56 protein-coding genes and 3 tRNA genes (2 of these 59 cut by a window edge) are annotated in these 55,665 nt (G+C 70.7%); 25 read left to right on the forward strand and 34 right to left on the reverse strand.

Going from position 1 to position 55,665, the window contains the following annotated elements:
- The 8 genes from QUG98_RS05540 to rpmH all read right to left on the reverse strand — a co-directional run.
- Window positions 1–134 carry the start of a ParB/RepB/Spo0J family partition protein gene (locus QUG98_RS05540; protein WP_289469629.1) on the reverse strand. 847 nt of this gene lie to the left of the window's left edge, so the window shows 134 of its 981 coding nt (coding positions 1–134); the start codon lies at window positions 132–134; its stop codon lies off the left edge, out of view.
- Complete coding sequence (locus QUG98_RS05545) at window positions 134–1,027, reverse strand: ParA family protein (RefSeq protein ID WP_289469630.1); 894 nt, start codon at window positions 1,025–1,027, stop codon at window positions 134–136. Before QUG98_RS05545 ends, QUG98_RS05540 begins: the two co-directional genes overlap by 1 nt.
- An 81-nt stretch (window positions 1,028–1,108) precedes the next feature.
- The gene (gene rsmG / locus QUG98_RS05550; RefSeq protein ID WP_289469631.1) at window positions 1,109–1,753 is read right to left on the reverse strand and encodes a 16S rRNA (guanine(527)-N(7))-methyltransferase RsmG; all 645 of its coding nucleotides are present in this window, start codon (window positions 1,751–1,753) and stop codon (window positions 1,109–1,111) included.
- Entirely contained in the window at window positions 1,750–2,247 is a 498-nt protein-coding gene (locus QUG98_RS05555; protein WP_137768583.1) for a Jag family protein, read from the reverse strand. Before QUG98_RS05555 ends, rsmG begins: the two co-directional genes overlap by 4 nt.
- Entirely contained in the window at window positions 2,248–3,210 is a 963-nt protein-coding gene (yidC, locus tag QUG98_RS05560) for a membrane protein insertase YidC (RefSeq protein WP_137768584.1), read from the reverse strand. It lies immediately after the preceding gene.
- Window positions 3,211–3,218: 8 nt separating this feature from the next.
- Window positions 3,219–3,614: a membrane protein insertion efficiency factor YidD gene (gene yidD / locus QUG98_RS05565; RefSeq protein ID WP_137768585.1), complete on the reverse strand. Its 396-nt coding sequence runs from the start codon at window positions 3,612–3,614 to the stop codon at window positions 3,219–3,221.
- Window positions 3,611–4,006 carry a ribonuclease P protein component gene (gene rnpA, locus QUG98_RS05570; protein ID WP_289469633.1) on the reverse strand — a complete coding sequence of 132 codons (396 nt, stop codon included), beginning with the start codon at window positions 4,004–4,006 and terminating at the stop codon, window positions 3,611–3,613. Before rnpA ends, yidD begins: the two co-directional genes overlap by 4 nt.
- A gap of 61 nt (window positions 4,007–4,067) precedes the next feature.
- Window positions 4,068–4,205 carry a 50S ribosomal protein L34 gene (gene rpmH, locus QUG98_RS05575; RefSeq protein ID WP_019181680.1) on the reverse strand — a complete coding sequence of 46 codons (138 nt, stop codon included), beginning with the start codon at window positions 4,203–4,205 and terminating at the stop codon, window positions 4,068–4,070.
- A gap of 495 nt (window positions 4,206–4,700) precedes the next feature.
- On the opposite strand from rpmH, the gene dnaA reads away from it, so the two are divergent.
- The 10 genes from dnaA (at window position 4,701) to QUG98_RS05625 (ending at window position 16,254) form a co-directional block, all read left to right on the forward strand.
- Window positions 4,701–6,167 (forward strand): chromosomal replication initiator protein DnaA, encoded by a 1,467-nt coding sequence (dnaA, locus tag QUG98_RS05580; RefSeq protein ID WP_058728337.1) that lies wholly within the window; start codon window positions 4,701–4,703, stop codon window positions 6,165–6,167.
- Between the two features lie 524 nt (window positions 6,168–6,691).
- Entirely contained in the window at window positions 6,692–7,837 is a 1,146-nt protein-coding gene (dnaN, locus tag QUG98_RS05585; RefSeq protein ID WP_058728336.1) for a DNA polymerase III subunit beta, read from the forward strand.
- Between the two features lie 69 nt (window positions 7,838–7,906).
- Window positions 7,907–8,794, forward strand: a complete 888-nt coding sequence (gene gnd, locus QUG98_RS05590; protein ID WP_058728335.1) for a phosphogluconate dehydrogenase (NAD(+)-dependent, decarboxylating) — start codon at window positions 7,907–7,909, stop codon at window positions 8,792–8,794.
- A 33-nt stretch (window positions 8,795–8,827) separates the two neighbouring features.
- Window positions 8,828–10,144 carry a DNA replication/repair protein RecF gene (recF, locus tag QUG98_RS05595; protein WP_289469635.1) on the forward strand — a complete coding sequence of 439 codons (1,317 nt, stop codon included), beginning with the start codon at window positions 8,828–8,830 and terminating at the stop codon, window positions 10,142–10,144.
- Window positions 10,144–10,644: a DciA family protein gene (locus QUG98_RS05600; RefSeq protein ID WP_058728333.1), complete on the forward strand. Its 501-nt coding sequence runs from the start codon at window positions 10,144–10,146 to the stop codon at window positions 10,642–10,644. The genes recF and QUG98_RS05600 overlap by 1 nt, the downstream gene beginning before the upstream one ends.
- Window positions 10,645–10,776: 132 nt before the next feature.
- Entirely contained in the window at window positions 10,777–12,786 is a 2,010-nt protein-coding gene (gyrB, locus tag QUG98_RS05605; protein WP_289469636.1) for a DNA topoisomerase (ATP-hydrolyzing) subunit B, read from the forward strand.
- 131 nt (window positions 12,787–12,917) lie between these two features.
- Complete coding sequence (gyrA, locus tag QUG98_RS05610; RefSeq protein WP_289469637.1) at window positions 12,918–15,596, forward strand: DNA gyrase subunit A; 2,679 nt, start codon at window positions 12,918–12,920, stop codon at window positions 15,594–15,596.
- Entirely contained in the window at window positions 15,589–15,996 is a 408-nt protein-coding gene (locus QUG98_RS05615; protein ID WP_058728332.1) for a DUF3566 domain-containing protein, read from the forward strand. The genes gyrA and QUG98_RS05615 overlap by 8 nt, the downstream gene beginning before the upstream one ends.
- Window positions 15,997–16,072: 76 nt before the next feature.
- Window positions 16,073–16,149 (forward strand) — tRNA-Ile (locus QUG98_RS05620).
- Between the two features lie 32 nt (window positions 16,150–16,181).
- Window positions 16,182–16,254: transfer RNA gene (locus QUG98_RS05625), tRNA-Ala, on the forward strand.
- Between the two features lie 469 nt (window positions 16,255–16,723).
- On the opposite strand, the gene QUG98_RS05630 is transcribed toward QUG98_RS05625, so the two are convergent.
- Window positions 16,724–17,299: a hypothetical protein gene (locus QUG98_RS05630; RefSeq protein ID WP_058728331.1), complete on the reverse strand. Its 576-nt coding sequence runs from the start codon at window positions 17,297–17,299 to the stop codon at window positions 16,724–16,726.
- A 116-nt stretch (window positions 17,300–17,415) separates the two neighbouring features.
- Between QUG98_RS05630 and QUG98_RS05635 the strand changes: the two genes are divergently transcribed.
- Entirely contained in the window at window positions 17,416–17,955 is a 540-nt protein-coding gene (locus tag QUG98_RS05635; protein WP_058728330.1) for a peptidylprolyl isomerase, read from the forward strand.
- A gap of 149 nt (window positions 17,956–18,104) precedes the next feature.
- Window positions 18,105–18,827: a rhomboid family intramembrane serine protease gene (locus tag QUG98_RS05640; RefSeq protein WP_353067825.1), complete on the forward strand. Its 723-nt coding sequence runs from the start codon at window positions 18,105–18,107 to the stop codon at window positions 18,825–18,827.
- Window positions 18,828–19,186: 359 nt separating this feature from the next.
- On the opposite strand, the gene QUG98_RS05645 is transcribed toward QUG98_RS05640, so the two are convergent.
- On the reverse strand, window positions 19,187–19,441 hold the full coding sequence (locus tag QUG98_RS05645; protein WP_111228127.1) for a cell division protein CrgA: 255 nt from the start codon (window positions 19,439–19,441) through the stop codon (window positions 19,187–19,189).
- A gap of 82 nt (window positions 19,442–19,523) precedes the next feature.
- On the opposite strand from QUG98_RS05645, the gene QUG98_RS05650 reads away from it, so the two are divergent.
- Window positions 19,524–20,168: an anthranilate synthase component II gene (locus tag QUG98_RS05650; RefSeq protein WP_250366433.1), complete on the forward strand. Its 645-nt coding sequence runs from the start codon at window positions 19,524–19,526 to the stop codon at window positions 20,166–20,168.
- A 405-nt stretch (window positions 20,169–20,573) separates the two neighbouring features.
- Here QUG98_RS05650 and pknB read toward each other — a convergent pair whose 3' ends face one another.
- The 7 genes from pknB to QUG98_RS05685 all read right to left on the reverse strand — a co-directional run bounded on the left by pknB (window position 20,574) and on the right by QUG98_RS05685 (window position 29,757).
- A complete protein-coding gene (gene pknB / locus QUG98_RS05655; protein WP_289469639.1) occupies window positions 20,574–22,388 on the reverse strand; it encodes a Stk1 family PASTA domain-containing Ser/Thr kinase in 1,815 nt (604 codons plus the stop codon).
- Window positions 22,389–22,512: 124 nt separating this feature from the next.
- The gene (locus tag QUG98_RS05660; RefSeq protein ID WP_289469640.1) at window positions 22,513–24,237 is read right to left on the reverse strand and encodes a protein kinase domain-containing protein; all 1,725 of its coding nucleotides are present in this window, start codon (window positions 24,235–24,237) and stop codon (window positions 22,513–22,515) included.
- A complete protein-coding gene (locus QUG98_RS05665) occupies window positions 24,234–25,688 on the reverse strand; it encodes a peptidoglycan D,D-transpeptidase FtsI family protein (RefSeq protein ID WP_289469641.1) in 1,455 nt (484 codons plus the stop codon). The genes QUG98_RS05660 and QUG98_RS05665 overlap by 4 nt, the downstream gene beginning before the upstream one ends.
- Window positions 25,685–27,133: an FtsW/RodA/SpoVE family cell cycle protein gene (locus QUG98_RS05670; RefSeq protein WP_289469642.1), complete on the reverse strand. Its 1,449-nt coding sequence runs from the start codon at window positions 27,131–27,133 to the stop codon at window positions 25,685–25,687. The genes QUG98_RS05665 and QUG98_RS05670 overlap by 4 nt, the downstream gene beginning before the upstream one ends.
- Window positions 27,133–28,497 carry a Stp1/IreP family PP2C-type Ser/Thr phosphatase gene (locus QUG98_RS05675; protein WP_289469643.1) on the reverse strand — a complete coding sequence of 455 codons (1,365 nt, stop codon included), beginning with the start codon at window positions 28,495–28,497 and terminating at the stop codon, window positions 27,133–27,135. The genes QUG98_RS05670 and QUG98_RS05675 overlap by 1 nt, the downstream gene beginning before the upstream one ends.
- Window positions 28,498–28,504: 7 nt before the next feature.
- The gene (locus QUG98_RS05680; protein WP_289469644.1) at window positions 28,505–29,080 is read right to left on the reverse strand and encodes an FHA domain-containing protein FhaB/FipA; all 576 of its coding nucleotides are present in this window, start codon (window positions 29,078–29,080) and stop codon (window positions 28,505–28,507) included.
- Window positions 29,077–29,757: an FHA domain-containing protein gene (locus QUG98_RS05685; RefSeq protein WP_289469645.1), complete on the reverse strand. Its 681-nt coding sequence runs from the start codon at window positions 29,755–29,757 to the stop codon at window positions 29,077–29,079. The genes QUG98_RS05680 and QUG98_RS05685 overlap by 4 nt, the downstream gene beginning before the upstream one ends.
- Before the next feature lie 110 nt (window positions 29,758–29,867).
- Between QUG98_RS05685 and QUG98_RS05690 the strand changes: the two genes are divergently transcribed.
- A tRNA-Leu gene (locus QUG98_RS05690) sits at window positions 29,868–29,954 on the forward strand.
- 258 nt (window positions 29,955–30,212) lie between these two features.
- Here QUG98_RS05690 and QUG98_RS05695 read toward each other — a convergent pair.
- The 3 genes from QUG98_RS05695 to QUG98_RS05705 form a co-directional block, all read right to left on the reverse strand.
- Complete coding sequence (locus QUG98_RS05695; protein WP_289469646.1) at window positions 30,213–30,884, reverse strand: response regulator; 672 nt, start codon at window positions 30,882–30,884, stop codon at window positions 30,213–30,215.
- On the reverse strand, window positions 30,881–32,197 hold the full coding sequence (locus tag QUG98_RS05700; protein WP_289469647.1) for a sensor histidine kinase: 1,317 nt from the start codon (window positions 32,195–32,197) through the stop codon (window positions 30,881–30,883). Before QUG98_RS05700 ends, QUG98_RS05695 begins: the two co-directional genes overlap by 4 nt.
- Before the next feature lie 206 nt (window positions 32,198–32,403).
- Window positions 32,404–33,087, reverse strand: coding sequence for an SDR family NAD(P)-dependent oxidoreductase (locus QUG98_RS05705; RefSeq protein WP_289469648.1), 684 nt, complete (start codon window positions 33,085–33,087; stop codon window positions 32,404–32,406).
- A gap of 186 nt (window positions 33,088–33,273) precedes the next feature.
- On the opposite strand from QUG98_RS05705, the gene QUG98_RS05710 reads away from it, so the two are divergent.
- On the forward strand, window positions 33,274–34,155 hold the full coding sequence (locus QUG98_RS05710; protein WP_289469948.1) for a manganese catalase: 882 nt from the start codon (window positions 33,274–33,276) through the stop codon (window positions 34,153–34,155).
- Between the two features lie 133 nt (window positions 34,156–34,288).
- Here the strand turns inward: QUG98_RS05710 and QUG98_RS05715 are convergent, their stop codons facing one another.
- The 3 genes from QUG98_RS05715 to QUG98_RS05725 form a co-directional block, all read right to left on the reverse strand.
- The gene (locus QUG98_RS05715; protein WP_289469649.1) at window positions 34,289–34,603 is read right to left on the reverse strand and encodes a hypothetical protein; all 315 of its coding nucleotides are present in this window, start codon (window positions 34,601–34,603) and stop codon (window positions 34,289–34,291) included.
- A 13-nt stretch (window positions 34,604–34,616) separates the two neighbouring features.
- A complete protein-coding gene (locus QUG98_RS05720) occupies window positions 34,617–35,060 on the reverse strand; it encodes an Hsp20/alpha crystallin family protein (protein ID WP_289469949.1) in 444 nt (147 codons plus the stop codon).
- A 140-nt stretch (window positions 35,061–35,200) separates the two neighbouring features.
- Window positions 35,201–35,671, reverse strand: coding sequence for a MarR family winged helix-turn-helix transcriptional regulator (locus QUG98_RS05725; protein WP_289469650.1), 471 nt, complete (start codon window positions 35,669–35,671; stop codon window positions 35,201–35,203).
- Between the two features lie 63 nt (window positions 35,672–35,734).
- On the opposite strand from QUG98_RS05725, the gene QUG98_RS05730 reads away from it, so the two are divergent.
- Window positions 35,735–36,262 (forward strand): phenolic acid decarboxylase, encoded by a 528-nt coding sequence (locus QUG98_RS05730; RefSeq protein WP_289469651.1) that lies wholly within the window; start codon window positions 35,735–35,737, stop codon window positions 36,260–36,262.
- Window positions 36,262–37,053, forward strand: a complete 792-nt coding sequence (locus QUG98_RS05735; RefSeq protein WP_289469652.1) for an alpha/beta hydrolase — start codon at window positions 36,262–36,264, stop codon at window positions 37,051–37,053. The genes QUG98_RS05730 and QUG98_RS05735 overlap by 1 nt, the downstream gene beginning before the upstream one ends.
- Window positions 37,054–37,348: 295 nt before the next feature.
- On the opposite strand, the gene mgrA is transcribed toward QUG98_RS05735, so the two are convergent.
- Window positions 37,349–38,392 (reverse strand): L-glyceraldehyde 3-phosphate reductase, encoded by a 1,044-nt coding sequence (gene mgrA, locus QUG98_RS05740; RefSeq protein ID WP_289469653.1) that lies wholly within the window; start codon window positions 38,390–38,392, stop codon window positions 37,349–37,351.
- Window positions 38,393–38,533: 141 nt separating this feature from the next.
- Here mgrA and QUG98_RS05745 point away from each other — a divergent pair, with 141 nt between their 5' ends.
- The 3 genes from QUG98_RS05745 (at window position 38,534) to QUG98_RS05755 (ending at window position 40,005) form a co-directional block, all read left to right on the forward strand.
- A complete protein-coding gene (locus QUG98_RS05745; protein ID WP_289469654.1) occupies window positions 38,534–38,716 on the forward strand; it encodes a hypothetical protein in 183 nt (60 codons plus the stop codon).
- 47 nt (window positions 38,717–38,763) lie between these two features.
- Window positions 38,764–39,321 carry a MarR family winged helix-turn-helix transcriptional regulator gene (locus tag QUG98_RS05750; protein ID WP_289469655.1) on the forward strand — a complete coding sequence of 186 codons (558 nt, stop codon included), beginning with the start codon at window positions 38,764–38,766 and terminating at the stop codon, window positions 39,319–39,321.
- A gap of 66 nt (window positions 39,322–39,387) precedes the next feature.
- Window positions 39,388–40,005, forward strand: a complete 618-nt coding sequence (locus QUG98_RS05755; RefSeq protein WP_289469656.1) for a TetR/AcrR family transcriptional regulator — start codon at window positions 39,388–39,390, stop codon at window positions 40,003–40,005.
- A gap of 157 nt (window positions 40,006–40,162) precedes the next feature.
- Here QUG98_RS05755 and QUG98_RS05760 read toward each other — a convergent pair whose 3' ends face one another.
- The 3 genes from QUG98_RS05760 to QUG98_RS05770 form a co-directional block, all read right to left on the reverse strand.
- Window positions 40,163–41,866, reverse strand: coding sequence for a beta-N-acetylhexosaminidase (locus QUG98_RS05760; RefSeq protein ID WP_289469657.1), 1,704 nt, complete (start codon window positions 41,864–41,866; stop codon window positions 40,163–40,165).
- Window positions 41,867–42,016: 150 nt separating this feature from the next.
- Window positions 42,017–43,015: an alpha/beta hydrolase gene (locus tag QUG98_RS05765; protein WP_289469658.1), complete on the reverse strand. Its 999-nt coding sequence runs from the start codon at window positions 43,013–43,015 to the stop codon at window positions 42,017–42,019.
- Window positions 43,008–44,558, reverse strand: a complete 1,551-nt coding sequence (locus tag QUG98_RS05770) for an MFS transporter (protein ID WP_289469659.1) — start codon at window positions 44,556–44,558, stop codon at window positions 43,008–43,010. Before QUG98_RS05770 ends, QUG98_RS05765 begins: the two co-directional genes overlap by 8 nt.
- Window positions 44,559–44,704: 146 nt before the next feature.
- Here QUG98_RS05770 and QUG98_RS05775 point away from each other — a divergent pair, with 146 nt between their 5' ends.
- Window positions 44,705–45,523, forward strand: a complete 819-nt coding sequence (locus QUG98_RS05775; RefSeq protein ID WP_289469660.1) for an SDR family NAD(P)-dependent oxidoreductase — start codon at window positions 44,705–44,707, stop codon at window positions 45,521–45,523.
- 21 nt (window positions 45,524–45,544) lie between these two features.
- Here QUG98_RS05775 and QUG98_RS05780 read toward each other — a convergent pair whose 3' ends face one another.
- From QUG98_RS05780 to QUG98_RS05790, 3 genes are all read right to left on the reverse strand, one after another.
- Window positions 45,545–45,997, reverse strand: a complete 453-nt coding sequence (locus tag QUG98_RS05780) for a hypothetical protein (RefSeq protein ID WP_289469661.1) — start codon at window positions 45,995–45,997, stop codon at window positions 45,545–45,547.
- 341 nt (window positions 45,998–46,338) lie between these two features.
- Window positions 46,339–47,454: a Gfo/Idh/MocA family protein gene (locus tag QUG98_RS05785; protein ID WP_289469662.1), complete on the reverse strand. Its 1,116-nt coding sequence runs from the start codon at window positions 47,452–47,454 to the stop codon at window positions 46,339–46,341.
- Window positions 47,451–48,269, reverse strand: coding sequence for a sugar phosphate isomerase/epimerase family protein (locus tag QUG98_RS05790; RefSeq protein ID WP_289469663.1), 819 nt, complete (start codon window positions 48,267–48,269; stop codon window positions 47,451–47,453). The genes QUG98_RS05785 and QUG98_RS05790 overlap by 4 nt, the downstream gene beginning before the upstream one ends.
- A gap of 193 nt (window positions 48,270–48,462) precedes the next feature.
- Here QUG98_RS05790 and QUG98_RS05795 point away from each other — a divergent pair, with 193 nt between their 5' ends.
- Window positions 48,463–49,785: a carboxylesterase family protein gene (locus QUG98_RS05795; protein WP_289469664.1), complete on the forward strand. Its 1,323-nt coding sequence runs from the start codon at window positions 48,463–48,465 to the stop codon at window positions 49,783–49,785.
- Window positions 49,786–49,855: 70 nt separating this feature from the next.
- Here QUG98_RS05795 and QUG98_RS05800 read toward each other — a convergent pair whose 3' ends face one another.
- Together QUG98_RS05800 and QUG98_RS05805 are read right to left on the reverse strand one after the other, a co-directional pair.
- Window positions 49,856–51,100: an acyl-CoA dehydrogenase family protein gene (locus tag QUG98_RS05800; RefSeq protein ID WP_289469665.1), complete on the reverse strand. Its 1,245-nt coding sequence runs from the start codon at window positions 51,098–51,100 to the stop codon at window positions 49,856–49,858.
- Window positions 51,101–51,166: 66 nt separating this feature from the next.
- Window positions 51,167–51,805 (reverse strand): AmiS/UreI family transporter, encoded by a 639-nt coding sequence (locus QUG98_RS05805; protein ID WP_289469666.1) that lies wholly within the window; start codon window positions 51,803–51,805, stop codon window positions 51,167–51,169.
- A gap of 161 nt (window positions 51,806–51,966) precedes the next feature.
- On the opposite strand from QUG98_RS05805, the gene QUG98_RS05810 reads away from it, so the two are divergent.
- Entirely contained in the window at window positions 51,967–52,551 is a 585-nt protein-coding gene (locus QUG98_RS05810) for a TetR/AcrR family transcriptional regulator (protein WP_289469667.1), read from the forward strand.
- Here the strand turns inward: QUG98_RS05810 and QUG98_RS05815 are convergent.
- Together QUG98_RS05815 and QUG98_RS05820 are read right to left on the reverse strand one after the other, a co-directional pair.
- Complete coding sequence (locus QUG98_RS05815; protein WP_289469668.1) at window positions 52,541–53,281, reverse strand: DUF4184 family protein; 741 nt, start codon at window positions 53,279–53,281, stop codon at window positions 52,541–52,543. The two genes, QUG98_RS05810 and QUG98_RS05815, sit on opposite strands and share 11 nt — an antisense overlap.
- A gap of 13 nt (window positions 53,282–53,294) precedes the next feature.
- Entirely contained in the window at window positions 53,295–54,596 is a 1,302-nt protein-coding gene (locus QUG98_RS05820) for an alpha/beta hydrolase (RefSeq protein ID WP_289469669.1), read from the reverse strand.
- Between the two features lie 335 nt (window positions 54,597–54,931).
- On the opposite strand from QUG98_RS05820, the gene QUG98_RS05825 reads away from it, so the two are divergent.
- Both QUG98_RS05825 and QUG98_RS05830 read left to right on the forward strand, forming a co-directional pair.
- Entirely contained in the window at window positions 54,932–55,366 is a 435-nt protein-coding gene (locus QUG98_RS05825; protein ID WP_289469670.1) for an NUDIX hydrolase, read from the forward strand.
- Window positions 55,348–55,665: the 5' portion of a hypothetical protein gene (locus QUG98_RS05830; RefSeq protein ID WP_289469671.1), read on the forward strand. The gene runs 48 nt beyond the window's last position; 318 of the gene's 366 nt are visible here — the first part of the coding sequence; it begins with the start codon at window positions 55,348–55,350; its stop codon lies off the right edge, out of view. The genes QUG98_RS05825 and QUG98_RS05830 overlap by 19 nt, the downstream gene beginning before the upstream one ends.

Consider the following 55,665-nt stretch of genomic DNA (forward strand, 5'->3'; position numbering starts at 1 on the left):
CCGCCAGCCGACGGTGCCGATGCCGGGGATCCACCGGTCGGAAAGAACACATCGACCGGGCGGTCCTGCTGGTCCGATGCGGTGGGAATCAGGGCGCCGATGCCTCGCCCGAGGCCGGTTCGCTTGGGTGCCATCAGTCCTGCGCTCCTCGTGCTGCGATCTCGGCGGCCGCCTCCAGGTAGGAGAGCGACCCTGACGAGTTGACGTCGTACGACACGACGCTCTGGCCGTAACTCGGTGCTTCACTGACGCGCACCGATCGGGGGATCACGGCCTTCAGTACCTGGTCCCCGAAGTGCTCGCGGACATCCGCTGCGACCTGGTTCGACAGGTTGGTTCGTCCGTCGAACATCGTGAGCAGGATCGTTGACACGCGGAGGTTCGGGTTCAGGTGCCGCTCGATCAACTCGATGTTCCGGAGGAGCTGGCTGAGGCCCTCGAGTGCGTAGTACTCGGTCTGGATCGGGATCAAGACCTCTTGCGCAGCGACGAACGCGTTGATCGTCAGGAGGCCGAGCGATGGCGGGCAGTCGATGAAGACGTAGTGGTACGGCTCGTCGAGTGACGACAGGTACTGGTCGAGCGCCGTCCGCAGCCGCTGCTCGCGGGCGACCAGGGAGACGAGCTCGATCTCCGCGCCGGCGAGGTGGATGGTTGCTGGTACGCACCAGAGCGTCTCCGACTCGGGGGAGCGCTGCACGGCATCGGCGATCGGCGCCTCGTCGACGATCACGTCGTAGACGCTCGTCACCTCGGCCTGATGCTCGACCCCGAGTGCCGTCGAGGCATTGCCCTGCGGGTCGAGGTCGATGACCAGCACCCGGGCACCGCCGTGCGCGAGCGCGGCCGCGAGGTTCACCGTGGTGGTCGTCTTGCCGACCCCACCCTTCTGGTTGGACACCGTGAAGACGCGAGTCGTCTCCGGAAGCGGGAACTGCTGCGTGGCGATCGCGCGACGTCGTCGGTTGAGATCCGCGATCTCGCGGGCCAGGGGCGTCGACGCGTCGTAGTCGGTCGATGAACTCAACGAAGACCTCTTCCCCGGGTCAGTGTTCCACGTGGAACTTCGGGCGTTCAGCGTCCGGCGGAGCCGGACCCAGCCGCGGCGTCAGTCAACTGTAGCCCGGAAGACTCGCGTGGTCTCCTCGACCACACCGACTCCGAGCTCGAGCACCTCGACGTCCGTCAGGCGCTTCCGCAGGATCACCTTCCGAGCCTTCTCGATCTCCTCGTCAACCCGCGCACCCTTCATCAGGATGAGCTGGCCGCCCGATCGCACCAGTGGAACGGTGAGCGGGATGAGCTTCGAGAGCGCGCTCACGGCACGTGCGGTGACCTGGTCGACCACGACTGCATCAGCGACGTCCTCCGCTCGTCCACGCAGGACCGTGACGTTCTCGAGTCCGAGTCGCTCGGACTCGGCATTCAGCCAGTCACAGCGCCGCTCCATGGGCTCGATGAGCGTGAAGGCGACGTCCGGACGGGCGATCGCGAGCACGAGACCGGGCAGCCCGGCACCGGACCCGACGTCGGCAACGCGACCCTCAGCCTCCAGGAGGGGAGCCAGCAGTGCAGAGTTGAGGATGTGTCGTGTCCAAAGCCGCGGTAGCTCGAGCGGGCCGATCAGGCCGAGTTCCTCGCCCCGGCGGGCGAGCTCCCCGGTGAAGGACCGCGCGAGCTCGATCCGGTCCCCGAAGAGGTCCGCGGCGGCCGCCGGCTCCTGTTCCAGGACCGGCGCGACGTCGTCCGTCATCGCGTGACGACCGTGTGGCGGTCTCGTCCCTCGCCCTCGGACTCCGAGTGGAAGCCCTTCTCAGCGACCAGGTCGTGCACGAGCTTGCGCTCGTACGACGACATCGGGGGCAGCGCAGCAGAGGACGATCCGGCCTCGATGCGCTCGACAGCGGTGTCGACGAGACGCTGGAGCTCGGTGGCCCTGGCGTCGCGCGAACCGCCGATGTCCAGGATGAGCCGGCTGAACTCGCCCGTCTCCGCCTGGACGGCGATCCGGGTGAGCTCCTGCAGGGCCGACACCGTCTCCGGCTTCGACAGCACCCGCAGCGCACCGCCCTCGTCGCTCACGGACAGGTACACCCGCCCGGCACGTTCCTCGATCTCGATGTCCCCGTCGAGGTCGCAGATGTCGAGGAGCTCCTCGATGTAGTCCGCAGCGATGTCCGCTTCGTCGCGGGCGTCGTCCGTCTCCACGGGGGCATCGACGGTGGGGGCGGTGTCCTGCTCGGTCACTTACTTCTTCCCGTTCTTCTTGGAGCGGTTCTTGCCGACGGGCTGCTGGCGCTGCGTGGTCACGCGGACGGGCTCGACCTCGACCGCGGCCGAGCCGGCACCGGCCTCGGCGAGCACCGGGGTGCCGCGGCGCTGGGCCTTCTTGGCGAGGCGTGCCTCACGGGCGAGCGCAGCCTCGGAACCCGGGGTCGGCATGCTGCGGATCACGAAGTACTGCTGCGCCATCGTCCAGATGTTCGAGGCGAGCCAGTAGAACATGACGCCGAGGGGGAAGCTGAGGCCCGAGATCACGAAGACGAGCGGGAGGATGTACAGCATCATCTTCTGCTGGCGGTACATCGGCGACGCCTTGGTCTCCGGCGACATGTTCTTCGCCACGAGCTGCAGCTGGGTGACGAACTGCGACGCGGTCATCACGACGATCATGAAGCCGGCGATGACGCGGACCTCCCACCCGGAGGCGTTCGTGAAGGTCTCGTGCAGGGGGGCGCCGAACAGGGCGGCGTTGCCGAAGTCCTGCGCGAGGGTGTTCGTGAGCAGGCCGATGCCCGTCTTGTTGATCTGTGCCTCGTGCAGCACCGAGTACAGCGAGAAGAAGATCGGCATCTGGATGAGCAGCGGCAGGCAGGAGCTCAGCGGGTTCGTCCCGGTTTCCTTGTAGAGCGCCATGGTCTCGCGGCTCATGGCCTCACGCGAGAACTGGTCCTTCTTGCCCTTGTACTTGTCCTGGATCTTCTTCAGCTGCGGCGCGACCTCGAGCATCCGGCGCTGCGACTTGATCTGCCGGACGAAGATCGGGATGAGCGCGGCCCGGACCACGAAGGTCAGGAAGATGATCGACAGCACCCACGTGATGCCGGCCGACGGGTCCATACCGAGGGACTCGAAGATCCAGTGGAAGGCCACGAGGATCGCCGAGACCACCCACTTCAGTGGCCAGAGGATCGTTCCGATGAAGTCCATGAGGACGGTCACGCCTTTCGAGTGCGCTGGGGGAGCAGGACCGGACGACGGACATCGCCGGACGACTGGGGGTGCAGCTGGGACGGAGGGAGCACGAACCCGAACCGGGTCAGGCGGTAGGGACGATCACGCTCGCGCACGTCGTCGATCCCGCCTGCGGCCCACGGGTTGCACCGCGCGATCCGCCAGGCCCCCATCGCCGACCCGCGCACGACGCCGTACTGCTGGATGGCCTCGAGCGCGTACCGTGAGCACGACGGGTGGTAGCGGCAGACGTTCCCGTACAGGGGAGAGATGACCGCGCGGTAGGCGCGCAGCACGACGACGCACACGTTGCGTGGGAGCAACGCGACGACCCAGGCCAGTCGGTTCAACGCCAGCCGGGTCCACTGGATGCGGTTCATGCTGCCTTCTCCACCCCGCGCGCGAAGGAGCGCGAGACGTCTCCGAGCAGGGTAGGCCATCCGGCCTGCGCCGCGGCTGGCAAGGCCCTGATGACCACGTCGTGGCCGGTCGGCACCTCGGTCAGCAGCTCGTGGGCGATGGCCTTGAGACGACGACGGATCGTGTTGCGAACGACGGCGTTCCCGACCGTCTTCGCGACGATGAACCCGAAGCGGGTCGGATCGTCCGGACCGGGCGCGACGACGTCCGGGCCGCCCGTGCCCCGGGGCGTGCCGCCAGCGGGGCGTCGGACCACGGATACGACGACGTGCGCCGTGGCGCTCCTGCGACCACGACGCACGACGGACCGGTAGTCGTCACCGCGGACGATGCGGTTGGCGCGGGCCAACACGATCGCTACCGGGTTCCGATTCGGGACCGGATCAGACGCTGCCCCGAGGGGCGCAGCCCGATCAGGCGCTGAGCTCGGTGCGGCCCTTGCTGCGGCGCGCGGCGAGGATGGCGCGGCCGGCACGGGTGCGCATGCGGGCGCGGAAGCCGTGCTTCTTGGCGCGACGACGGTTGTTCGGCTGGAAGGTGCGCTTGCTCATGATGATCTCCACACGGCTGCGCTCGAGGACGGGCTCAGCGCGAGCCGACACGTATGTCTGGACAGCCGCTCGACGAGGCCGAACGACACGATGGGCGCGACCGAATGGCCGCAGTCAACTGGTTAACGGTACGTGACAGGGGCGGCGAGGTCAAACGGTGCCGAGGACCGGGGTCGGCCGGAGCATCCGCACGATCATCATCCACATTGGGGAAAACGTGCGTTCGGTACGACTCGGTCGGACCCTTTACAGTGGTGGGATCGATCGGCCCGTCCCGCGGAGCGACGGGGGAGTCACCTCAGCGTCCGCAGCCGGACCGCCGTGGACAGGACTGTGGACAACTCTGTGGATCACCACCCCGGGGAACAGCGGTCCGGCCCCGTGGAACCGTCCGCGCCGACACGGCTCGGCGCGCACCGACCGCCCACCAGGTGGACCGGTGTCCGGCCACGCCCGACACCAGCACACCGACACCAGACCAGGAGACCAGCGCGAATGACGATGCCGGCCGACCCCGTCGAGGACCTCTGGTCCTCCGTCCTGGGCCTCCTCTCCGAGGACGACCGCATCACCCCGCAGCTGCACGGCTTCCTCAACCTGGTCGAGCCGAAGGGCGTGCTCGCCGGCACCCTCTACCTCGAGGTGCCGAACGACCTGACGCGCGGCATGCTCGAGCAGCGGATCCGGGTCCCCATCACCGAGGCCGTCTCGCGAGTGGGTGACGACTCGGTCGCGAACTTCGCCATCACGGTCAACCCCGACATGGCGTCCGAGCCGCGGGTCGACCCGGTCGTCGCCAGCCACGTCCCCGAGTACGCCGAGCCCGTGCAGGCACCGGTGGAGCAGAGCGCAGCACCCCGGCAGTACATCGAGGCGCCGTTCGTGCCGAGCCAGATCGACTCCCCGGGCACCGGAGGTCGCCCGGAATCGCGGCTCAACCCGAAGTACAACTTCGACAACTTCGTCATCGGCTCGTCGAACCGCTTCGCCCACGCCGCCGCGGTCGCCGTGGCCGAGGCGCCGGCGAAGGCGTACAACCCGCTCTTCATCTACGGCGACTCGGGCCTCGGCAAGACGCACCTGCTGCACGCGATCGGCCACTACGCCGAGAGCCTGTACCCGGGCATCCGCGTCCGCTACGTGTCGAGCGAGGAGTTCACCAACGACTTCATCAACTCGATCGCCAACAACCGGTCGAACCAGTTCCAGCAGCGCTACCGCGACATCGACATCCTGCTGATCGACGACATCCAGTTCCTCCAGGGGAAGGACTCCACGCAGGAGGCCTTCTTCCACACGTTCAACACGCTGCACGACCACAACAAGCAGGTCGTGATCACGTCGGACGTCGCACCGAAGCACCTGACCGGCTTCGAGGACCGGATGCGCTCGCGGTTCGAGTGGGGCCTGATCACGGACGTGCAGGCACCGGACCTCGAGACGCGCATCGCGATCCTGCGGAAGAAGGCGCAGTCCGACCACCTGCAGGTGCCCGACGACATCCTCGAGTTCATGGCGTCGAAGGTGTCGAGCAACATCCGCGAGCTCGAGGGGACGCTCATCCGCGTCACGGCGTTCGCCAGCCTGAACCGGACGGCCGTGGACATGGCCCTGGTACAGACGGTCCTCAAGGACCTGATCACCCTCGACGACGACAACGTGATCGCGCCGACGGACATCATCAACCACACCGCGGAGTACTTCAAGCTCTCGGTCGACGACCTCTACGGGTCCTCCCGGTCACAGGCGATCGCGACAGCCAGGCAGATCGCCATGTACCTGTGCCGCGAGATGACGAGCCTGTCGCTGCCGAAGATCGGGCAACTGTTCGGCAACCGCGACCACACGACGGTCATGTACGCGAACAAGAAGATCACCGAGCTGATGAAGGAGCGTCGGTCGATCTACAACCAGGTCACCGAGCTGACCAGCCGCATCAAGCAGGACCGCCGCTACCGCTGACACCGGAGCGAGCAGCTGACGAGGACGCCACCAGCTGACGGACGGGAGGCGCGGTGCGGGACGGCACCGTGCCTCCCGTCCGTCGTCGTGCACCGGAACAGACCGTCAGCCGACCGCGGATCGGCCCGCTCCGGGACGCATCCACCATCTGAGACGGTTCCACGCGCCGAGTTTCCCCCAGTGTGGAAAGCCTGTGGATAACTGTGGATGACACGCGGTCCTGTTGTTCACAGTTCTGACCCCACCTGTGGAGACTGGGGATGGAAGCGGATAGATGAGATTTGTTCATCCAGACGCCGTCAACACGCGACTCACAACTCACACGTGTGTAGTTCCCTGTGGAGAAGCGGGATGCACAGAGTTATCCACACTGTGCACAGGCGTTAACACCATTGATCCTGGTTAACGATGAAGTTCCGCGGGCCAACCCTGTGGACGGCGGGATGACAAGAAATCCGGGCCCTGCTCCGCTGTGCCACAATGGGGCGGCCGGACAGTCCAACCGATCGACAGGGGTCCCAGCTGTGAAGTTCGAGGTCAACCGGGACGTCTTCTCCGAAGCCGTCTCCTTCGCGGTGAAGCTCCTCCCACAGCGCACGACCCTCCCGATCCTGTCCGGCGTCCTCATCCACGCCGAGGGCGACCGACTCACGCTGTCGTCGTTCGACTACGAGGTCTCGGCGCAGACCTCGATCACGGCGCAGATCGACGAACCGGGCACCGTGCTCGTCTCCGGCCGCCTGCTCAACGACATCTCGAGCCGACTCCCGAACGCCCCGGTGACCTTCACCACCGAGGACACGAAGATCTCGGTCACCTGCGGTTCGGCGCACTTCACGCTGCTGTCCATGCCGGTCGAGGAGTACCCGACCCTGCCCGAGATCGGCGAGCAGACCGGGGTCGTGCCCGGCGATGCGTTCTCCGAGGCGGTGTCCCAGGTCGCCGTCGCCGCGAGCCGCGACGACGTGACCCCGGTCATCACGGGTGTGCAGCTCGAGGTCGGCGACAACGACCTGTCGCTCATCGCCACCGACCGCTACCGCGTCGCGGTCCGGACGATCGCGTGGGACTCCGGCCGCGTCGGGTCGGACCCGCTGCACGCGCTCGTCCCTGCCCGCACCCTGCAGGAGGTCGGCCGGACCTTCGGCTCGGCCTCGACCGTGTCGGTGTCGATCAGCGGCTCGTCGGACCGTGAGCTCATCGCGTTCCACGCCGACGACAAGACCGTGACGTCGCTGCTCATCAAGGGCAACTACCCGCCGGTCCGCCGGCTCTTCCCCGAGACGGTGGACGACCACGCGGTGATCAACACCGCCGAGCTGGTCGAGGCCGTCCGACGGGTCTCCCTCGTCCTGGAGCGCGAAGCGGCGCTCCGGTTCTCCTTCTCGGTCGACGGGCTCACGCTCGAGGCGATCGGATCCGAACAAGCGCAGGCGTCAGAGTCGATCAGTGCGTTGCTGACCGGGGAGGAAACGGTGGTCTCGCTGAAGCCCGCCTTCCTCCTGGACGGGTTGAACGCGGTGCACTCCGAGTTCGTCCGCATCTCCTTCACCAAGACGGAGAACCCCAACAAGCCGGGTCCGGTGCTCATCACCGGCCAGACCTCGCAGGAGGCCCCGGCGACGGACGGATACCGGTACCTGCTGCAGCCCAATCTCCTGCTGCGATAGCGCAACAGCCGTACCACTGCGCTGACGCGCCACTGGCAACCAGCGCGACGACGAACAGAAGAGGAAATCATGCACATCGGTCTTGTCGGCCTCGGTCGCATGGGCAACAACATGCGTGCCCGTCTCCGCAACGCAGGCATCGAGGTCACCGGGTACGACGCGAACCCCGCCGTCTCCGACGTCGCCGACCTCGGCGCACTCGCCGCCGCTCTGCCCGAGGGCAAGAAGCTCGTGTGGGTCATGGTCCCGCACGGCAAGATCACCGACGACGTGATCACCGACCTCGCCGGCGTCCTGTCCGAGGGTGACCTCGTGATCGACGGCGGCAACTCGAAGTGGCTGGACGACACCGTCCACGCCGAGCAGCTCGGCGCCAAGGGCATCCGCTACATGGACGCCGGTGTGTCCGGTGGTGTCTGGGGCAAGGACAACGGCTACGGCCTGATGGTCGGTGGCGCCCCCGAGGACGTCGAGTTCGCGATGCCGGTCTTCGACGCGCTCCGCCCCGAGGGCCCGCGCGAGGAGGGCTTCTCGCACGCCGGCCCCGTCGGCGCCGGCCACTACGCCAAGATGGTCCACAACGGCATCGAGTACGCGATCATGCAGGCCTACGGCGAGGGCTACGAGCTCCTCGAGGCCAAGGACATCATCAAGGACGTCCCCGCGGTCTTCGCCGGGTGGCAGCGCGGCACCGTCGTGCGCTCCTGGCTGCTCGACCTCATGGTCCTCGCGCTGAACGAGGACCCGAAGCTCGACGCGATCGAGGGCTACGTCGAGGACTCGGGCGAGGGTCGCTGGACCGTGGAGGAAGCCATCGAGCACGCCGTGCCGATGCCGACCATCTCCGCCTCGATCTTCGCGCGCTTCGTGTCGCGTCAGGGCAGCGCGTCCCCGACGATGAAGGCCGTCGCCGCCCTGCGCAACCAGTTCGGCGGCCACGCCGTCAAGAAGGCGTAGTTCAGGTCACCACCTGAGCTCGTCCCGGCCCGCGTGCACGTCGACCACCTGCAACTCTCCGACTTCCGGAACTACCGGGAGGCGGACGTCGACCTCGCACGCGGGCCGAACCTGTTCGTCGGGCGGAACGGCCAGGGCAAGACCAACCTGGTCGAGGCGATCGGGTACCTGTCGACGCTCGGGTCGCACCGGGTGCCGACCGACGCGGCCCTCGTCCGCCAGGGCTGCGACGCCGCGATCGTGCGCGCTCGTCTGGCCCACGAGGACCGCAGCATCCTGGCCGAGGTGCAGATCAACCGGACCGGCTCGAACCGCGCCCAGGTCAACCGCGCGGCGATCAAGCCCCGCGAACTGCCGCGGTACTGCGCCAGCGTGCTCTTCGCCCCCGAGGACCTGGCACTCGTCCGCGGTGAACCGTCCGGCCGCCGACGGATGCTCGACGAGCTCCTCGGGCAGATCGCTCCGCGGATGCAGGGCGTGCTCGCCGACTACGACCGGACCCTGAAGCAGCGGAACACCCTGCTCAAGTCGGCCCGCGCGACCGGTGCACGCTCGGGGTCGCTCGCCACGCTCGACGTCTGGGACGACCGGCTCGTCGCGTTCGGCGCGGAGATCATCGCCGCACGCGACCACCTGACCCGCCGACTCGCACCGTTCGTCACCGAGGCCTACGCCACGGTCGCCGGCGAACGGCACGAGGCGACGATCTCGGGTGCGCTCAGCGTCCGGGGCGGGGACCCCGAGGACGCCGCAGCGACCGACCCGGTGCTCGGGACACCGGACGAGCCGGTGTCCGTGGCGGCAGCGGCCGACGCCTTCCGGGGCGCCCTGGAGCGTCGCCGGAAGGACGAACTCGACCGCGGACTGACGCTCGTCGGGCCCCACCGCGACGATGTGCTCTTCCAGCTGAACGGGTTACCCGCCCGCGGCTACGCCAGTCACGGCGAGTCCTGGTCGTTCGCACTCGCGATCAAGCTCGCCGGCGCCGCCGTGCTCCGGGCCGAGTCGACGCTCGGCGACCCGATCATCATCCTCGACGACGTGTTCGCCGAGCTCGACGAGTCGCGGCGCGAACGACTCGCGGGTGCGGTCGCCGACTACGAGCAGGTCCTCATCACCGCCGCGGTGTTCGGCGACGTGCCGGAGCAGCTCGCGGCGCACACGGTCCGGATCGAGGCGGGCACGATCGTCACGGACGACCCGGGCGCAGGGAACCAGGTCCCGGACACAGCACCGCGGAAGAGCACGGTTCCGAGTCCGGAACCTGGTTCCGCCGGTTTCGCCGGAGTCGACGCCGCCGGAGTCGACGCCGCCGGGGTCGACGCCGCCGAGCCGGATGCGACCGCCTGATGCCGAAGCCGTGGAAGCCGACCGAACCCGCGCGGGTGTACCGCCACCTACGGGCCGTCTTCGGCGACCCCTCGCTCCGCACCGTCGACGCCCGACGCCGGCGGTCCCGCGAACTCGACGCGGACACCGTCCCGTACGGCAAGGGTCGTGAGCCCCGAGGCCTCGGCGACGTGGTCGGTGCGCTCGCGCAGGAGCTCGGCTGGTCGGAGCCCCTGGCACGCTCGGAGCTCTTCGTGGACTGGCCGGCGGTGGTCGGTGACGAGCTCGCGAAGCACTCCCGCCCGATGACCATCGACGACGGAACGCTCGTGATCCGCTGCGACTCGACGGCCTGGGCGACCCAGCTCCGACTGATGCGCGCGACCGTCACCACCACGATCGCCGAGCGGCACCCCGGCGCGGGTGTGCAGTCGATCAGGGTTTCCGGGCCGGACGCCCCCACGTGGAAACGCGGCCCCAGGACCGTCCAGGGGCGCGGCCCCCGCGACACCTACGGCTAGCCAGACGAAATCGTCCTCGGGAACGAAAAAAGCCCGTCTGGAGGCCGGACAAGCCCTCGGGACGGGGGTCCTGCGGTAGACTGATGAGTGCAGTGTGCGGGTGTTCCGCGCGCAGGCAGGAGCACCTTCGACATGGCAGCAGAATCTGACGACGACCGGACGATCCCGCAGGGCGAGACCGAACAGGCTCCGCAATCGGAACCATCGTACGGCGCAGATCAGATCCAGGTGCTCGAAGGGCTCGAGGCGGTCCGCAAGCGCCCCGGCATGTACATCGGTTCGACGGGTCCGCGCGGTCTCCACCACCTGGTGCAGGAGATCGTCGACAACTCCGTCGACGAGGCCCTGGCCGGCTACTGCGACCACATCGACGTCACGATCCGCGAGGACGGCGGCGTCCGGGTCGTCGACAACGGCCGTGGCATCCCGGTGGACACCCACGCGGCCGAGGGCGTCTCGACGCTCCAGGTCGTGCTGACCGTCCTGCACGCGGGCGGCAAGTTCGGCGGCGGCGGGTACGCGGTCTCCGGCGGTCTGCACGGCGTCGGCTCCTCCGTCGTGAACGCCCTGAGCTCCGAGCTCGACGTCGAGGTCCGTCGCCAGGGCCACGTCTGGCGCCAGAGCTACACCGACGGCGTCCCGGTCGCCCCGGTCTCCCAGGACGAGGCCACCGACACCACCGGCACCACGATCACGTTCTGGCCGAACGCCGACATCTTCGAGACCGTCGAGTTCGACTACGAGACGCTGCGCACGCGCTTCCAGCAGATGGCCTTCCTCAACAAGGGCCTGCGCATCACGCTCACCGACGAGCGCACCCCGGACGAGGGCGAGGAGTCGCGGAAGGACTCCTTCCGGTACGAGCGCGGGCTGCCCGACTACGTCGAGTACCTCAACGCCCAGAAGAAGGCGGACCTGGTCCACCCCGACGTCATCGCGATCGAGGCCGAGGACACCGAGCGCAAGATCGCGCTCGAGATCGCCATGCAGTGGAACACCTCGTACCAGGAGAGCGTCCACACCTTCGCGAACACGATCAACACGCACGAGGGCGGGACCCACGAAGAGGGCTTCCGCGCCGCCCTGACGAGCCTGGTGAACCGGTACGCCCGCGAGACCAAGATCATCAAGGAGAAGGACGACAACCTCACGGGTGACGACATCCGTGAAGGGCTGACCGCCGTCATCTCGGTGAAGCTCGGCGAGCCGCAGTTCGAGGGCCAGACGAAGACCAAGCTCGGCAACACCGAGGCGAAGTCGTTCGTCCAGCGCGTCGTCGGCACCGAGCTCACCCACTGGTTTGAGAGCAACCCGGCACAGGCGCGAGACGTCGTGCGCAAGGCGATCCAGGCCTCGCAGGCCCGTCTCGCCGCCCGCAAGGCCCGCGAGACCACGCGCCGCAAGGGCCTGCTCGAGTCGGGCGGCATGCCCGGCAAGCTCAAGGACTGCCAGTCGAAGGACCCGACGCTGTCGGAGATCTTCATGGTCGAGGGTGACTCCGCCGGCGGTTCCGCCGTCCAGGGCCGCAACCCGATGACCCAGGCCATCCTGCCGCTGCGCGGGAAGATCCTGAACGTCGAGAAGGCGCGCCTCGATCGTGCACTGGCGAACCAGGAGATCCAGTCGATGATCACGGCGTTCGGCGCCGGCATCGGCGAAGACTTCGACCCGGACAAGGCCCGGTACCACAAGATCGTGCTGATGGCCGATGCCGACGTCGACGGCCAGCACATCACGACCCTGCTGCTCACGCTGCTGTTCCGCTACATGCGCCCGCTCATCGAGCGCGGCTACGTGTACCTCGCGCAGCCGCCGCTGTACCGCCTGAAGTGGTCGAACGCCGCCGACGAGTACGTCTTCAGCGACCGTGAACGCGATGCCCTCCTGCAGGCGGGCATCGCCGCCGGCAAGCGCATCCCGAAGGACAACGGGATCCAGCGCTACAAGGGTCTCGGCGAGATGGACTACAAGGAGCTCTGGGACACCACCATGAACCCGGACACCCGCACGCTCCTGCAGGTCACGCTCGAGGACGCCGCCGCGGTCGACAGCGTCTTCGCGACGCTGATGGGCGAGGACGTCGAGTCGCGTCGCCAGTTCATCCAGCAGAACGCCAAGGACGTCCGCTTCCTCGACATCTAGTCCCGGCCTGGAGGCGCGGTGCCAGCCGCGTCGACCAGTCCCGACCCCCTGTGGTCGCGCCCGGCGCGACCGACGGAACCAGTGCCTCCCGGCCGACACCCGGTGGGCCACCAGAAAGGTGACCAAGCCACATGGCTGACGACAACGAGAACGGCGCCGACGAGCAGCCGGAGATCGTGCACGGCGAGGTAGGCGACATCGTGGTCTCCGGTGACCGCATCTCGCAGGTCGACCTGCAGCTCGAGATGCAGCGGTCGTACCTCGACTACGCGATGTCCGTCATCGTCGGACGCGCGCTGCCGGAGGTCCGGGACGGCCTGAAGCCGGTGCACCGCCGCGTCATCTACGCGATGTTCGACGGGGGCTACCGTCCGGACCGCGCGTTCTCGAAGTGCTCGCGCGTCGTCGGTGACGTGATGGGCCAGTTCCACCCGCACGGTGACACGGCGATCTACGACACGCTCGTCCGCCTGGTGCAGCCGTGGTCGCTCCGCTACCCGCTGGCCCTCGGCCAGGGCAATTTCGGGTCGCCCGGCAACGACGGCGCGGCCGCCCCGCGGTACACCGAGACCAAGATGGCGCCGCTCGCCATGGAGATGGTCCGGGACATCGACGAGGACACCGTCGACTTCCAGGACAACTACGACGGCCGCACCCAGGAGCCGTCGATCCTGCCCGCGCGCTTCCCGAACCTGCTCGTCAACGGCTCGGTCGGCATCGCGGTCGGCATGGCGACGAACATCCCGCCGCACAACCTGCGCGAGGTCGCCGAGGGTGCGAAGTGGGCGCTCGAGCACCCCGACGCGACGCGCGAGGAACTCCTCGCGGCGCTGATGCAGCGGATCAAGGGCCCGGACTTCCCGACCGGTGCGCAGATCCTCGGCACCAAGGGCATCCAGGACGCCTACCGCACGGGTCGTGGCTCGATCACGATGCGCGCGGTCGTGAACGTCGAGGAGATCCAGGGCCGCACGTGCCTGGTCGTCACCGAGCTGCCGTACCAGGTCAACCCGGACAACCTGGCGATCCGCATCGCCGAGGGCGTGAAGGACGGCAAGCTCGCCGGCATCGCCGACATCCGCGACGAGACCTCCGGTCGGACCGGTCAGCGCCTGGTCATCGTGCTGAAGCGCGACGCCGTGGCGAAGGTCGTGCTCAACAACCTGTACAAGCACACGCAGCTGCAGGAGAACTTCGGCGCGAACATGCTCGCGATCGTCGACGGTGTGCCCCGCACCCTGGCGCTCGACGGGTTCATCTCGGCCTGGGTCGACCACCAGGTCGACGTCATCGTCCGCCGCACCCGGTTCCGCCTGCGCGAGGCCGAGAAGCGTGCGCACATCCTGCGCGGCTACCTGGCCGCACTCGACGCGCTCGACGAGGTCATCGCCCTCATCCGCCGCTCGCCCGACGTCGAAGAGGCGCGCACCGGTCTGATGGACCTGCTGTCCGTCGACGAGATCCAGGCGCGCGCGATCCTCGAGCTGCAGCTCCGTCGCCTGGCCGCCCTCGAGCGCCAGAAGATCCACGACGAGGCCGAGGAGCTCGAGCGCAAGATCGCCGACTTCCAGGACATCCTGGCCTCGGAGACGCGTCAGCGCACGATCATCGGCGACGAGCTCACCGAGATCGTCGACCGCTTCGGCGACGACCGCCGCACCGAGGTCATGCTCGGGTACGACGGCGACATGTCGATCGAGGACCTCATCCCGGAAGAGGAGATGGTCGTCACCATCACCCGCGGTGGGTACGTCAAGCGCACGCGGAGCGACAACTACCGCTCGCAGCACCGCGGCGGTCGTGGTGTGAAGGGCGCGCAGCTCCGTGCGGACGACATCGTCGAGCACTTCTTCGTCACGACGACGCACCACTGGCTGCTCTTCCTCACCGACCAGGGTCGCGTGTACCGGGCCAAGGCGTACGAGCTGCAGGAGGCGAGCCGCGACGCCAAGGGCCAGCACGTCGCCAACCTGCTCGCCATGCAGCCGGACGAGCAGATCCAGCAGGTGCTCGACATCCGCGACTACGAGGCAGCGCAGTACCTCGTGCTCGCGACCGAGCAGGGCCTCGTCAAGAAGACCGCGTTGACCGAGTACGACACGAACCGCACCGGCGGCATCATCGCGATCAACCTGCGCGAGGGCGACAAGCTCGTCCAGGCGCTGCTCGTCGACGAGACCGACGACCTGCTCCTCGTCTCGAAGCACGGCATGTCGCTCCGCTTCACCGCGACGAACGACACCCTGCGCCCGATGGGTCGGTCGACCTCCGGCGTGAAGGGCATGTCCTTCCGCGACGACGACGCCCTGCTCGCGGCCCGGGTCGTCTCGGACGACGGCTACGTGTGGGTGATGACCGAGGGGGGCTACGCCAAGCGCACCTCGGTCGACCAGTACCGGGTGCAGGGCCGCGGCGGTCTGGGCATCAAGGTGGCCAAGCTGGCCGCCGACCGGGGCGACCTGGTGGGTGCGCTCATCGTCGGCGAGGACGACGAGGTGCTCGTCGTGCTGCAGTCGGGCAAGGTGGTAAGGTCTGCCGTGTCCGAGGTGCCCGCCAAGGGTCGCGACACGATGGGTGTGGTCTTCGCGAGGTTCGCGGAGAACGACCGGATCATCGCGGTGGCCCGGAACAGCGAGCGGAACCTGGACGACCAGGACGACGCCGACCCCGAGATCGAGCCTGCGGGCCCGGTGGAGACGGTGAGCCCTGCGGAAGCTGCGCCGGAACCCGCTGATCCCGCCGACAACGCGCCCACCAACCCCGAGCCTGTCGAGGACGAGGCCGGAGAGGACCAGTCGAACAATGAGTAGTGTCGCCGAGAAGCTCCAGAAGAAGGCGAAACGTCCCACCGGTACCCGGCAGGTCCGCCTGCGCCTGGTGTACCTCGACTTCTGGTCGATGGTGAAGCTGAGCTTCCTCATCGCCCTCGCCGGCTCGATCGTGATCATCGTCGCGACGGCGCTCGTCTGGATCATCCTGAACCAGACCGGTGTCTTCACGCAGATCGACGCCCTGCTCAAGGACGTCACCGGGCAGAACAGCTACTCGATCATGGACCAGTTCTCGCTGGGACAGGTCCTCGGGTTCTCCGTCGTGGTGGGCATCCTCAACGTGGTCGTCGGCACCGTGCTCGGCGCGATCGTGAGCGTCCTCTACAACCTCAGTGTGCGGATCACGGGCGGTCTGCTCGTGGGCTTCACGAACAACTGACACACCCGGGTCGGACGGCAGTCGCCCCTCGATTTCGTTCTGCGAGATCGGTACGGTAGGCTTTCATCTGGTCTGAGGGGCTATAGCTCAGGCGGTTAGAGCGCTTCGCTGATAACGAAGAGGTCCAAGGTTCAAGTCCTTGTAGCCCCACCACTTCCCTCCGGGGCCGGTACGCTGGTCCTCACGGGGCCTTAGCTCAGTTGGTAGAGCGCCTGCTTTGCAAGCAGGATGTCGGGAGTTCGATTCTCCCAGGCTCCACTCGCAGAAGCCCCTGCTCGCGACTTCGTCGCTTCGCAGGGGCTTCGTTCTGTGCTCGTCGGCGCCTTCGGCGCGCCGCTCCGCGTTGGTTGTCTCCGCCGCGGGTGTCGCCCTCGTCGCGGCCGTTCCCTTCGCGCGAGCCCTCCTGGGCGCACGACTTGCCGTTCGGTGCGCGGTCGAGCGGCGTGTTGTGCGACCGGGACGGCTGCGTGCGGCGTGTTGTGCGACGGGGACACGGCCACGGGCGGTGATCCGTGCGTCCCCGCCGTCGGTGCTGCGGCCTCCCGAGCGGGTAGGACCTGCCGCGCGTGTGCCGCCGAGCGGGTGCTTCTCGTCGCTCGACAGCGCCGAGTGGGACGGAACGTGCCCGCTCGGTGACCGGCAGGCATCGACGCAGCCCCGCCGGGCGGCAGCGGGGACGACGAAGGGCCCCGGCGGAGTGCCGGGGCCCTTCGTACGAACCGGGAGGTCAGGCGGCGGGCTTGCCCGCGGTGTCGGCGTCGTCAGCGACCCACAGGTCGTCGTCGGCGCGGAGCGTCTGGTACGCGGCGTAGGCGGCACCGGCGACGGCGACGACACCGACGACGATGAGGGCGACCCCACCGAAGCCCAGGCCCTTCTTCTGGTGGCCCGGCGTGTACTTGGCGGCAGCCTTCTTCGCCTTCTTGCCCTTCTTCTGGGCGTCCTTCACGATCTTCTTGACGCGCGGGTCCTTCGCGAGGTCCTTGACGCTCATGACCGAACCGGCGGTCGCGACGAGACCGGGCACCACCTCGGTCTGGAAGCGGTGCGACGCGCTGTGGGCGGCCGAGGTCGCTGCGTGCACGCCCGTCGCGACTGCGGGACGGATCCCGTTGTCGATCGCGTTCTGCACGCGCGGGGCGATGTCCTTGCGGGCTGCGTCGGCAGCGTGCGAGCGGGCCTCGGCGAGGATCGCATTCGCGTGCTCGAGGACCTTGCGCTGCTCGCCGAGGAGCGAGGCGGTCTTGCCCTTGAGCTTCTTGATCTGCTTCCGACGCTTGCGCGGGATCTCGATCGTCGTCATCTGGTACCTCCATCGGATCGGCGTGACCCCATCCTGCCACCGAGCACCCTGACAGGTCACGGATCGTCGGCTGTGTGATCCGTCCCACCGTCAGGTGTACATGCGAGAATCGGAACATGTCTCTGCACACCGCTGTCGCAACGATCCACACGAACAAGGGCGACATCCGCGTCAACCTGTTCGGCAACCACGCTCCGAAGACCGTCAAGAACTTCGTCGACCTCGCGACCGGCAAGCAGGAGTGGACCCACCCCGGCACGGGCAAGGTCTCGACCGACAAGCTCTACGACGGTGTCGTCTTCCACCGCATCATCAAGGACTTCATGATCCAGGGCGGCGACCCGCTCGGTCAGGGCATCGGTGGCCCGGGCTACCGGTTCGACGACGAGATCCACCCGGAGCTCACCTTCCAGAAGCCGTACATCTTCGCGATGGCGAACGCCGGCATCCAGGGCGGCCGCGGCACCAACGGGTCCCAGTTCTTCATCACCACGGTGGCGACCCCCTGGCTGCAGGGCAAGCACACCATCTTCGGTGAGGTCGCCGACGACGAGTCGCGCGCCGTGGTCGACGCGATCGAGGGCGTGCCGACGGACGGCCGTGACAAGCCGCTCGACGACGTCGTCATCGAGAGCATCGACGTCGAGGACGTCTGAACCCGGTGACCGACCAGGCCCCGGGGCGGGACAACTACTGCTACCGGCACCCGGATCGGCAGAGCTTCATCCTGTGCCAACGGTGCGGGCGGACGATCTGCACCGAGTGCCAGACGCCGGCGCCCGTCGGCGTGCACTGTCCGGAGTGCGTGCGTGAGCAGCGTGCGCAGTTCCAGGCGAACCGTCGTGCCTCGGGGGCGCCGGGCGGCCTGACCGTCGCACGGCGTCGGTTCGCGATGATGGACCAGAAGGCGACCACGGTGATCATCGCCGTGTCGGTCGTCGTCTGGCTGCTGAACCTGCTGTCCGGTGGGATCGTCAACCAGTGGCTGAGCTACTGGACGCCGCTGGTCGGGACGCAGCCGTGGCGCCTCGTCACCGGGCTCTTCGTGCACTCGTCGATCTTCCACATCGGGTTCAACATGCTCGCGGTGTTCATCTTCGGGCGGATCCTCGAGAACCTGCTCGGCACGTGGCGCTTCGTCGCGCTGTACCTCCTGGCGGGACTCGGCGGTGACCTCGCGGTCTCCCTGCTGACACCCGGTACTCCGGTGGTCGGTGCCTCCGGAGCGATCTTCGGCCTCTTCGCGGCGTTCTTCGTGATCCAGCGCAGCCTCGGTTACAACGCCGTGCAGCTGCTCGTGATCATGGGCCTCAACCTGGTTGTCGGGTTCCTGCCCGGTACGAACATCTCGTGGCAGGCCCACGTCGGCGGCATCGTCCTGGGGTTCGTCACCGGGTTCGTCTTCTCGAAGACCCGGAACGTCCGGCAGCGCGGGCTGCAGATCGGCTTGCTGATCGCCGAGGCCGTGCTGCTCGTGGCCGGTATCGGCGCCGCGTACATCAGCATCGGTGGCTACGCCATCGGCTGATCGACGCTCGAACCGACATGAACGCCCCGTTGCTCCCCTGCGAGCGGCGGGGCGTTCTGCATGACCGGACGGCGCTCTCCACAGGGGAAGCGGAAGTTCTCCACAGCTGGGGACAACTCGGTGAGTTACACGCGTGTGATTATCCCCACTGTGGACGGGCCTGTGGACAACTCCGGGACGCGGGTGTGGATGACTGTGTGGAAAGTGTGGACAACTGTGGAGAACCAGCGTCGGGGTGTGGAGGAACGATGGCGGTCGCCACCGAGCTTGTGGAGAGCCCGCAGAACGGTGCGCTCGGACGAACGACGACGCCCGCCGTACCTGCTGGTACGACGGGCGTCGGAAGTGCGGTGCGGCGGCTACCGCCACCGGGTGGTCATGAGGAACCCGATGAACATGATCCCGAAACCGATCAGGATGTTCCAGGAGCCGAGCGACGGCACCGGCAGGGTCGTGTTCGAGATGTAGAAGACGATCACCCAGGCGAGCCCGACGAGCATGAAGCCGAACATGACCGGCTTGAACCACACGGGATTGGGCTGGTCGCCCGCCGTGTCGACCGAGTCGGCTCGGGTCCTCCGGGCGGGCTTGGTGCGGTCCTTGTCCTTGGCCATGGCCGGTATCCTACCGTGACCACGTCTGTGGGAAGACCCTCAGCAGCCCGCGCACATCCCCCACGAGTACGGTGATCCGACCATGACCAAGATCCTCGTCGTCGACAACTACGACAGCTTCGTCTACACCCTCAACGGGTACCTGCAGCAGCTCGGCGCGGACACCGACGTCGTGCGCAACGACGCGTTCCCCGAGGCCGAGATCGCCGACCGCATCGCGGACTACGACGGCGTGCTGCTCTCGCCGGGCCCGGGCACGCCGGCGGATGCCGGTGTCTCGATCCCCACCGTCAGAGCCGCGATCGACGCCGAGACCCCACTGCTCGGGGTGTGCCTGGGGCACCAGGCCATCGCCGAGGCGCTCGGCGCGACGGTGACCCACGCCGAGGAGCTCATGCACGGCAAGACGTCGCAGGTCGACCACGACGACAGCGTGCTCTTCACGGGCGTCCCCCACCCGTTCACGGCCACGCGGTACCACTCCCTCGCGATCGTCGACGGCACGGTGCCGGACGAGCTGACCGTGACGGCGCGGACCGGTGGCGGCGTGATCATGGGTGTCGAGCACCGCGACCACCCCGTCTACGGCGTGCAGTTCCACCCCGAGTCGGTTCTGACGGAGGGCGGGTACCGGATGGTCGGCAACTGGCTCGAGACCACCGGGCTCGTCGGTGCTGCCGAGCGAGCGGCGGCGCTCAACCCGCTGATCGCCGAACACCGCTCCTGACGGTGTCGGGCGGGGACGTGCACCGCCCTGCACCCAGCGCTGACCAGCGCTGACCAGCGCCGACCAGCGCTGGACCGGCGGTGCCGGCACTGCCGGCTCTGACCGGCGCCCTGCCGCCAGCGCGGTCCGGTCGACGCTGCGTGCCGCCGGACGCCGCCCGTCGCCGGGCGCCGCCCGTCGCCGGACGCCGCCCGTCGCCGGATGCCACCCGTCTCGCGATGCCGCCGGTCCCGCGGTGCTGTCCGTCGCTCAGGGCGTCCCGTGATCCGACGTGACCGGCATGGCGGGTCCTGCGCGGTGCCTCCAGACCGGTGGACGGAGCCAGGCCGGTGGACGGAGACGAGCCGGTGGACGGAGGCAGGCCAGCGGACGTGGGCCCCGCGGCAGACGACGCAGCGGAACGGGCTACTGCCCGCTGTCCCCGTTCCCGACGTTCCCGGTGCCGCCGCCCTGGGCCGGAGCAGCCGGCGCGGACGGCGCCTGCGACGGACGCTGGGCCGAGGCGGCGCAGTAGGTCAGCGTGATCGTGCTCCCCTGTGCGATGTCGCCCTTGGGTGCGCTCTGCTGCACCACGATGCTGCCGGTGCACGTGTACGTGGGCGACGCGACCACGTTGAGCCCGAGGTTCGCCAGTGCCTCGTTGGCGGCGCTGATCGGCTGCTGCGTGACGTCCGGCAGCTGCACCTTGCCGTTGGAGACCGTCAGGTTCACGACGGAACCCTTCGTCAACTGCGTCGCGCTCCCGGGGTCGGTGCTGATGACCGTGCCCTCGGGCACGTCGTTCGAGTAGCCGCTGTTGATCGCGCCCACTGCGAAGCCGGCGTTCTCCAGTGCCTGTTCGGCCGCGTCCTGCGTCTGGTTCGCGACGTCCGGCACGGCGACCTGCTCCGGCCCGAGGGACACGACGACCCGGATGCTCTGCTTGCGTGCGACGTTCGTGCCGGACCCCGGTTCGGTCCGGATCACGGTGTCCTTCGCCACGTCGTCGGAGTTCTCACCGACCTCGACCGCGCTGAGCTCACGCTTCTCGAGCTCGGCGCGCGCCGAGTCCCACGTGGCTCCGACGACGTTCGGCACGGACACCGACGACGACACCGGAGCCTTGCCCGGCTGCAGGTTCGCGACGAAGAACACGACGCCCGCGATCACGGCGGCGGTCAGGATGATGCCGAGCCAGATCCACGCGACCGGCGGGCGGTTCTGCGTGCGCTGGGGGCGGTGGTCGGCAGCGTCGTCGTCGAGCTCGCGGAACGCGACCGCGGGGTTCGAGGTCGTGCGGGGGTTGACCCCGAAGAGCATCGTCGACGCGTCGTGCGCGGCGTCCTGCTGCAGCCTCCGCGTGGACACCGGGACCTTGCCGGCAGCGGCCTGCTGCAGGTCGGTCCGGAACTCCGCCGCGGTCTGGAAGCGGCGCGTGCGGTCCTTGACCAGGGCGTGCAGCGTGACGGCGTCGAGCGCCGGCGACACCTCGGGGGCGAGCGTCGACGGCGCGGCCGGCTGCTCGCTGACGTGCTGGTAGGCCACGGCGACCGGCGAGTCGCCGACGAAGGGCGGGCGGCCGGTCAGGAGCTCGAAGAGCAGCACGCCCGTGGAGTACAGGTCGGTCCGTGCGTCGACGGTCTCACCGCGGGCCTGCTCCGGGGAGAAGTACGACGCGGTTCCGAGGATCGACGTCGTCTGCGCGACGGTGGCGGACGTGTCGGTGATGGCGCGGGCGATGCCGAAGTCCATGACCTTGACCTGGCCGCCGTGCGTCACCATGACGTTCGCGGGCTTGATGTCGCGGTGCACGACGCCGGCGCGGTGCGAGTACTCGAGGGCGGTGAGGATGCCCTCGGTGATGCGGACCGCTTCGGCCGGGTCGAGTGGGCCGTCGGCGAGCACGTCGGACAGTGCGCGCCCGTCGACGTGCTCCATGACGATGTACGGCACCTGGACCTGGGCACCCGAGGACTCGGTGACCGTCTCCTCGCCCGCGTCGTAGACACGCACGATCGTCGGGTGCGCCATACGGGCTGCGGCCTGGGCTTCCTGTCGGAAGCGGATGCGGAACGTCGGGTCCGTCGCGAGGCTCGGCTTGAGGAGCTTCACCGCGACCTTGCGACCGAGTCGCGTGTCGGTGCCCACGTGCACCGTCGCCATGCCCCCGCGACCGATGGCTTCACCGATCTCGTAGCGGTTGGCGAGGAGCGTGATCCCCGCGGTCACACCTTCTGGCACGTACTCCTCCGAATGTCCGTCCGGGCAAGTGTACGGCAGGGGTTCCTGCCCGAACGCTGACACGGGGGCTGCCGACGAACCGTTACACAACGGTGTCGACAGCCCCCGTTCGGGTGGCGACGGGTCAGGGCTTGGCAGCGCCGGTCGACGGCGCGGACGGGGTCCCGGTCGGCGTCGGTGCGGTCTGCTCCCACGTCGCGGTCGCCGGATCCGACGACTCGGACGCCGCGAGCGAGCCGCACGTGACCGTGTACGAGAAAGTGACCGGGGCACCGACGGCGTCCGCCTGGATCGTGACGGCCGTCGAGCTGGTGTCGCCGGAGGTCGCGCCCGAGGCGTCCTTGCCGCCCGAGACGGTCCAGCTGTACTTGGACACCGTGTAGCCGTCGGGGCAGGTCGCGGCGGACCAGCTGAAGGTGACCTGACCGGACTCCGACACCGTTCCGGCGCTCGGGGTGTTCGGCTTGTTGGCCGTCGGCGGCGTCGTGTACTGGGTGATCGTGACGAGCGTCCCCTCGACCACGCTGCCGGTCGGGGTGATGTCCGCGACCGTCTCGGCCTGCTGCGCCGTCGGTGCGGGGCTGCCGTCCTGCACGGTGACCTCGAAGCCGCGGCCTTCGAGCTCGTCGCGGACCTCGTCGGCGTTGCGGCCGACGTAGTCGCTCTTGTTCAGGAACACCCGGGTCGTCGTGGGGGTCGGTGTCGGCGTCGACCGGGTCGGCGTGGGCGACGACGACGTCGGTGCCGGCGCCGGTTCGTCCGAGCCGCCGAGTGCGAACGCCGCGATCACGCCGCCGATCAGGAGCACCGCGAGGACGCCGACGAGCCACCAGATCCAGGCGCGCTTCTTCTTCGGCTCGTCGTCCTCGGGGGCCGCCGGCGACCGCGGGGTGCCGGGAGGGCCCGCGACCGCACCGGCCTGCGTGCCGATCAGCGCGGTCGCCGCGTCGTCTCCGGGACGCTGCGGCGGGTTGAACGCCACGGTGCCGGCGCCGCCGACAGCAGGGACGGCGACGGTCGCGGCGGCGACGTCCCCGCGCCGCAGCGCCTGTGCCGCACGGGCCAGGTTCGCCGCGGTGGCCGGACGGTCCGCGGGCTTCTTCGCGATGCAGGACAGCACGAGCGCGGACACCGGCTCGGGGACGTCGCCGGGCAGCGCGGGCGGCTGCTCGTTGATGTGCGCCATCGCGATCGCGACCTGGGACTCGCCGGTGAACGGTCGACGCCCGGCCAGGCACTCGTACGCGACGATGCCGAGCGAGTAGATGTCGGTCGACGGCGAGGCCGGGTGACCGCTCGCCTGCTCCGGGGACAGGTACTGGACGGTACCCATCACCTGGCCGGTCGCGGTGAGCGGGACCTGGTCCGCGATGCGGGCGATGCCGAAGTCGGTGATCTTCACGCGACCATCGGGCGTGATGAGCAGGTTGCCCGGCTTGATGTCGCGGTGCACCAGGCCGACGGCGTGCGCGGCCTGCAGGGCGTTCGCGGTCTGGGCGACGATGTCGAGCACCTTGTCGACGGGCAGCGTGTGCTCCCGTTCGATCATGGTGGACAGCGCCTCGCCCGGGACGAGCTCCATGACGAGGTAGGCGCTGCCGTCCTCTTCGCCGTAGTCGAAGACGTTGGCGATGCCCTCGTGGTTGACGAGCGCGGCGTGCCGGGCCTCGGCGCGGAAACGCTCGAGGAAGCCCGGGTCACCGAGGTACTCGTCCTTCAGGATCTTGAGTGCGACGGTCCGGCCGATGACGAGGTCGGTCGCCTGCCACACCTCGCCCATGCCGCCGATCGCGACACGGGAGGAGAGCTGGTACCGCCCACCGAAAGTGAGTCCGCTGGTGGGTCTCATTTGTTCAGCACCGCCTCCATGACCTTCTTCGCGACCGGAGCCGCGACCGTGTTGCCGACGCCGGACTGCCCGAGTCCGCCACCGTTCCCGACGACGACCGCCACGGCCACCTCCGGGTCCTTCGCCGGGGCGAACCCCGTGAACCACAGCGTGTACGGGTCGCCCGTACCGCCTTCCGCCGTGCCCGTCTTGCCCGCGACGTCGACTCCGTCGATCTTGGCATTGGTACCGGTCCCGCCGCTGACGACGCTCTGCATCGCCTCGGTCAGGTCGGCGGCCTCGGAGCCGGACAGCGGGTCGCTGTACTGCTTGGGCGAGAACGACTCGACGGTCTTGAGGTCGCTCGTCGTGATCGAGTCGACGAGGGACGGCTGCATGACCTTCCCGCCGTTCGCGATCCCCGCGGACACCATCGCCATCTGCAGCGGCGACACCCGCACGCTGGCCTGGCCGAAGGCGCTCAGCATGAGCTGCGCGGTCGAGTCCACCTCGGGGTACTGGCTCGCGGTCGCGCGCATCGGCACCTCGATGGCGTCGCCGAACCCGTACTCGTCCGCCACGGACTTGATCGTTTCGTAGCCGAGCTTCTGACCGAGTTCGGCGAACGGGATGTTGCACGAGTACTGGATCGCCGTACGGAGCTGCACGGTCTCGCCGCCACCGCAGGAGCCGCCCTCGGCGTTGTTGATGTACGTGCTCGTCCCCGGGAGCTGCAGGCGGGAGGGGTTCGGGAACTCGGAGTCGAGCGTGTACTTGCCGTCCTTCAGCGCGGCGGACGCGACGACGAGCTTGAAGACCGAGCCCGGCGTGTACAGGTCGCCGCCGATCGCGCGGTTCTGCAGCGGGGTCGGGGTCTGCTGGAGCAGGGCGTCGTACTGCTGCTTCACCTGCGCGGTGTCGTGCGACGTCAGCGCGTTCGGGTCGTAGGCCGGCTTCGACACCATCGCGAGGATCTTGCCGGTCGACGGCTGGATCGCGACGACGGCGCCGCTGTTCTCGCCGAGCGCGTCGTACGCGGCCTGCTGCACGGCGGGGTCGATGGTCAGGTTGACGTTGTCGCCCTGGACGTCCTGGCCGGTGAGGATCGCGTTGAGGTTCTGGAAGAACGATGCGTCGGAGTTGCCGGAGAGCACGGCGTTCTCGGCGCTCTCGATGCCGGTGTTGCCCTGGCCGATCGTGAAGTACCCGGTCACGGCGGAGTACAGCGCACCGTTCGTGTACTTGCGCTGGTACTGGTACTGGTCGTCCGACGGGGTGGACTCGGCTATCGGACTGCCGTCGACCAGGATGGCGCCGCGCTTGGTCGAGTAGCTGTCGAGGATGGTGCGGGAGTTCCGCGAGTCGGCACGCAGGGAGTCGGCCGCGAAGAACTGGATGGACGTCGTCGACACGAAGAGGGCGACGAACATGAGCACGATGACGGTCGAGACGCCGCGGAGCTGTCGGTTCACCGGGAGCGCTCCTTCCTGGTCGTCGCACCGCGTCCGGAACGGCCGCGGGCGGCGGGCACCGCGCCCTGCTGGACGCGCTGTTCTGCGGGGATCGAGTCGGTCAGTCGCAGCAGCATCGCCGCGATGATCCAGTTCGCGATGAGCGACGACCCACCGGCGGCCATGAAGGGTGTCGTCAGGCCGGTCACGGGGATGATCCGGGTGATGCCGCCGACGACGACGAAGACCTGCAGCGCGATGATGAAGCCGAAGCCGACGCCGAGCAGCTTGCCGAAGTCGTCCTGCGCCATGAAGGCCACGCGGAGGCCGCGGGACGCCAGGACGATGAACAGAGCGAGGATCGCGAAGACGCCGATCAGCCCGAGCTCCTCGCCGAGTGACGCGACGATGTAGTCCGCGTTGGCGACGGGCGTGATGTACGGGCGGCCCTGGCCGAGGCCGGTCCCGGTGATCCCGCCGTTCGCGAAGCCGAAGAGCCCCTGGACGAGCTGGTAGCTGCCCTGCGTCTGGCGGTCGAAGATCTCCTGGTTGAACGGGTCGAGCCACTGCTCGAAGCGCCCGCGCACGTAGACGAGCACCGACTGCGCGACGAGCGCACCGCCGATGAACAGCCCGAGGCCGATGACCACCCAGCCGAGTCGGGCGGTCGCGACGTAGATCATCACGAGGAACAGGCCGAAGTACAGCAGTGCGGTGCCGAGGTCGCGCTGGAACACGAGGACGGCCATCGCCGACGCCCACATCACCAGGATCGGACCGAGGTCGCGGGCGCGGGGGAACGTCATGCCCGCGAACTTCTTACCGACGATCGACAGGGAGTCCCTGGCGGTGACGAGGTACCCGGCGAAGAACAGCGCCATGGTGATCTTCGCGAGCTCGCCGGGCTGGAACGAGAACGGACCGATGCGGATCCACACCCGGGCGCCGCCGATGTTCTCCCCGATGCCGGGCAGCATCGGCAGGAGCAGCAGCGCGATGGTCGCGAACATGAAGATGTAGCGGTAGCGCTGCAGGAAGCGGTGGTTGCGGACCACGACGACGGTGATCGTCGCCAGGACCATCGCGAGCATCGTCCAGACGATCTGCTTGACCCCGATGGCGTCCCAGCCGGTCAGGCCGTTGTGCACGTCGATGCGGTAGATCTCGGCGATGCCGATGCCGTTCAGCACCAGCGCGATCGGCAGCACGAACGGGTCGGCGTGCTTCGCGACGACCCGGAGCACGACGTGCATGACGAGTGCGAGCCCGAGGATCCCGGCTCCGACCCAGAGCACGCCGGTGTCGAAGATCCGGCCCTTCGTGCCGAGCTGCACGAGCACCATCGCGCCGGCGCAGATGCCGCACGCGATGACGAGGAGCACCAGCTCGAGGTTGCGGGCACGGGCCGGCTCACGCAGCTTGATCGTGATCGCCTGCGTGAAGGACTGCGCGGTCGCCGTGCTCATCAGGTGGCCCCCGGGCTCGCGGACGGCGAGGCGTCGTCCGTCGGCGAGGCCGACCCGCTCGGGGTGGGCGACGGCGACGAATCGGTGTCGCCGCCCGTGCCCGCCTGGTCCTGTCCCGTCTCGGCGGCCTTCCGCAACCGGTCCACGATGTCGCGTGCGTCCGACAGGGAGGTGGCGTTGATCGTCGACCGGACGTTCTCGCGCGTGTAGTCCGGCAGCGACGAGACCGCGATGTCGGTGTCCTCGTAGACGTCCGACAGTGCGATCGGGCCGATCGACTGCTGCACGCCCTGGTAGATGGCGACGGTGCCGCGGTCGGTGCCGACGTAGTAGTGGGCCTGGGTGATCCGCCAGCCCAGGAAGACCGCGCCGACCAGCGCCGCGACGGCGACGACGAGCGCGATCGACCACGCCACCCGGCGCCGGATGCGGCGCCGACGGTCCTCGGCGATGAGCTCGGCGAAGTACTGGTCGGACTCCGGCTCGAAGTGGGAGTCCTCGGGCACGGAGCTCACCTTGAGCGGGTGGAGCAGGATCGTGGGGAGGCGGATCGGCTTGCGGCCGGTCGACGCCTCGAAGGTCAACGGGGCTGCCGCGGAACCGACCGTGGTCGCGGCGGCGTCGTCGTCCTCGGGTTCGGTGTCGGTGACGTCCATCACGACGACGGTCACGTTGTCCGGGGCGCCGTGGTCGAGCGTCTCCTTGACCAGGCGCTGCGTCACCTGGTTGGCGTCCATGTTCGAGGCCAGCGCGTGCCGGATCCGCTCCTCGGCCAGGTACGACGACAGACCGTCGGAGCACAGGAGCCAGCGGTCGCCCGTCTGGATGTCCATGACGGCGGTGTCGACCTCGGGCGCGGCGTCGACGTCGCCGAGCACGCGCATGAGCACGGAGCGCCGGGGGTGCACCGCTGCCTCCTCCGGCGTGATGCGTCCGCTGTCGACGAGGCGCTGCACGAAGGTGTGGTCCGAGGTGATCTGCTGCAGTTCGCCGTCGCGCATGCGGTAGATCCGCGAGTCGCCGATGTGGGCGATCGCGATCTGCTCACCGACCCGGATGAGCGCGGACACCGTGGTGCCCATTCCGGTGAGCTCCTGGTGCTCGAAGACCGTCTCGGTGATGAGCTGGTTCGCGGCGATGAGCGCGGATTGCAGGGCGAACTCGGCGTCGTGTGCGGACGGGAACTCGCGGTCGACCTCGCGGATGCGGCGGATGGCGATGGCCGAGGCGACGTCGCCGCCGGCGTGCCCGCCCATGCCGTCCGCGACCGCGAACAGGTGGGTGCCGGCGTAGCCGGAGTCCTGGTTGTTGGCACGGATGCGCCCCACGTGGGACACAGCGGCGCTCAGCGTGCGAGCCGTCATGTCCCGGCTACCGCCGCAGCTCGAACGTCGTCGTCCCGATCGTGATCGGCGTCCGTTCCGCGACGGTGACGGGTCCGGTCACCTTCTGACCGTTGACGAAGGTGCCGTTCGTGGACTCGAGGTCGGACAGGACCCAGCCCTCGCCGCGGAGGTCGAGGCGGGCGTGGTGCGTCGAGGTGTAGTCGTCGCGGATGACGACGTTCGACTCGCTGGAGCGACCGATCGTGATCGGACCACCCCCGAGGGGCATCTCCATGCCCTCGCGCGAGCCCTCGGTGATGACGAGGCGTGTCGCGACGGCCGACGCGGGGTGCTGCCCGGCACCGGACTGCTGCTGCGTCGGTCCCGACGGCTGGCCGATCAGCTCGGTGAAGCCCCCCGGTGCGGCTGCGGCGGGAGCAGCGGCCGCGGGGACGGCCGGGGTCGTCGGTGACGACGCTCCGGCCTTCGGGTCGGTCGGGATGGTGCGGACGCGCTGGCCGAACAGGTCGCTCCGCAGCGCGAAGACGATGACGAACACGAACAGCCACAGCACCGCGAGGAAGGCGAAGCGCAGGACGAGCAGGGTCAGGCCCGTGGTCATCGTACACCTCCGTCGTTCTCCGGGATCACCCGGAACACCATACGGGTACGACCGATCTCGATGGTGGAGTCCGGCTCGACGATCGCCTGCTGGAAGCGCTCGCCGTTCAGCTTCGACCCGTTCGTGGACCCGAGGTCGTTGGCTTGGGCGTGCTTGCCGTCCCAGATGACCTCGACGTGCTTCCGGCTCGTCCCGGTGTCGGCGACGGTGATGTCCGCGTCGGTGCCGCGCCCGATGACCGTGCGCCCGCGGTGCAGCCGGTGGCGCTGCGAGCCGATGTCGAGCACGGCCACCCATGCCACGTCCCGCTGGACCGTCGACGAGTCGATCTGCAGGATCCCGGTGGACAGCGTGCCGTCCTGCTGCAGGGTGATGGTGACCGGCCCTGAGAACGAGTAGTTCTGCGCCACCGCGTGCTGCTGCACCATCTGCGACAGCTCGTCGATGAGCGGTCGACCGATGTCCGCCATGCGCGTGTGGTCCGGCGGGGCGAGGCGCACCGTGAACTCGTTGGGGACGAGGATCCGCTCGCGCGAGACCACGGCGGCCTTCGTGTCGAGCTCCCGCCGCAGGGCGCTGGAGATCTCGACGGGCTGCACGCCGGAGCGGAAGGTCTTCGCGAAGGCGCCGTTGACGGCACGCTCCAACCCTCGCTCGAAGCTGTCCAAGAGGCCCATGTGTCTCCGTGTTCGTCGGTCAGGGACCACTGCATGGTAGTGGGTGGCGCTCGTGCCCGTCTGTGCGTGGTCACGGGCACCCTCCGACGCGTGCTAGTGTTGCCGGGCTGGCGCGAGTGGCGGAATTGGTAGACGCGCACGGTTCAGGTCCGTGTGCTGGAAACGGCGTGGGGGTTCAAGTCCCCCCTCGCGCACCAGGTGAGAGAAGGCCCCCGGAGGAATCCGGGGGCCTTCTCGCGTTCCCATGGTCGAGCGGTCTCGGGTCGGCGGGCGGACGCTGGTCACCGCCGCCGCGCGCCGGAGCCAGCCCCGTGTCGGCCTGCGGACGCTGGTCGCGGCCGGCACGCGCCGGAGCCAGCCCCGTGTCGGCCGGGAGGCGCGGATCACCGTTGCCACGCGCCTCCAGGCCGTCCCCGGTCGGCGCACCGCGCGACGCGACCGGCGCGCACTCCGGCCTACGTGTCGCGGGCGCCCGCCAGCCCGTGGTCGTGCGCGTACACGACGAGCTGTACCCGGTCGCGGAGCGCGAGCTTGCCCAGGATGCTCGAGATCTGCGTCTTGACGGTCGACTCGGTGACGAACTCCTTCGCCGCGATCTCCGCGTTCGACAGCCCGCGCGACGCCCAGCCGAACACGATGCGCTCCCGGTCGGTCAGGGTCTGGAACGCCTCGGGCTGCGGGGCGGGCGCACGGTCGACGTCGGCGCCGAACAGCTGCGACAGGTCGTTCGGCGCGATCACCGAGCTGCCCTCGTGCACGGCCCGGACGGCTGCGAACAGGAAGGGCGGCGTGGTGTCCTTGAGCAGGAAGCCGCTGGCGCCGAGCCGGATGGCCGTCGCCGCGGCCGGGTCGAGACCGAACGTCGTGAGCACCACCACGCGGGGGAGCGGCCCCGGGAACGTGCCGGAGAAGAGCTGACGGACGGTCTCGACGCCGTCCGTCCCGGCCATCCGCATGTCCAGGAGCACGACGTCAGGGCGGAGGTCGCGGACGCGGTCGAGGGCCTCGGCACCGTCGGACGCCTCGCCGACCACCTGCATGTCGGGCTGCGCGTCGAGCACCACGCGCAGCCCCGCGCGGAAGAGTGCCTGGTCGTCGACGAGCAGGATGCGGATCGGGTCGGTCATCGAGTGGTCCCCCCTCGGACGTCGAACGGGATGCGGGCGCGCGCGACGAACACGGCGTCCAGCACGGCGGCGTCGAACGACCCGCCGATGGTGGTCAGTCGGGTCTGCATGCCGGTGAGGCCCCGTCCCGAGCCCCGGGTCGAGGAGACCGTCGGCTGCTCGCCCGTCACCGGGGTGCGGGTGGGCACGGCACCGGTCGCCGCGGCGGCGAGCTCCTCGAGCCCGAGGCCCGCACCGACGGGCAGGGCCCTCGACGGCACGGCGTTCTCGACCTCGAGCACGAGGTCGGCGGACCGCCAGGTCTCCCGGACCTCGACGGCGCCGCCGGGCGCCCCGTGGCGGAGTGCGTTCGTGAGCATCTCCTGCAGGACCCGGCGGGCAGCGGTGCCGTGCACCGCGCCGAGCGGTCTGGCGACACCTCTTACGGCGTGCTCGACGTCGACGCCGGCGTCACGGATGCCGCGGACGATCTCCTCGAACGACGTCGGGTCGTTCGCGGTGTCCGAGCCGTCGATGTGCCCGAGCACCTGCCGCACCTCGACCAGGGAGCTGCGGGCGGTGCTGGCGATGGTGGCGCTGACCTCGCGGATGCGGGCCTCGTCGTCGAGGAAGGGCACCGAGTCCGCCTGCGCGATGATGACCGCGAGCGAGTGGCCGACGACGTCGTGCACGTCGCGGGCGATGTCGGCGCGGATGCGTTCGGCCTCGGCTTCGTCGACCGCACGGGTGGCGACGGCCTCGGCGCGGTTGGCCACGGCCTCCGCCCGGCTGGCTGCCGCCTCGGCGTCGGCCCGACGGACGGCCTCGGCGTTCTGCGACCGGACGGCCCGCCCGGCGAGCCCGGCTGCCCAGACGGAGAGCAGCACGAGCGCGGGCGCGACGAGCACCAGGACGACCTGGTCACGCGGGCCGTTCAGCAGCAGGGCGTACCGGTAACCGGTGGTGGAGAGGTACATGGACGCCGAGGCCCCGGCGACCACAGCGAGCAGTCCGGCGAGCACGGCCTCGAACCGCGTCCCGACGACGGCGACGGTGCCGATGACGACGGCGATGGCGAGGTCGACGAGCGACGGCCGTTCGCCGCCCGCCACCTGCACGAGGCCGAGCGCGACCGTGGCGACCATCGCCGAGCTCGGGGAGATGCGCCGGAGGGCGATCGCGACGCAGGCGACGGCGACGGCGAGAGGGCTGGCGTGCTCGAGCTCGAGGTCGATCGGCGCGGCGAACAGCAGCGCCGCGCACCCGGCCAGGACGAGGTCGACGACGATCGACCGGCCCCGCACGGGCCGGATGAACGTCCGCCGGTCGGTCACGGTTCGATCATCGCACGACGGGTGATCACGGCATCGGGGACATCGCGACGAGGGCCACCGCGGTGACGACGACGATCGCGGCGCAGGTGGCGAGGGTGGCGATCACGTGCTTGGTCGAGCTCTCCATGCCACCGAGCCTGGCGGGTGACCCCGTCGTCGGGCATCGTCCGGCGGGACGAACGGGGTCGTCCTGCAGGACGAACCCGTCAGATCGTCAGTTGTCCCAGCACCCGGTGCGCGATCGACACCGACTCGCCGCTGACGACCGAGCGCGGGGACGACAGGAACGTCACGAGGTCGGCGATCTGCTGCGGGCTGGACTCGCCGCCGGCGCCGGGCTGCACCGCGGCGGACGGCTCGTCCGTGACACGGCCGGGGTTGACGACGTTCACGGTGACGCCCGTGCCCGCGTACTGGTCGGCGAGGTTCCCGGCGATGATGCTCGTCGCCGCGTTCCGCAGCGAGGTCGTCACGTTGCCGGACAGGTACGCGTTCTGCCCGCTCACGACCACCACGCGACCCCAGCCCGCCTCGCGCTGCACGGGGAGCACGGCGTTCGCGACCCGGAGGAAGCCGAGGGCCTTGCCGTCGATCGCGGCGGCGACCTGCTCGGGATCGGACGCGCGGTCGGGGTCGAGGGTGCCGGCGGCCGGAGCGGCGGTGACCACGAGGACGTCGATGCGTCCGTGCTGCTCGAGCACCCGGGCGACCGCGGCGTCGACCGACTCCTGCGACGCGGTGTCCAGTGCCACGGCGTCGTCCCCGTCGGCGCTCCGCGAGGCGACGACGACCCGTGCGCCCTCGCGCCGCAGGGTCTCCGCGACGACGGAGCCGATCGTCCCGCGTCCGCCGACGACGAGGGCGACACGGTCGTGCAGATGGAGGTCCATGACGCCCACGCTAGGCCGCTCGGCACCTTCCGTCCGCGTGATCCGGTCAGCCCGACCGCGTGATCCGTCCACCCCGGACGGGCGTCCAGTCGGCGCGGCCGACCGTCGGCCGTGACCACCCACCGTGCCGACGACGAGGCGGTCGCCACGACCCCGGCACGACGATCATCGAGACAGGAGAACGAGTTGTACTTCCACAAGCAAGAGCTCCAGTTCACGAGCACCCCGGACAAGCCCGACGCGGTCTACGCCCGCAAGCTGCAGGAGGTGCTCGGCGGCCAGTACGGCGAGATCTCCGTCGCGATGCAGTACCAGTTCCAGGCGTGGAACATGCACATGCCCGGCAAGTACCGCGACATGGTGTTCGGCATCGGCGCCGAGGAGATGGGCCACGTCGAGATGCTCGCGACGATGATCGCCCAGCTGCTCGAGAAGAGCCCGCTCGGCATCACCGAGGACGCCGTGCAGGACGACCCGACCGTCGCCGCGATCGTCGGTGGGACGGACGTCCAGCAGGGCATCGTCGCTGGCGCCGGGGCGCGGCCGGTGGACAGCAACGGGAACCCGTGGCAGGGCTCGTACATCACCGCGTCGGGCAACCTGCTCGCCGACTTCACCGCGAACGCGAACGCCGAGATGCAGGGGCGCGTGCAGGTCGCACGGCTCTACCACATGACCGACGACCACGGCGTGCGGGACCTGCTGTCGTTCCTGCTCGCGCGCGACACCATGCACCAGAACATGTGGGCGACCGCGGCCGCCGAGCTGCGTGAGAAGGGGATCGAGGACTTCCCGGTGCCGAACAACTTCCCGCAGGCGAAGGAGCACACCGAGTTCAGCTACCAGTACCTGAACTTCTCGGACGGGGCGCAGGCGGGCGACGGTCCCTGGGCGAGCGGTCCGTCGTTCGACGGCAAGGGCGAGTACTCGTACCACGACGGCCCCACCTCGTCGGTGCCGATGCCGCCGCCCACGCACCCGGACGTGCGGTTCTACGGCACGACGGAGCTGCCGAACGTGGTCGAGAAGACCGCGGGCGCGGTGCAGGACACGCTCAACAAGGAGTGACGGTCCCGCCGGTCGCGCGTCGGTGACGAGAGGCGACCGCGGACGGGAGGCGACCACGGACGGGACGCGCCCGCAGACGGGAGGCCCGGTGCCAGCTGGCACCGGGCCTCCCGTCCGTCTCGTGGTCACGTGGTCACGTCTCCGCACCGACCGTCGCCAGCGCGGCGGTGTCGTCGTCACGCGGTGCGCGCGACGGCTCGAAGATGCCGGAGTAGAGGCGCACCGCGCTCCACAGCGCGATGCACGCAACTGTCCCGGCCACGGCGGCGACCCAGGGCACGATCGCCACGTCGGTCCACGCCCGCGGGGCGAGGACCCAGGTGAGGAAGCTGCCCACGGTGCTGCCGCCGGCCCCGAGCAGGGCGGCGGTGCGGCGGTCGAGGCTCGTGGCGACGAGGGCCGCGGTCACGACCGCCACGGCGAGGAGCGCGTTGAGGACTGTCGTCACCGGCACCCCCGGACTACTCGGCGGAACCGCTGCTGACCGCGAGCTGCTGTGCGCCGCCGCCGGTCGTGACGTCGATCTTCCGCGGCTTCGCGGACTCCTTGACCGGGATCGTCACGCTCAGGACGCCGTTGTCGTAGGCGGCGCTGATGCGCGCCGTGTCCAGGTGGTCACCGAGCGTGAGCTGCCGGACGAACGTGCCCGGCTGGCGCTCGCGGGTGAGCCACTGCGAGCCCTCCGGGGCACCGAGCGTGCGCTCCGCGCGGATGGTGAGCACCGAACCGTCGACGTCCACGTCGACCGAGCCCGGGTCGATGCCCGGCAGGTCGACGTCGAGGACGTAGTGGTCGCCCGTGCGGTACAGGTCCATCGGCATCGAGCGGGGAGCACCTGCGCCGGCGCCGAGCAGGGAACCGGCGAGTCGGTCGAGCTCGCGGAACGGGTCGAACTGCATCGTCATCGAGATCAACTCCTTCATGGTCTGCATTGAGTCCCTTCGACTCAACTGCAAACGGTTTTAGCACTCTCCCCTCACGAGTGCCAAAGAACTGCTCAGAGCCCGCTGGGAGCAGCGGAACGACGGAGGTCGAACGACGGAGGTCAGCGGTCCGCGCGGTGCGTGATCTCGTGGTGCAGGTGCTCGAGCGCGGGGAGTGCGGCGGCCAGCGCGGCCCGGTCCTCGGGGGAGAGCCGGTCGAGTGCCTCGACGAGCACGGTGGTCGACGCCTCGTCGTACGCCGCGAGTCGCTCCTCGGCCAGGGGTGTCAGGCGGAGCTCGGTCCGGCGACCGTCGCCGGCGGCGAGGCGCCGCTCGACGAGTCCGGCGGACTCCATCGCCGACACGAGGTTGCTCACCGTCGAGCGGGCGAGTCCGAGGCGGCCGGCGAGGGCGGAGGGTGCGGTGGTCCCCGCCGCGAGTGCGCGCATCACCTCGACCTGTGCGTCCGGGATGTCCGGCAGGTCGGCGACCTCGCGCGATGTCCGGAGCAGGGCGCGGCGGAAGGGTCCGATGCGGTCGCTCAGCCTGCGCGCGACCTGTGTCGTGCCGTCCGACCCGTCCGTACCCTGCACACACGGCAACCTAGCAGCGAAGAGTGTTTGCAACAAAACCAGTTCGGGAGCAAACTTGCATCCATGAGCACGCAGATCTCCGTCGAACACCCCGAACCGCCCCAGGACCTCACCGGCATCGTCGGCCACCGGTTCGTCTACACGTACGCCAACGGCTGGCAGTACGAGATGTACGTCAAGAACGCGACGACCATCGACTACCGCATCCACACCGGTCACGTCGGCGGCCGCTGGGTGAAGGACCAGACGGTCGACCTCGTCGCCCTGGCCGCCGGCGTCTACAAGGTGTCCTGGAACGAGCCGACCGGCACCAGCGTCGTCGTCAACGTCATCCCGGAGCAGCGCGTCCTGCACGGCACGATCTTCTTCCCGCGGTGGATCGAGCTCGACGGGTCGAAGACCGTCCTCTTCCAGAACGACCACCTGGACGAGATGCAGCGCTTCCGCGACGAGGGCCCGACCTACCCGATCTACGTCGTCCCCGAGTTCGCGCACATCACCCTGTTCGAGCACGTCGGCGAGGACGACGAGTCCGTGATCGACACCGCTCCCGGCGACCTGCCGGCCGGCTGGGCGGACCGGACGAACTGATGGCCACCGTGCCGCTGCGGGGTGTCGACCCGCGCACCACCCCGACCACGCTCGACCACGGCGGCCGCACGGTCCGCGGCTGGCAGTGGGAGCCGCAGGACGGTGCCGCCGAGGACGCCCCCGTCGTGCTGCTCGTGCACGGGTTCAGCGACAGTGCGCTCGGCGGGCACCAGCTGTTCGTGCAGACCGCACGGCACCTGGTCGCGCGCGGGGTCGTCGTCCGCAGCCACGATCGACTGGGCCAGGGCGTCAGCGACGGGGAGTTCGCGGACATCACGATCCGCGACGAGGTCGACCAGGTCGTCGCGATGATCCACGCTGCGGACCGTGGGCAGGGCGTGCACGTCGTCGCGCACAGCCTCGGCGCGGTGGAGTCGGCGCTCGCCGCGGCGCGGGAACCCTCGCTCGTCCGGACGCTCACGCTGTGGTCGCCCGCCGGGGTCGTCGTGGACGACATCACGAAGCACGACGAGATCCAGGGGCAGCCGCTCGCGCCGGTCCGGGAGCGCGGGTGGTTCGACTTCGGCGGGATGCCCCTCGGTGGCGCGTTCATCGCCGACGTGCAGGACGGGCTCGACGTCTACGGCCCGGTGTCCGGGTACACCGGTCCCGCCGACGTGGTGCACGGCACCGAGGACGCGATCGTGCCGGTGTCGTACGGCCGCCGGTACGCCGAGCTGCTGCCCGGAGCGCGGCTGACGATCGTCGACGGTGCGGACCACGGCTGGTCGGCGGTGCCGTTCCGCGAGCGGCTCCTGTCGCTGCTCGACGAGCGCCTCGGCCTGGCCTGACACCGGGGACCGGAGCGGCCCGTACCCGACCGGGTACGGGCCGCCCTGCCTACTGGCCCTTCCGCCACAGGTCGAGCGGGAGCGGCCGAGGGCTGCATACGCGAGCGGGCTCGCGTATGCTGGTCCCGAGTCGTAGAACTCGGGGGCGGTTGTTGCGCCCTCGGCCTTCCACTCGGAGGGCAACCCGGAGCCCATCACCGCTGCCACGGTGGTGGGCTTCAGTCCTGCCCGCAGGACGACCCGGCGATCCGCCCCACTGATGTGTAGCGTACCGCCGAGTCGACCGGTCGGGGGGTCAGCTCACCTGACCGGAACGGGCGCCTGACCACAGGTCGACGTCGAGCACCCCGACCGAGTGCTCGTCGATGCGACGCAGCTCGTCGTCCGTGAAGGACAGGTTGCCGAGCGCCGCGACGTTCTGTTCGAGCTGCTCCACGCGCGACGCCCCGATGACGAGCGAGGTCACCCGCTCGTCGCGCAGCGCCCACGCGAGCGCGAGCTGCGCGAGGCTCTGGCCGCGCTCGGAGGCGATGTCGTCCAACGCCCGCAGGTGGCCGACGACCTCGTCCGTCAGGCTGCCGGCGTCGAGGGACTTTCCCGCGGCAGCGCGCGAGTCCTCCGGCACGCCGTCGAGGTACCGCCCGGTGAGCAGCCCCTGTGCGAGCGCGGTGAAGCCGATCACGCCGAAGCCCAGTTCACCGGCCGCGTCGAGGAGCCCCTCGTCCTCGATCCAGCGGTTGAGCATCGAGTACGACGGCTGGTGGATCAGGAGCGGCGTGCCGAGGTCGCGCAGGATCTCGACGGCCTGCCGGGAGCGCTCGGCGTCGTAGGACGAGATCCCGACGTAGAGCGCCTTGCCCTGCTGCACGGCGGCGTGGAGCGCGCCCATCGTCTCCTCGAGCGGCGTCGAGGCGTCGAGGCGGTGCGAGTAGAAGACGTCGACGTAGTCCAGGCCCATCCGCTCGAGCGACTGGTCGAGCGAGGCGAGGACGTACTTGCGCGAGCCGCCGCCCTGCCCGTACGGCCCGGGCCACATGTCCCACCCGGCCTTCGTCGAGATCACCATCTCGTCGCGGTACGGGCGGAAGTCCTCGCGCATCAGCCGGCCGAAGTTCACCTCGGCGGCGCCGTACGGCGGGCCGTAGTTGTTCGCGAGGTCGTGGTGCGTGATGCCGAGGTCGAACGCCCGGCGACTGATCGCCCGCTGCGTCTCGAACGGCTTGTCGTCGCCGAAGTTGTGCCAGTAGCCCAGCGAGAGCAGTGGCAGGTCGAGGCCGGATCGGCCGGTCCGGCGGTAGGGCATGGAGTCGTAGCGGTCGTCCGCGGCGGTGTAGGCCATGCCGTCCATCCTGGCCCCGTCCGGTCGGGTGCCGCGCGAACCGTACAGAACGCGAAAGGTTCGTTGCACTGATCGTTCACGTCGTGAAACAGTCTCCTCGTCCGACCAGGACGGCAACGACGCAGGAAGGCGGGACCACCCATGCACAGCACGTACTCCGGGATGCCGCGGTCGTCACGGCTCTCCGCGACCCACACGCGGGTCGGGCTCACCGACCCCGCCGTCATCGACGCCTACGTGTCCCGCCGCATCCAGGACCCCTCGCTCCTGTCATCGCGCAGCGAGCCGTCGTACGCTGACTTCTTCACGGCGCCCACCGCGTAGCCACCCGCTCCGACCGGATCCGCCCGACAGAGAGACACCATCCGCCGATGCCCCTGACCGTCGTCCGCCGCGAGCACGTCCACCTCTACGCCAGGGAGCCGCGGTCCAGGGCCGCGAAGGTCGCCGTCGACGCGCTCCTGAAGCTGCAGCACGCCGAGGAGCAGCAGCTCGAACAGGCACGCGCCGAGAGCGGGCTGACGAAGAACGAGTTCCTGACGGTGCGGTACATGCTGCAGGCGCACCGGGACGGACGGGCGATGGGGCCGAAGGACCTCGCCGTCATGCTCAACGTCTCGAACGCGTCGGTCACGAAGATCGTCGACGGGCTCGTGGCGAAGGGCGACATCGTCCGCGTGCCGCACCCCACCGACCGTCGGGCCCAGGTGCTCGAGCCCACGGTGCAGGCCGCCGAGAAGATCGACTCGTCGTACGCCCGGTTCCACGAGGCCGTGGTGGGGGTCATGGACCACCTGTCGAGCGAGGACAACGAGGTGCTCGCACGCTGCCTGTCCCAGATCACCGACGCGCTCGCCGACGGCACGCCGGCGCCGGTCGACGAGTACACGGTCGACCCCGACGGTGCCGCGGAGCCGAACGACTCCTGACCGCGACCGCGGCGACCTCGGCCACGACGGGGTGGCGCGAAAACCTTCCAGCGGTAAGTTGGTGGGATGACGCACGAGGTCGACGACGACGGCGCGATCCCGCCCCGACGCGGTGGGTACCGCAAGGGCACCGAGCGCCGTGCACAGATCCTCGACGAGATGATCCGCATGGTCGCCGCGCAGGGCGTCGACGCGTCCTCGTTGCGGTCGGTCGCCGACGCGCTCGGGATCACCCACGCGGCACTGCGGCACTACTTCCCGAGCCGTGACGAACTGCTGCTCGCCGTCTACCGCGAGCACGAGGTCCGCGAGCAGGACGCCCCGGACCGCATGCGGTCGGCGATCGGTGACATGCGGGAGAGCGCCTCGCGGAACCGCGAGGTCCCCGGGCTCGTGCAGCTCTACACGACCCTCGCCGCCGACGCGGTGCAGGAGGGCCACCCGGCCACCCGCGACTTCATGCGCGAGCGGTTCAGCCGACTCCGCGCCGACCTCGCCGAGCTCATCGCCGCGGACCAGGCGGCCGGTCGGATCCGTGCGGACCTCGATCCGGTCGACCTGGCGAGTCTCGGCATCGCCGCGTCCGACGGACTCCAGGTGCAGTGGCTGCTCGACCCCGACGCGGTCGACGGCGAGCGGGTGCTCCGCCTGCTCGAGTCGATCATCCCCGCAGCGGACGACTGACGCCCGGCCCGGAGACGCGACCGCGGATCCGGACCGGACACGGGTCGGACGGGAGGCGCGGTGCCGGGGCCGCCACGGGCCTCCCGTCACGGCCATGGTCGGACAGGAGGCGCGGTGCGGGCGCGCCACGGGCCTCCCGTCCGCCGTCCGGTCGCGGCTACGGCGTCGGACCGCCGTCCGCGATGTTCGCGGTGACCGCGTCGATGTACGCGGCGCGCTCCGCGCGCGTCTGGGGGCGACCGGGCACGCCGGGCCGCTCCTCCCACGGGCGCGGGCCCGACCCGTGCCGGTACTCGACGCCGAGCGCGTCGAGCCGGGCGAGGTGGTGCTCGAGCCGCTGCCGGAAGTCGTCGACGTCACGGGGTCCGGTGACGTCGGCCGACCACAGGGCCTCGGACAGCGCGACCACGCGGGGGAACAGCTGGTAGTCGAGTCGCCGGACGGAGTCGACGTGCTCGGTCCACATGTTCGCCTGTCCGCCGATGACGTGCGCTCGTTCCGCCTCGGTGAGTTCCGCGGGCACCGGGTCGAACGCGTACACGTCGTCGACGGTGAGCACGATCGACACCGGGATCGGCTCGTTCGGCAGGTCGCTCTGCCGGTAGTCGAGGTAGACCTGGTCGTCGGGCGTCGAGATGACGTCGTGTCCGCGTCGGGCCGCCGTGACCGCGCCCTGCAGTCCGCGCCACGAGACGACGGTCGCCGACGGGGAGAGCGTGCCGCCCTCGAGGATCTCGTCCCACCCGAACGCGCGCCGGCCGTGCGACTCGACGTGGGCCGCGAGCTGCCCGACGATCCAGGCCTGCAGCTGTTCCTCGTCCTCGAGTCCGAGCTCGCGGATGCGCTCCTGGGTGCGGGGGTCGTCCTCCCACTGGTCCTTCGGGCACTCGTCGCCGCCGATCCCGACGTACTCCGAGGGGAAGAGGGCGATCACCTCGTCGAGGACGTCGCGGAAGAACTGCACCGTGCGCTCCTCGGCGTTCAGGACGTCGTGCGCGATGCCCCACTCGGTCCAGACGTCGAGCTGCCGGTCCGGGTGCACGCCGAGTTCCGGGTAGGCGGCCAGGGCGGCGCGGACGTGCCCGGGCGTCTCGATCTCCGGTACGACGGTGACGAACCGGTCGGCCGCGTAGGCGACGATCTCGCGGACGTCGTCCTGCGTGTAGGAACCGCCGTGCGGGCGACCGTCCTTCCCCGCCACCCGGAGCGTGCCGTCGTCGTCCGGGACGTGCGCTCCGACCTGCGACTCGGTGCGCCACGACCCGACCTCGGTGAGCCGCGGGTACTTCGTGATCTCGATGCGCCAGCCCTGGTCCTCGGTGAGGTGGAAGTGCAGGCGGTTGATCCGGTGCGCCGCGAGCTGGTCGACGAGCCGGAGGACCTCGGCCTTCGTGCGGAAGTGTCGCGCGACGTCGAGCATGACGCCGCGCCAGGCGAAGGCCGGGGCGTCCTCGACGACCGTGACCGGGAGCGTCCACCCGTCGGTGCGCACCCGACCGCGCCGGTACACGTCGGCGGGCAGGAGCTGGAGGAGTGTCTGGACGCCGTAGAACACGCCGGCCGGGCCACCACCCGTGACGACGACGCCGGCGGCGGTGACCTCGAGGCGGAAGGCCTCGGACCGGTCACCGCCCGGGCCCGCCGGCAGGTCGTCCGGGTCGGCCGCGATCCGCAGTGCGATCACCGGGACGTCGGTCGCGCCGGCGGCACCGAGCAGCGGGAGTCGGGTCGATGCGCGGAGCACCTGCTGGAGGTACTGCGCGACCGGCTCGGCCGCGGGGTCGGCGGTGACGCGGGTCCGCTCGTCGAGGGTGAACGAGCCGGTGCCGTCGGCGCGGGAGCGGGGGCGGGGGATGAGCATGCGGAGCGGTCCTTCCGGGGGAGGGCGGGGACGTGCCGGTGCCGCCGCCGTCGTGGCGGTGCGCTCCATCCTCGTCGCTGCCCGCCTCCGCTGCCCGCTGTCCGCCCGAGCTCGCGCCCCGCCCGCCGCCCCTGCTTCCGGTCGTGCCGGTCAGGCCACCGGCGTCCGGACCGGGTCGGGCTCCCCGAGCAGCCGGGTCGTCCAGTCGGCCAGGGCCGCGACCGCCGAGCGGGAGACCGCCGCACCCGGCACCATGCTCGTGAAGCCGTGGAACGCGCCCGGCCAGACGTGCAGCTCGGCGTCGACCCCGGCGGCCCAGAGCGCACTCGCGAACGCCACGGTCTCGTCGCGGAACACCTCGGCGCTGCCGCAGTCGAGGTAGGTGCGGGGGAGCCCGGAGAGGTCCTCGGCGCGTGCGGGTGCCGCGTACGGGGAGACGTCGTCGGTGCCACGGCGCTCGCCGAGGTAGGCGCCCCAGCTGAAGTGCATCGCCTGCCGGTCGGCGACCCCGACGCCGTCGATCTGCCGCGTCGACACGGTCGCGTCGCGGTCGTCGAGCATCGGGGAGACCAGGACCTGGGCGAGGACCTCGGGGCCGCGGCGGTCCCGGGCCAGCAGGACCGTCCCCGCGGCCAGGCCCCCGCCCGCGCTCTGTCCCGCGACGACGATGCGCGCCGGGTCGATGCCGAGCTCGTCGGCGTGCTCCGCGACCCAGACGAGTCCGGCGTAGCAGTCCTCGACCGGGGTCGGGTCGGGGTGCTCCGGAGCGAGGCGGTAGTCCACGCTGACCAGCACGACGTCGTGGTCGAGCAGCCAGTCGTCGTACGAGTCGAGGTTGCCGAGGTGGTGCCCCATCACCATGCCACCGCCGTGGATCGTGTAGACGCCCGTGGTCGGACCGCTCCGGCCGGTGCGCTGGATCACGGCGAGGTCGATCGGGTCGCCGCCGTGGCCGGGCACGGTGATGCTCCGTCGTTCGAGGCCGCGGGAGCGCAGCCGGTCGTCGAGCTCCTGCTCGCTGACGTCGAGTGCGCGCATCCGGGGCAGGGCAGCGGCGTCGATGGTGAACGGTCTGCGGGCCTCGAGCGCGGTGAGGAACACGGCGAGCTCGGGGTCGAAGGGCGGGCGGGGCGTGGTGGTCTCAGGCACGGGAGGACTCCTGGTGGTGGTCGATGGACGAGGAAGGAGCAGTGGACGACGTCGGGATCGTCGGGGTCGAGGTCGGGGTCGGGCTTCCGGTCGCGGTCGGTGTCGGCCGGGTCGCGGTCGGCTCCGGCGTGCTGGCGCCGCGACGCGCGCGGAGCACCCCGACGGCGACGAGCAGCGCGGCGACCGCGGTGATCACGGCCCCGGCGACCTGCAGCGCACCGACGACGGCAGCAGCGTGCGCCGCGGTGGGCTGCGCGACGGTGACGCTGCCCGGCACGAACGCCGCGAGCACCGTCCCGGTCGCCGCGATCCCGACCGCCGTGGCGAGTTCGCTCGCGGTGTCGACGAGCGCTGCCCCGATCGAGGTGCGGTCCCCGGGCAGCCCGGACAGGACGCGCGCGCCGGCGACCGCTCCGACCACGCGCATCCCGGCCGCGACGAGCACGAGGGCGACCGCGACCGCCGGGTACCCGGTGCGGCCGAGCACGGTGAACACGGCCAGCCCGAGGACGACGGCCGCCGCGCTCGTCCAGGCAGCGCGCTCGAGCCCGACCCGACGGACGAACGGTCCGACGAACCGGCCGCTCACCAGCAGCACCACGACCTGGGGCAGGGTCCCGATCGCGGCGAGGGCGGGCGGCCAGCCCCATGCGGCCTGCAGCTGCAGGGTCACCGCGTACGACAGCCCGGCGGTGGCGAGGCCAGCCGCGGCCTTGTAGGCCAGGCCGCTCGCGACGAGGGGCCGGGCCACCAGGGCGAGGTCGAGCAGCGGGTGCCGGGCGGAGCGCTCCCGCACGACGAAGCCGACGACGGCGACGACGGTGGCGACCGCAATGGCCCATGCCAGCCAGCCCCCCGTGGACACGGCGAGCGTCGGGGTCACCAGGACACCCACGACCGTGGCCGTCCCGAGCACCGCGCCGACGAGGTCGAGCGGGTGCCGGTGCAGGTCCTCCGGCTGGTCCGCACCGACGCCGGACCGGATGCCGACGAGTGCGACGAGGGCGATCGGCACGTTCGCGACCAGGAGCACCTGCCACGGCGCCACGGCGAGGACGAAGCCCCCGATCGTCGGACCGACCGCGAGTCCGACGAGTCCCGCGGTCGACACCACGGTCAGGCCCCGGACGCGCAGCTCGTCGCCGGAGAAGAGCCGGAAGGTCAGCGCCATCGAACCAGGGGTGGTCATCGCGGCGGCGAGTCCCATCAGGGCCCGGACGACGACGAGCTGCTCCACGCTGGTCACGAGGACGGTCGCGGCGCTCGCCACCGCGAGCAGCGTCAGCCCGACGAGCATGGTGCGACGGCGGCCGAACCGGTCGGCGACCGCTCCGAACAGGAGCATCAGGCCGCCGAACGCGACCGAGTACGCGCTCGAGACCCACTGCAGCGAGGCGGTGGAGGCCGCCAGGTCACGGCCGATCGTCGGCAGGGCGACGGTGAGGACCGAGTTGTCGAGCATCTCGAACAGGAACACGGCGGAGAGCCCGGACAGGGCGATCCACGCGTCACGGAGACGGGCGGGTGGGGTGTGTGCAGACACGGGTGCACTCCTTCGATGAAGAAGTGGCGACTCCCGTGAGACGCGTGCACGCTCCCGGCCGACGAGCGGCGCGGGTCTTTTCCCTCTGGACGGCACTGTACCGCGATCACGGTCGACCTCGCCACTGCCGGGTGTACGCAGGGTCCATGAGCCGTCCCCGCAGTCCCTTCCGAGGCCTCCGCGCCCTCGTCACCGGCGCCAGTGGCGGGATCGGCGAGGAGCTCGCGCTCGGGCTGGCCGCCGCCGGGGCCGACGTCGTCCTCGTCGCCCGCTCAGCCGACCGCCTCGACGCCCTGGCCGCCCGGATCCGCCGCGACCACGGCGTCACTGCGGAGACGGTCTCGGCCGACCTCGCCACGGCGGACGGCGTCGACCGGGTCGTCACCGCGCTGACCGGCACCCGGGTCGACGTCCTCGTCGCCAACGCCGGCGTCGGCGACCACGGCCCCTTCGTCGATGCCACCCCGGAGCGGATCCGCACCCAGATCGACCTGAACTGCACCGCCGTCGTCCGACTCGTGCACGCGTTCCTGCCGGGCATGCTCCAGCGCCGCCTCGGCGGTGTGATGACGGTGTCGTCGGTCGCCGCGTTCCAACCGACGCCGGGGATGGCCGTCTACGGCGCGACGAAGGCGTTCCTGCTGTCGTTCACCGAGGCGATCTGGCAGGAGAACCGGGGGAGCGGCGTGCGATTCCTCGCGCTCTGTCCCGGGGCGACCGAGACCGGGTTCTTCGACGAGGCCGCTCGGCACCCGGGTGCAGCGGGCTTCCTGGAGCGCGGTCGGCAGACCCCGCAGCAGGTCGCCGCCGTCGGGCTCCGCGCGTTCGCCCGGTCCGGCGGGCCGACCGTGGTCTCCGGGTTCGGCAACGTGGTCACGGCCAACGCGCACCGCTTCGTCCCCCGCGGGCTCATGGCACGGCTGACGGAGGTGGCGACCGGCGGCGGTGGTGGCCGACGGCGGTGACCGACCAGGGGCACGCACCGATCAGCCGTAGCCCTGGTCGGCCAGACGCCACCCGTCCTCGGTGTGGTGGAAGCAGAACTGCCACCCCCGCAGGACCCCGGGGTCGGCGCCCGTCATGTTCGTCTCGGTGACGTCGACCGGGATGCACTCCTCGGCGACCCCGCCGCGCTCGTCGGCCGGGATCTGCTCGACGGCGCCGATGTTCCGGTGGGCCAGCAGGTCCGGGTGCTCGTCGAACCACGACGTCGGCTGCCGCTGGCCGCACCACGACTGACCGGGTGACCCCGACGCGTCCGAGGCCGTGAGTGCTTCGGTCACCGCGCAGTCGTGGGCCTCGGCGGCTCGGAGGTAGACGCGCAGGACCTGCTCCGACGTGGCGCTCGCCGGAGGGAGCCGCCGCGCGACCTCGGCAGCGCGCTCGAGGTGCACGCCGACAGCGGCACCGGTCCCGACGACCAGCACGGCAGCGGTCACCAGGACCGTCGGCAGGACTCGTCGTCGTGGTGCTCGGTCGTGTGCGGTGTCCGTGGTGCCTCCTTCGACAGCGGTCGGATCCCCTCCTGGTCCCGACCCTGACACGGCAAGGCGCCCGTCGGCATCGGCCCTCGGGACGAAGCGGGATGGCCGGTCGGTTGCGTCCTGCTCCCCCGAGCGGGCAGGACGCGCCGTCCGTAGTTCGCCCGCAGGGCGAAGGACGTCGGCGCGCAGCTCGGAACGCGACAGGTCCGGCCCGTTGGGTGAATCGGACGCACCACGAGACGGACGGGAGGCGCGGTGCCAGCCGGCACCGCGCCTCCCGTCCGTCAGGTGGCCGACTAAGCGCTCACGCCCTGCGCGAGCACCGCGGCAGCCGGGTCGAAGTCCTCCGGCAGCGGTTCCGGCTTCGTGATGCGCGAGGCGATCTCGACCGCCTGGCCGGACTCAGCGGCGTCCCGGATGCCGAGCATGACGTCGAGCGCATGTGACGCGACGGCACCGGAGGCGCGCTCCGGGCGGCCCTCGGCGATCGCGCGGGCCATCTCGACGACGCCCGTGCCGCGACCCCAGGTGGAGCCCTTGTGCTCGAGGGTCGTCGGCTCGTCCTTGCCGAGCGTCCACAGCGTGCTGTCACCGTCGAAGACGTTCGGGTCCGGCAGCACGATGGTGCCCTCGGAGCCGTTGATCTCGACGAAGCCGTTGCGGGGCAGGGCGTGCTGGAACGACAGCGTCGTCTGCGCGGACTGCCCGTCGGCGAAGGAGATGAGCGCGGCGTGGTGCGTCGGCACCTCGACCGCGAACTCCGTGCCGGCACGGGGACCCGAGCCGATCACGCGGGTCTCGCGCGACTTCGACGACACGGCCTGCACGCGCGAGGCCGAGCCGAACGCGTGGAGCAGGGTCGTGACGTAGTACGGGCCGATGTCGAACAGCGGACCGGCGCCCTCGGCGTAGAGGAACTCAGGGTCCGGGTGCCACTGGTCCGGGCCGGGCACGTGGAACATCGTCGTCGCGGTGAGCGGCGTGCCGATGTCACCGCGGGCGATGGCCCGGATCGCGGTCTGGATCCCGGCGCCGAGCACGGTGTCGGGGGCGGTCGCGTACCGCACGCCGGCGGCCTCGGCCGCAGCGAGGAGCGCCTGGGCGTCCTCGGCGGTGGTTGCGACCGGCTTCTCGCTCCAGGTGTGCTTGCCGGCGGCGATGATCTGCTGGCCGACCTTCGCGTGCTCGGCCGGGATCGTGATGTTCACGACGATCGAGATGTCGTCGCGGGCCAGGAGCTCCTCGACGGTGCCCGACGAAGGGACGCCGTACTTCTCGGCCTGCGCGGCAGCACGCTCGAGGATGACGTCGGCGACCATCAGGACCTCGACGTCGGCGAACTGCGTCAGGTTGGTGAGGTACTGGTCCGAGATGTTGCCGGCACCGATGACGCCGACTCCGACGCGGCTCACTTGCCGGACTCCGCGGACAGGTCGTGGTCCTTCAGCCAGGCGAGGGACTCGGTGATGCCCTGGAAGACGTCACCGGAGTAGGCGTCGAACTCGACGACGCGGATGGCCTGCGGCGCGGCGGCGAGGATGCCCCGCACGTCGACGTCGCCCTGGCCGGCCGGGGTCTGGTTCTCGAAGGCGCGCTGCAGTGCCTCGGGCACGACGAGGGCGCTCTCGGACGAGGGCAGCGCGGTGAGGATGTCACCGTCGACCTTGCCGTCCTTGACGTGGATCGCGACGACGCGGTCGCCGAGCGCCTTCAGGACGGCCGGCGCGTCGGCGCCGCCGACGGTGGCCCAGAAGGTGTCGACCTCGAGCACGGTCTCCGGCGAGAGCTGCTCGACGAACAGGTCGTAGACAGTGCGACCGTCGACCTTGTTCGTGAACTCCCACTGGTGGTTGTGGTAGCCGAACTGCAGGCCGCGGGCGCTGGCCTCGGCGGTGAGCTCGTTGACGCGCTCCGCGATCTTCGCGACGTCGTCGGCGGTCTGCCAGCGGTCGGTCGGGATGAACGGGTCGATGACGGTCTTGATGCCGAGGCGCTCCGCGGCGTCCCAGATCGGGGCGGTGTCCTCGGCGTCGATCACGGCGACGTGACCGGACGGAGCCTGCAGACCCGTGGCGGCGAACGCCTTCTCGAGGTCGGCCGCGCGCTCGACGAACGCGTACGGCTCGACGTTCTCGTAGCCGATCTCGCGTACCCGGGCGATGGCCTTGTCGAGGTCGTCGGCGATGGCGTCGCGCAGCGAGTACAGCTGCACAGAGGTGGTGGGCATGGCAGAGGGCTCCTTCGGTCCTGTCAGGTTGTCGGGGCCCGTCGAGGATCGATGCTCCCCGGCGAGATCGAGACCGACGCTACCCCAAAAACCACCCGCTGTGTAGTTTTTGTCGCACGACGTTCCGACGCAGTACCAGCAGGCACGACGCCTGCGGCGCGTCCGTCCCAGGTCCGGTCGTTAGCGTGGGCCGGTGCCTTCCACCGACACCCGCTCCTTCGACACCCCGGCCGGCACGATCGAGGCGGTCGTCGACGGCGAGGTGACCCGCGCCTTCGGGATCCCCTACGCGCAGGCCGAGCGCTTCGCACCGCCGACGCCGCAGCCGCCGTCCACCGAGCCGTTCCGCGCGGACACGCCGGCACCCGTCCCGCCGCAGCCGAGCGCACTGATCGTCGACCAGCTCCTGCCGTCGATGGACCACCTGCGGGTCGACGAGCACTGCCAGCGCCTGACCATCACGGTGCCGACCGACGTCCGACCCGACGAGCGCCTGCCGGTGATGGTCTGGGTGCACGGCGGCTCCTACGTGCTCGGCGGTGGGGACCTGCCGATCCACGACGCCCACGACCTGGTGACCGAGCAGCGCGTGGTCGTCGTCACCGTGACCTACCGGCTCGGGGTGCTCGGGTTCCTCGGCGACGGCGAGACGGTGCCGGCGAACCTCGGGCTGCTCGACCTGGTCGAGGCGTTCCGGTGGGTGCAGCGGAACATCGCGGCGTTCGGCGGTGACCCCGGATCGGTGACGGCGTTCGGCCAGTCCGCCGGGGCCGACGCGATCGCGCACCTCATGATCAGCGAGGGTGCGCGCGGCCTGTTCCGACACGCGATCGTGCAGAGCGCTCCGCTCGGGCTGTCGCGGGGTCGGGCGCGGATGAACCGGGCGATGGTGCGGGCCGTCGGCGCCGTCGCGGTGGACACCCCGCTCGACGAGGTCCTCGAGCGGCAGGCCCGCGCGACGACGACCGGCGGTCGGTACGGCCTGGCCGGCGGGATGCCGTTCGGCACGCAGTACGGGTTCGCACCGCTGCCCGCCGAACGCGACACCGACCGGGCCTGGCGGTCCGTCGCGCCCGATGTGGACGTGCTCATCGGGTCGGGATCCGACGAGGCGGGCATGTACGTGCCGCTCGTCCCCGGGCTCCGGACGGTGGCGCGCTGGCGGCCGCTCCGGTCGCTGCTGCGATGGCTGCTCGTCCGGCCGCTGTCCAAGGTGGTCTACGGGCGCGATGCACGACGCTTCGCCGCTCGGCACCGGGAGGCCGGTGGTCGTGCGACGGTGTACCGGCTGCTGCGGCACCCGTCGGTGGCGCCGGTCGGGGCGGTGCACATGAGCGACCTGCCGCTGCTGCTCGGCGGACGGTCGGCGTGGGTCGGCAGCCGATTCGTGCCGGAGCGGGACTGGCCGGTCGTCGAGCGGCGCGGGCGCGCGCTGCGGGCGATCTGGGCCGAGTTCGCGCGGACCGGACGGGTGACCGCGGCGGACGACGAGACACTGGTGTTCGACCGGGGGTGAGGGGTTCCCGGTGGTGCGTGCAGGAGCCGGGACCGTCCTCCCGGCTCCTGCACGTCCGGCACGGCCTCGCTCAGCCGCGGCGCGTCGCCCCGATCGCCCAGACCCGTGGCGGTTCGACACCGTTCACGGCGTGGTCGCCGATGATCCGCGCCTTGAACACCCACGGGTTGTGGCTGCCCGCGGTGCGGGCGTTCCGCCAGTGCCGGTCGAGGTTCTTCGTGGTGCTCACGCCCGAGGCCGCCAGGGCGTCGAACAGGTGCGAGGTCGCCGTGGTCGCGAGTGACGTGAGCGCGACCTGCGCCTGCGCGGTCGCGAGCTCGGCGCGGTCGTTGCGCCGCTCGTCCTCGGCCTCGTCGAGTGCCGCACCCTCGTACGCGGCCTGCAGGGCCTCGGCCGCCCGGTCGACGATCGCGCTCGCCGCGAAGCCCGCCGCGGACACCTCGCCGACGACCTGCAGGATCTGCGGGTCCTGGGCGAAGGTGTCGGCGTTGCCGTGCGAGAACACCCGGTTGCGGTTCCGGACCTGCAGTGCGATCTCCCGCTCGGCGGCCAGGACCGACCCGGCGAGGACGGTGAGGAGCACCGCCTGGTAGAAGGCGGTCTGGTACCGGAACCGCTCGTCGAACAGCACGACCGCGTCGGCCTGCACGACGGCGTCGGTGAACGTGCTCGTCCCCGAGCCGGTGGTGCGCTGGCCGAAGCCGTCCCAGTCGTCGGAGTGAGCGACCCCGGGCTGGTGTGCGTCGACGATCGCGATCACCCGCTCGCCGGTGTCGGTGCGCTCCGCGTACGTGTCGATCCAGTCCGCGAAGATGCTGCCGGTCGAGTAGTACTTCTGCCCGGTGATGCGGAAGGTCCCGTCGTCCTGCGGGGTGACCTTCGTGATGACGTCGCCGATCTGCACGGTGCCGACCTCGGTCCAGGAGTTGCCCGCGATCTCGCCGCGGCCGAACCGCTCGAGCCAGGCGTCGCGTTCGCCGGAACGGCCGACGAGACGGTCCTCGACCAGGGCGAAGTGTCCACGCAGGGCCTGCGGGATGTTGCTGTCGGCGGCCGCGAGCTCGGTGAGCAGGCGGAAGAGCTGCGGGAGCGTCGCGCCGGCACCCCCGAACGCGACGGGGACGCGGACCGCGCCGAAGCCCGCGGCGGCGAGTTCCCGGATCTCGTCGGAGGGCAGGCGGTGGTCCTGCTCCCGCTCGGAGGCACCGGCGGCGATGCGGTCGAAGATCGGCCGGAAGCGTGCGGCCAGGGTCTCGTAGTCGACGGAGGCGTCGGCGGCTCGGGTGTCGGGCCGGGTGGTGGTCGTGTCGGTCATGGGGTCGTGCCTTCCGGTGTGCAGTCGGGTGTTCCGTGTGCTGGTGCTGGTGCTGGTGCTGGCTGGTCAGGCGGCAGCCGTCGGGGCGACGACCGGGGGCTGGGCGGCGGCCGGCCGTGCCCGTCGCCCGCCGCGTCGGGAGAGCACGGCCGCGCCGACGAAGACGACGACCGCGACGAGGGCGGCACCGGCGGTCCAGGCGGGCCCTGCCGGCCAGCGTCCCGCGAGACCGAGGAGCGCCGGCACGGTGGTGGTGGTCTGGCTGGCGAGGACGAGCGCCCAGGCGGTGTACCGGCCGACGTCACGCCCCAGGGCGAGCAGGAGGAAGAAGAGCGTCCAGAGTCCGGCCCAGGTCGCCCACAGCACGGCGAGGACCGGGTCGGCGGTGACGTTCGCGACCGCGAACACGACGGCGATCGCGGCGACCAGGCCGCAGAACCAACCGAGACCGGTCGAGCCGAGTCCGGCGAGTGCGTCGAGCCCCACGTACAGGTAGGTGAGGCCGAACAGGAACGTCCCCGCGGTCGACAGGAGGACGGGCAGGGACCCGTCGGCCGTGACCGCGACGGCCGTGCACAGCACGAGCTGCACACCGCCGATCAGGACGTTGAACACACCGCTGTCGCGGCCGGGGACCCGACCGAGCAGGGTGAGCCCGTTGATGAGCAGTGCCGCTCCGGAGAGCACCAAGCAGATGTACGCCATGCCGATGACCGTGGCAGCGAGGGGACGGCTGCGGAAGGGTTGTGTCGGACTGTGTCCGGAGGTGACGATCCGTGACGTCGAGCGCACGCCGCCCCTCCCGACGTCGCTCGCCCCCGGACGGGAGGTCGCGCGCGATCCGCACGGTCGGCAGGATCGATCACATGCCCGACGCCGACCTCCGCGCCCGCATCGTCGCCGGTGCCGCCGATGCCTTCCGTGACGGTGACTTCCACGCGGTCGGACCGGACGACGTCGCCCGGGCTGCCGACGTCACGGTGGCCGACGTGCACCGCGTGTTCCCGTCGTGGGAGCTGCTCGTCGTGGCCGTCGTCGACCGGTGGGCGAAGGCCGGCCGCGACGCGCTCCGCGGGGTGGCCGAGCAGGAGGGTGCCGTCGCGTACCTCCGGGCACGGCTCGACCGCGGTCAGCAGCACCCCGCGATCGTCCGGGTCCGCATCGCGCTGCTCAGCGCCACCTCGACCCCGGGTCACCCGGCGTCGGGGTGGTTCCGGCAGCAGTACACGACGCTGTTCGAGGACGTGACCCTCGCCCTCGTCCGTGACGTCGTCGCCGGTCGAGAGCCCCGCGGCGCTGCACCGCGGCACGCCGCCGAGCAGCTCGTCGCGCTCTTCGAGGGGCTCCAGCTGCAGGCGATGCTCCGCGACGACGCCGACCTGCTCTCCGGGTGGGACCGGGCGGTCGCGCGGATGCGGGTCGGGTGGGCAGCGGCCGCCGTCACCGCTTGAGGCGAGCGACCAGCAGCGCGACGGCGCCGACGACCAGCGCGGCCGCGACGAGCGCAGGCACCCGGAACGCCAGCGCGGTGACGGTGCCCCCGACCCCGGCGCCTCCCAGCAGTGCCCGCACACCCACGGCCAGTGCCAGGACGACGACCACGCCGACGGCGACGACCGGCACGACGCGCTCGACGGGACGCAGCGGTTCGACCTCCCGGGCGTCGGTCCGTCGCCACCAGACGCCTCCGACGACGAGCATGGCCAGCAGCCCGAGCACGCTCGACACGTCCTGCAGCAGGAAGGGCAGCGGGTACCCGCCGACGGTCGCGTCGCGGAGCGCCGGCCAGGCCAGGACCACGAAGCCGTGCTCGTGCGTGAAGCCGTCCCACACCACGTGCGTCACGCTGCCGAGCACGCACCCGACGACGACGGGCAGTGCGTCCCGCGCGCCGAGCGACGGCGGACGACCCCAGCTACGGGGAAGCCGTCGTCGCAGTCCGGGGACGACCGGCGACCAAGCCGGACGCACCAGGAACCACCACGTGGCGAGCACGACGAGGGAGACGGCGAGGTCGATGGTCGGGATGCCCCACCACGAGTGTGCGTCCTCGTAGGGCGGCAGGAACGGTGCGAACAGCACGGCGTCGGGTGCCATGGCGCCGACCGCGACGGCGGCCACCGGCAGGGGTGTCCGGCGCGCGGCCAGGGCGACGACCGCGTGGCTGACGGTGAAGGGCACGGTCAGGTCCTCGTCACCGGGTCAGGTGGGTGCGCTGCATGAACCACTCGACGCCCTCGGCCAGGGCGACGCCCGCGGTGTGCCAGTCGTGTCCGCCGTCCTCGACGATCCGCTCGGTCACCCGGACGCCCGCGGCGCGTGCGGCGGCCACGACCACCGGGACGACCGGACCGTACCGGCTGTCGTCCGCACCGGCCGCGACGAAGGCTGCGGAGTCGCGGTAGGGCGCGCCCTCGGCGAGCACCCGGAGCGGCTGGGCCGCCTCGTACGCGGTGCGGTCACCGTGGAAACCCCTCGAGATGGTGTCGTCACGATCCTGCAGGATCGGCCCGATCTGCCCGGAGACGTCGATCCACGACCCGAAGCGGTCCGGTCGACCGGCCCCGAGCTGCAGGGCGCAGGTGCCTCCCTGCGAGAACCCGGCGATCGCCCAGTCCTCCGCGCGGGCGGCGGCGTGCAGGTGCGTCCGCACCCACGCCGGCACGTCGCTCGTCAGGTAGGTGGCGCTGTTCCCGAGCGGGCCGTCGACGCACATCGGGTTGTTCGAGGCCCGGGCGAGCTGGTCCGGCATCACGACGATCGGTGCGAGCCCCTGGTGCCGGCGGGCGATCGCGTCGAGCCGGGCCGCCATCCGACCGGCCTCGATGATGTTCGCCGGCGCCGCACCCGGGCCCTGCCCGGAGAGCATCACGACCACGGGGAGCGCAGGGGCGTGCGCGACGAGGGCGGCCGGGGGCAGCCAGACGATCGCGGGTCGGGCGTGGAAGTGCGAGGCGTCCCCGGGGATCCGTACGGACCCGTACCGGCCGCGGGACGGCATGTTGTGCGGCGGTCGCCAGTCCGCGGCGTCGATCGGGCCCGATCCCGCGTCCGGGTCGTCCGGGAGGTGCAGGGGCGGGACGTGGGACTGCCCCAGGGCATCGGCGATCGTGGGGAAGAGCCCGGCGTCCCGGTTCACCGCGAGCCCGCCGGACACCAGGGCGAGGGGCACCAGCAGCGCGGCGACCACCCGGGTCAGCCGTCGGCCCCGGCGCCCTCGTCCACCGCGCACGAGTCCGACGACCGCGACCCCGAGCAGGGCGCAGACCACCCCGGTCCAGACCCGGTCGACCCAGGTCGGCGGCACCCCGAGCACGTCGAGGACGTCGCCGAGGTACCAGGACAGGAAGGTCCCGACCAACGCACCCGCGACGATCGCGAGGGCTGCCCAGCGCCAGGACCGTCGGACGGCGGCGAGCACGAGGACGGCTGCGAGCAGGGTCAGGGCGTAGAGCGGCAGCAGCACGTGGGCGGACAGGAGCGGCAGGGTGGTCACGGGCGGGTCCGGCGGTCGGGACGCTCTCGGGCATCCGACGGGTGACGGGTCAGGAGCGGCATCGTCCAGCGACCGTAGCGAGCCGAGGTGTCCGGATCGGTACCGGGAGGGGCTTCCCCGGTGCTCTCCCGGCTGATCCTGAGCGATCCTGCACGCGCGGTGGTCTCCCGACGGGTGGAGCCTGTCCGACCGGCCAGCCCCGGATGGTCCGTCGGCCGTACGGAGGACCACACCGGCCCGCGCCGACCCGCACTCGTGCGTACCGACCCCGCACCGGACGGGAGTGCGCGGCGCGTCTGGGTGTGCCCTCCAGCCGGTCCTGGCAGGGTCAGCGGATGGAGTACACCGACTACGACACCCGGCTCGCCGCCTACGGCGTGATCACCGAGGGCGACCGTGTGCTCCTGGCCCGACTGCGCGTCCCCGAGGCCGGCACGTGGACGTTGCCCGGCGGTGGCGTCGAGTTCGACGAGACCGTCGAGCAGGCCGTCGTCCGCGAGGTCCGTGAGGAGACCGGGTACGAGGCGTCGTGCGGTCCGCTCCTCGGCATCCGGCACCACATCGTGCCGAAGGAACGCCGGATGCACGACACCGGACGACCGATGAAGGCCGTGCAGGTCGTGTTCCGGGTGACGCTCACCGGCGGCGAGCTCCGCAACGAGACCGACGGTTCGACCGACGAGGCCGCTTGGGTCCCGATCGCCGAGCTGCCCCACCGCCGGCACGGGATGCTCGTGCCGATCGCCCTCGAGTGGGCACGACGGCCGTGAACGGCGAGGCCACCGACCTGTCCGCCCGGCTCTGGGACGAGCGGGCACTGCTCGGCGACCTGCTCACGAGCGCGACCGACCCCGACCGTGTCCGACACCTGCTCGACCGGTACCGCGCGCTGCACCTCGAGCAGGACGTCCTCGTGCACGCCCTCGCCGAGCGGTGGGGCACCGACCCCGACACCGCCACGCTCCGGTCGCTCGAGCGCGTCGCACCCCCGCCGTGGGACATGATCCTGCCCGAGCACCTGGCGGCCCTGACCGACCTGGTCGCCGAGGTCGACACGCTGCTGCCTCCC

It is taken from the genome of Curtobacterium subtropicum (assembly GCF_030362975.1).
In the GTDB taxonomy this organism is placed as follows: domain Bacteria; phylum Actinomycetota; class Actinomycetes; order Actinomycetales; family Microbacteriaceae; genus Curtobacterium; species Curtobacterium subtropicum.

Excerpts from the sequence above, each read along its gene's own strand:
- rsmG (WP_289469631.1), bottom strand. The coding sequence starts at position 1,753 with ATGACGGACGACGTCGCGCCGGTCCTGGAACAGGAGCCGGCGGCCGCC.
- yidC (WP_137768584.1), bottom strand. The coding sequence starts at position 3,210 with ATGGACTTCATCGGAACGATCCTCTGGCCACTGAAGTGGGTGGTCTCG.
- yidD (WP_137768585.1), bottom strand. The coding sequence starts at position 3,614 with ATGAACCGCATCCAGTGGACCCGGCTGGCGTTGAACCGACTGGCCTGG.
- rpmH (WP_019181680.1), bottom strand. The coding sequence starts at position 4,205 with ATGAGCAAGCGCACCTTCCAGCCGAACAACCGTCGTCGCGCCAAGAAG.
- dnaA (WP_058728337.1), top strand. The coding sequence starts at position 4,701 with ATGACGATGCCGGCCGACCCCGTCGAGGACCTCTGGTCCTCCGTCCTG.
- gnd (WP_058728335.1), top strand. The coding sequence starts at position 7,907 with ATGCACATCGGTCTTGTCGGCCTCGGTCGCATGGGCAACAACATGCGT.
- QUG98_RS05600 (WP_058728333.1), top strand. The coding sequence starts at position 10,144 with ATGCCGAAGCCGTGGAAGCCGACCGAACCCGCGCGGGTGTACCGCCAC.
- gyrB (WP_289469636.1), top strand. The coding sequence starts at position 10,777 with ATGGCAGCAGAATCTGACGACGACCGGACGATCCCGCAGGGCGAGACC.
- gyrA (WP_289469637.1), top strand. The coding sequence starts at position 12,918 with ATGGCTGACGACAACGAGAACGGCGCCGACGAGCAGCCGGAGATCGTG.
- QUG98_RS05615 (WP_058728332.1), top strand. The coding sequence starts at position 15,589 with ATGAGTAGTGTCGCCGAGAAGCTCCAGAAGAAGGCGAAACGTCCCACC.
- QUG98_RS05630 (WP_058728331.1), bottom strand. The coding sequence starts at position 17,299 with ATGACGACGATCGAGATCCCGCGCAAGCGTCGGAAGCAGATCAAGAAG.
- QUG98_RS05635 (WP_058728330.1), top strand. The coding sequence starts at position 17,416 with ATGTCTCTGCACACCGCTGTCGCAACGATCCACACGAACAAGGGCGAC.
- QUG98_RS05645 (WP_111228127.1), bottom strand. The coding sequence starts at position 19,441 with ATGGCCAAGGACAAGGACCGCACCAAGCCCGCCCGGAGGACCCGAGCC.
- QUG98_RS05650 (WP_250366433.1), top strand. The coding sequence starts at position 19,524 with ATGACCAAGATCCTCGTCGTCGACAACTACGACAGCTTCGTCTACACC.
- QUG98_RS05660 (WP_289469640.1), bottom strand. The coding sequence starts at position 24,237 with ATGAGACCCACCAGCGGACTCACTTTCGGTGGGCGGTACCAGCTCTCC.
- QUG98_RS05670 (WP_289469642.1), bottom strand. The coding sequence starts at position 27,133 with ATGAGCACGGCGACCGCGCAGTCCTTCACGCAGGCGATCACGATCAAG.
- QUG98_RS05675 (WP_289469643.1), bottom strand. The coding sequence starts at position 28,497 with ATGACGGCTCGCACGCTGAGCGCCGCTGTGTCCCACGTGGGGCGCATC.
- QUG98_RS05680 (WP_289469644.1), bottom strand. The coding sequence starts at position 29,080 with ATGACCACGGGCCTGACCCTGCTCGTCCTGCGCTTCGCCTTCCTCGCG.
- QUG98_RS05685 (WP_289469645.1), bottom strand. The coding sequence starts at position 29,757 with ATGGGCCTCTTGGACAGCTTCGAGCGAGGGTTGGAGCGTGCCGTCAAC.
- QUG98_RS05695 (WP_289469646.1), bottom strand. The coding sequence starts at position 30,884 with ATGACCGACCCGATCCGCATCCTGCTCGTCGACGACCAGGCACTCTTC.
- QUG98_RS05705 (WP_289469648.1), bottom strand. The coding sequence starts at position 33,087 with ATGGACCTCCATCTGCACGACCGTGTCGCCCTCGTCGTCGGCGGACGC.
- QUG98_RS05720 (WP_289469949.1), bottom strand. The coding sequence starts at position 35,060 with ATGACGATGCAGTTCGACCCGTTCCGCGAGCTCGACCGACTCGCCGGT.
- QUG98_RS05730 (WP_289469651.1), top strand. The coding sequence starts at position 35,735 with ATGAGCACGCAGATCTCCGTCGAACACCCCGAACCGCCCCAGGACCTC.
- QUG98_RS05735 (WP_289469652.1), top strand. The coding sequence starts at position 36,262 with ATGGCCACCGTGCCGCTGCGGGGTGTCGACCCGCGCACCACCCCGACC.
- mgrA (WP_289469653.1), bottom strand. The coding sequence starts at position 38,392 with ATGGCCTACACCGCCGCGGACGACCGCTACGACTCCATGCCCTACCGC.
- QUG98_RS05745 (WP_289469654.1), top strand. The coding sequence starts at position 38,534 with ATGCACAGCACGTACTCCGGGATGCCGCGGTCGTCACGGCTCTCCGCG.
- QUG98_RS05750 (WP_289469655.1), top strand. The coding sequence starts at position 38,764 with ATGCCCCTGACCGTCGTCCGCCGCGAGCACGTCCACCTCTACGCCAGG.
- QUG98_RS05755 (WP_289469656.1), top strand. The coding sequence starts at position 39,388 with ATGACGCACGAGGTCGACGACGACGGCGCGATCCCGCCCCGACGCGGT.
- QUG98_RS05760 (WP_289469657.1), bottom strand. The coding sequence starts at position 41,866 with ATGCTCATCCCCCGCCCCCGCTCCCGCGCCGACGGCACCGGCTCGTTC.
- QUG98_RS05775 (WP_289469660.1), top strand. The coding sequence starts at position 44,705 with ATGAGCCGTCCCCGCAGTCCCTTCCGAGGCCTCCGCGCCCTCGTCACC.
- QUG98_RS05790 (WP_289469663.1), bottom strand. The coding sequence starts at position 48,269 with ATGCCCACCACCTCTGTGCAGCTGTACTCGCTGCGCGACGCCATCGCC.
- QUG98_RS05800 (WP_289469665.1), bottom strand. The coding sequence starts at position 51,100 with ATGACCGACACGACCACCACCCGGCCCGACACCCGAGCCGCCGACGCC.
- QUG98_RS05805 (WP_289469666.1), bottom strand. The coding sequence starts at position 51,805 with ATGGCGTACATCTGCTTGGTGCTCTCCGGAGCGGCACTGCTCATCAAC.
- QUG98_RS05810 (WP_289469667.1), top strand. The coding sequence starts at position 51,967 with ATGCCCGACGCCGACCTCCGCGCCCGCATCGTCGCCGGTGCCGCCGAT.
- QUG98_RS05825 (WP_289469670.1), top strand. The coding sequence starts at position 54,932 with ATGGAGTACACCGACTACGACACCCGGCTCGCCGCCTACGGCGTGATC.